This is a genomic window from Nocardia jiangsuensis (genome assembly GCF_042650385.1).
Classification (GTDB): Bacteria; Actinomycetota; Actinomycetes; order Mycobacteriales; family Mycobacteriaceae; genus Nocardia; species Nocardia jiangsuensis.
Genome location: NZ_JBHSAX010000005.1, coordinates 218,289 through 274,677 on the forward strand (window position 1 = coordinate 218,289; position 56,389 = coordinate 274,677).

General features: G+C 70.4%; 49 protein-coding genes, 1 tRNA gene and 2 pseudogenes (1 of these 52 running past the window's edge). 24 read left to right on the forward strand and 28 right to left on the reverse strand.

Features of this window, described 5'->3' with window-relative positions; genetic code table 11:
• Both ppsA and ACFO0B_RS06215 read right to left on the reverse strand, forming a co-directional pair.
• Nucleotides 1-785 carry the start of a phosphoenolpyruvate synthase gene (gene ppsA, locus ACFO0B_RS06210; RefSeq protein WP_378611325.1) on the reverse strand. It extends 1,501 nt beyond the left edge of the window, so only the first 785 of its 2,286 coding nucleotides appear in the window; its start codon is at nt 783-785; its stop codon lies beyond the left edge, outside the window.
• 17 nt (nt 786-802) lie between these two features.
• A complete protein-coding gene (locus tag ACFO0B_RS06215) occupies nt 803-1,360 on the reverse strand; it encodes a flavodoxin domain-containing protein (RefSeq protein ID WP_378611327.1) in 558 nt (185 codons plus the stop codon).
• Nucleotides 1,361-1,513: 153 nt separating this feature from the next.
• On the opposite strand from ACFO0B_RS06215, the gene ACFO0B_RS06220 reads away from it, so the two are divergent.
• Together ACFO0B_RS06220 and ACFO0B_RS06225 are read left to right on the forward strand one after the other, a co-directional pair.
• A complete protein-coding gene (locus tag ACFO0B_RS06220; RefSeq protein ID WP_378611328.1) occupies nt 1,514-2,497 on the forward strand; it encodes an Acg family FMN-binding oxidoreductase in 984 nt (327 codons plus the stop codon).
• A gap of 48 nt (nt 2,498-2,545) precedes the next feature.
• The gene (locus ACFO0B_RS06225) at nt 2,546-3,451 is read left to right on the forward strand and encodes a universal stress protein (RefSeq protein WP_378611329.1); all 906 of its coding nucleotides are present in this window, start codon (nt 2,546-2,548) and stop codon (nt 3,449-3,451) included.
• Nucleotides 3,452-3,811: 360 nt separating this feature from the next.
• Here ACFO0B_RS06225 and ACFO0B_RS06230 read toward each other — a convergent pair whose 3' ends face one another.
• The 5 genes from ACFO0B_RS06230 to ACFO0B_RS06250 form a co-directional block, all read right to left on the reverse strand.
• Nucleotides 3,812-5,194 (reverse strand): HAD-IA family hydrolase, encoded by a 1,383-nt coding sequence (locus tag ACFO0B_RS06230; protein WP_378611330.1) that lies wholly within the window; start codon nt 5,192-5,194, stop codon nt 3,812-3,814.
• 91 nt (nt 5,195-5,285) lie between these two features.
• Nucleotides 5,286-5,945 (reverse strand): response regulator transcription factor, encoded by a 660-nt coding sequence (locus ACFO0B_RS06235; protein ID WP_378611383.1) that lies wholly within the window; start codon nt 5,943-5,945, stop codon nt 5,286-5,288.
• Nucleotides 5,946-5,988: 43 nt separating this feature from the next.
• Entirely contained in the window at nt 5,989-6,879 is an 891-nt protein-coding gene (locus ACFO0B_RS06240) for a universal stress protein (protein WP_378611331.1), read from the reverse strand.
• Nucleotides 6,876-7,892 (reverse strand): Acg family FMN-binding oxidoreductase, encoded by a 1,017-nt coding sequence (locus ACFO0B_RS06245; RefSeq protein ID WP_378611332.1) that lies wholly within the window; start codon nt 7,890-7,892, stop codon nt 6,876-6,878. Before ACFO0B_RS06245 ends, ACFO0B_RS06240 begins: the two co-directional genes overlap by 4 nt.
• A gap of 592 nt (nt 7,893-8,484) precedes the next feature.
• On the reverse strand, nt 8,485-9,009 hold the full coding sequence (locus ACFO0B_RS06250; RefSeq protein ID WP_378611333.1) for a flavodoxin domain-containing protein: 525 nt from the start codon (nt 9,007-9,009) through the stop codon (nt 8,485-8,487).
• Nucleotides 9,010-9,186: 177 nt separating this feature from the next.
• On the opposite strand from ACFO0B_RS06250, the gene ACFO0B_RS06255 reads away from it, so the two are divergent.
• Entirely contained in the window at nt 9,187-10,176 is a 990-nt protein-coding gene (locus ACFO0B_RS06255) for a zinc-binding alcohol dehydrogenase family protein (RefSeq protein ID WP_378611384.1), read from the forward strand.
• Between the two features lie 12 nt (nt 10,177-10,188).
• Here ACFO0B_RS06255 and ACFO0B_RS06260 read toward each other — a convergent pair whose 3' ends face one another.
• The 6 genes from ACFO0B_RS06260 to ACFO0B_RS06285 all read right to left on the reverse strand — a co-directional run bounded on the left by ACFO0B_RS06260 (nt 10,189) and on the right by ACFO0B_RS06285 (nt 15,927).
• Complete coding sequence (locus ACFO0B_RS06260) at nt 10,189-10,671, reverse strand: universal stress protein (protein WP_378611334.1); 483 nt, start codon at nt 10,669-10,671, stop codon at nt 10,189-10,191.
• 13 nt (nt 10,672-10,684) lie between these two features.
• Nucleotides 10,685-11,590: a universal stress protein gene (locus ACFO0B_RS06265; protein WP_378611335.1), complete on the reverse strand. Its 906-nt coding sequence runs from the start codon at nt 11,588-11,590 to the stop codon at nt 10,685-10,687.
• Nucleotides 11,591-11,601: 11 nt separating this feature from the next.
• A complete protein-coding gene (locus tag ACFO0B_RS06270; RefSeq protein WP_378611336.1) occupies nt 11,602-12,468 on the reverse strand; it encodes a universal stress protein in 867 nt (288 codons plus the stop codon).
• Between the two features lie 14 nt (nt 12,469-12,482).
• Nucleotides 12,483-13,391: a universal stress protein gene (locus tag ACFO0B_RS06275; protein WP_378611337.1), complete on the reverse strand. Its 909-nt coding sequence runs from the start codon at nt 13,389-13,391 to the stop codon at nt 12,483-12,485.
• Nucleotides 13,392-13,864: 473 nt separating this feature from the next.
• The gene (locus ACFO0B_RS06280) at nt 13,865-14,899 is read right to left on the reverse strand and encodes an HAD-IIA family hydrolase (RefSeq protein ID WP_378611338.1); all 1,035 of its coding nucleotides are present in this window, start codon (nt 14,897-14,899) and stop codon (nt 13,865-13,867) included.
• A 35-nt stretch (nt 14,900-14,934) separates the two neighbouring features.
• Entirely contained in the window at nt 14,935-15,927 is a 993-nt protein-coding gene (locus tag ACFO0B_RS06285; RefSeq protein ID WP_378611339.1) for a LysR family transcriptional regulator, read from the reverse strand.
• Between the two features lie 211 nt (nt 15,928-16,138).
• Here ACFO0B_RS06285 and ACFO0B_RS06290 point away from each other — a divergent pair, with 211 nt between their 5' ends.
• The 10 genes from ACFO0B_RS06290 to ACFO0B_RS06335 are packed head-to-tail and all read left to right on the forward strand — an operon-like array spanning nt 16,139 to nt 25,795.
• On the forward strand, nt 16,139-17,128 hold the full coding sequence (locus tag ACFO0B_RS06290; protein ID WP_378611340.1) for an L-tyrosine/L-tryptophan isonitrile synthase family protein: 990 nt from the start codon (nt 16,139-16,141) through the stop codon (nt 17,126-17,128).
• On the forward strand, nt 17,125-17,907 hold the full coding sequence (locus ACFO0B_RS06295; protein ID WP_378611341.1) for a TauD/TfdA dioxygenase family protein: 783 nt from the start codon (nt 17,125-17,127) through the stop codon (nt 17,905-17,907). Before ACFO0B_RS06290 ends, ACFO0B_RS06295 begins: the two co-directional genes overlap by 4 nt.
• Before the next feature lies 1 nt (nt 17,908).
• Complete coding sequence (locus ACFO0B_RS06300) at nt 17,909-19,153, forward strand: styrene monooxygenase/indole monooxygenase family protein (RefSeq protein ID WP_378611342.1); 1,245 nt, start codon at nt 17,909-17,911, stop codon at nt 19,151-19,153.
• The gene (locus ACFO0B_RS06305) at nt 19,150-20,292 is read left to right on the forward strand and encodes an LLM class flavin-dependent oxidoreductase (RefSeq protein ID WP_378611343.1); all 1,143 of its coding nucleotides are present in this window, start codon (nt 19,150-19,152) and stop codon (nt 20,290-20,292) included. Before ACFO0B_RS06300 ends, ACFO0B_RS06305 begins: the two co-directional genes overlap by 4 nt.
• The gene (locus tag ACFO0B_RS06310) at nt 20,289-21,509 is read left to right on the forward strand and encodes a styrene monooxygenase/indole monooxygenase family protein (protein ID WP_378611344.1); all 1,221 of its coding nucleotides are present in this window, start codon (nt 20,289-20,291) and stop codon (nt 21,507-21,509) included. Before ACFO0B_RS06305 ends, ACFO0B_RS06310 begins: the two co-directional genes overlap by 4 nt.
• Before the next feature lies 1 nt (nt 21,510).
• A complete protein-coding gene (locus tag ACFO0B_RS06315) occupies nt 21,511-22,029 on the forward strand; it encodes a cupin domain-containing protein (RefSeq protein ID WP_378611345.1) in 519 nt (172 codons plus the stop codon).
• A gap of 49 nt (nt 22,030-22,078) precedes the next feature.
• Entirely contained in the window at nt 22,079-23,251 is a 1,173-nt protein-coding gene (locus ACFO0B_RS06320; RefSeq protein WP_378611346.1) for an MFS transporter, read from the forward strand.
• Nucleotides 23,248-24,135 (forward strand): sulfurtransferase, encoded by an 888-nt coding sequence (locus ACFO0B_RS06325; RefSeq protein ID WP_378611347.1) that lies wholly within the window; start codon nt 23,248-23,250, stop codon nt 24,133-24,135. Before ACFO0B_RS06320 ends, ACFO0B_RS06325 begins: the two co-directional genes overlap by 4 nt.
• On the forward strand, nt 24,132-24,899 hold the full coding sequence (locus ACFO0B_RS06330) for an SDR family NAD(P)-dependent oxidoreductase (protein WP_378611348.1): 768 nt from the start codon (nt 24,132-24,134) through the stop codon (nt 24,897-24,899). Before ACFO0B_RS06325 ends, ACFO0B_RS06330 begins: the two co-directional genes overlap by 4 nt.
• Before the next feature lie 38 nt (nt 24,900-24,937).
• Nucleotides 24,938-25,795, forward strand: a complete 858-nt coding sequence (locus ACFO0B_RS06335; RefSeq protein WP_378611349.1) for an LLM class flavin-dependent oxidoreductase — start codon at nt 24,938-24,940, stop codon at nt 25,793-25,795.
• Nucleotides 25,796-26,278: 483 nt separating this feature from the next.
• On the opposite strand, the gene ACFO0B_RS06340 is transcribed toward ACFO0B_RS06335, so the two are convergent.
• Together ACFO0B_RS06340 and ACFO0B_RS06345 are read right to left on the reverse strand one after the other, a co-directional pair.
• Nucleotides 26,279-26,764 (reverse strand): hypothetical protein, encoded by a 486-nt coding sequence (locus ACFO0B_RS06340; protein WP_378611350.1) that lies wholly within the window; start codon nt 26,762-26,764, stop codon nt 26,279-26,281.
• Between the two features lie 1,160 nt (nt 26,765-27,924).
• Nucleotides 27,925-28,557, reverse strand: a pseudogene (locus ACFO0B_RS06345) (IS110 family transposase); the annotation flags it as partial.
• A gap of 866 nt (nt 28,558-29,423) precedes the next feature.
• Between ACFO0B_RS06345 and ACFO0B_RS06350 the strand changes: the two are divergent.
• Complete coding sequence (locus ACFO0B_RS06350; RefSeq protein ID WP_378611351.1) at nt 29,424-30,470, forward strand: alpha/beta hydrolase; 1,047 nt, start codon at nt 29,424-29,426, stop codon at nt 30,468-30,470.
• A gap of 18 nt (nt 30,471-30,488) precedes the next feature.
• On the opposite strand, the pseudogene ACFO0B_RS06355 reads toward ACFO0B_RS06350, so the two are convergent.
• A pseudogene (locus ACFO0B_RS06355) lies at nt 30,489-30,685 on the reverse strand (IS630 family transposase); the annotation flags it as partial.
• A gap of 28 nt (nt 30,686-30,713) precedes the next feature.
• Between ACFO0B_RS06355 and ACFO0B_RS06360 the strand changes: the two are divergent.
• The gene (locus ACFO0B_RS06360; protein ID WP_378611389.1) at nt 30,714-30,866 is read left to right on the forward strand and encodes a hypothetical protein; all 153 of its coding nucleotides are present in this window, start codon (nt 30,714-30,716) and stop codon (nt 30,864-30,866) included.
• Nucleotides 30,867-31,088: 222 nt separating this feature from the next.
• On the opposite strand, the gene ACFO0B_RS06365 is transcribed toward ACFO0B_RS06360, so the two are convergent.
• A protein-coding gene (locus ACFO0B_RS06365) for an IS3 family transposase (protein WP_378611386.1) occupies nt 31,089-32,256 on the reverse strand; the annotation gives its coding sequence in 2 pieces (ribosomal slippage) (nt 31,089-31,983 and nt 31,982-32,256; 1,170 coding nt in all).
• A 335-nt stretch (nt 32,257-32,591) separates the two neighbouring features.
• Between ACFO0B_RS06365 and ACFO0B_RS06370 the strand changes: the two genes are divergently transcribed.
• Together ACFO0B_RS06370 and ACFO0B_RS06375 are read left to right on the forward strand one after the other, a co-directional pair.
• Entirely contained in the window at nt 32,592-34,505 is a 1,914-nt protein-coding gene (locus tag ACFO0B_RS06370; protein ID WP_378611352.1) for a hypothetical protein, read from the forward strand.
• Between the two features lie 220 nt (nt 34,506-34,725).
• Complete coding sequence (locus ACFO0B_RS06375) at nt 34,726-35,532, forward strand: zinc ribbon domain-containing protein (protein WP_378611353.1); 807 nt, start codon at nt 34,726-34,728, stop codon at nt 35,530-35,532.
• Here ACFO0B_RS06375 and ACFO0B_RS06380 read toward each other — a convergent pair.
• Nucleotides 35,514-35,597 (reverse strand) — tRNA-Leu (locus ACFO0B_RS06380). The genes ACFO0B_RS06375 and ACFO0B_RS06380 overlap by 19 nt on opposite strands.
• Before the next feature lie 24 nt (nt 35,598-35,621).
• On the opposite strand from ACFO0B_RS06380, the gene ACFO0B_RS06385 reads away from it, so the two are divergent.
• Together ACFO0B_RS06385 and ACFO0B_RS06390 are read left to right on the forward strand one after the other, a co-directional pair.
• Nucleotides 35,622-35,921 (forward strand): ADP-ribosylglycohydrolase family protein, encoded by a 300-nt coding sequence (locus tag ACFO0B_RS06385; RefSeq protein ID WP_378611354.1) that lies wholly within the window; start codon nt 35,622-35,624, stop codon nt 35,919-35,921.
• A gap of 44 nt (nt 35,922-35,965) precedes the next feature.
• Nucleotides 35,966-36,541, forward strand: a complete 576-nt coding sequence (locus ACFO0B_RS06390; protein ID WP_233017091.1) for a TerD family protein — start codon at nt 35,966-35,968, stop codon at nt 36,539-36,541.
• On the opposite strand, the gene ACFO0B_RS06395 is transcribed toward ACFO0B_RS06390, so the two are convergent.
• Both ACFO0B_RS06395 and ACFO0B_RS06400 read right to left on the reverse strand, forming a co-directional pair.
• On the reverse strand, nt 36,531-37,739 hold the full coding sequence (locus tag ACFO0B_RS06395; protein ID WP_378611355.1) for an APC family permease: 1,209 nt from the start codon (nt 37,737-37,739) through the stop codon (nt 36,531-36,533). The two genes, ACFO0B_RS06390 and ACFO0B_RS06395, sit on opposite strands and share 11 nt — an antisense overlap.
• 10 nt (nt 37,740-37,749) lie before the next feature.
• Complete coding sequence (locus tag ACFO0B_RS06400) at nt 37,750-38,556, reverse strand: SAM-dependent methyltransferase (RefSeq protein WP_378611356.1); 807 nt, start codon at nt 38,554-38,556, stop codon at nt 37,750-37,752.
• Between the two features lie 164 nt (nt 38,557-38,720).
• Between ACFO0B_RS06400 and ACFO0B_RS06405 the strand changes: the two genes are divergently transcribed.
• Complete coding sequence (locus tag ACFO0B_RS06405) at nt 38,721-39,356, forward strand: hemerythrin domain-containing protein (RefSeq protein WP_378611357.1); 636 nt, start codon at nt 38,721-38,723, stop codon at nt 39,354-39,356.
• Here the strand turns inward: ACFO0B_RS06405 and ACFO0B_RS06410 are convergent.
• Nucleotides 39,295-42,435, reverse strand: coding sequence for a BTAD domain-containing putative transcriptional regulator (locus tag ACFO0B_RS06410; RefSeq protein ID WP_378611358.1), 3,141 nt, complete (start codon nt 42,433-42,435; stop codon nt 39,295-39,297). The two genes, ACFO0B_RS06405 and ACFO0B_RS06410, sit on opposite strands and share 62 nt — an antisense overlap.
• Nucleotides 42,436-42,604: 169 nt before the next feature.
• On the opposite strand from ACFO0B_RS06410, the gene ACFO0B_RS06415 reads away from it, so the two are divergent.
• The gene (locus ACFO0B_RS06415; RefSeq protein ID WP_378611359.1) at nt 42,605-43,210 is read left to right on the forward strand and encodes a TetR/AcrR family transcriptional regulator; all 606 of its coding nucleotides are present in this window, start codon (nt 42,605-42,607) and stop codon (nt 43,208-43,210) included.
• 40 nt (nt 43,211-43,250) lie between these two features.
• Here the strand turns inward: ACFO0B_RS06415 and ACFO0B_RS06420 are convergent, their stop codons facing one another.
• The gene (locus ACFO0B_RS06420) at nt 43,251-44,492 is read right to left on the reverse strand and encodes a Glu/Leu/Phe/Val dehydrogenase dimerization domain-containing protein (protein ID WP_378611387.1); all 1,242 of its coding nucleotides are present in this window, start codon (nt 44,490-44,492) and stop codon (nt 43,251-43,253) included.
• A 212-nt stretch (nt 44,493-44,704) separates the two neighbouring features.
• Between ACFO0B_RS06420 and ACFO0B_RS06425 the strand changes: the two genes are divergently transcribed.
• Together ACFO0B_RS06425 and ACFO0B_RS06430 are read left to right on the forward strand one after the other, a co-directional pair.
• Nucleotides 44,705-45,676, forward strand: coding sequence for a LysR family transcriptional regulator (locus ACFO0B_RS06425; RefSeq protein ID WP_378611360.1), 972 nt, complete (start codon nt 44,705-44,707; stop codon nt 45,674-45,676).
• A gap of 231 nt (nt 45,677-45,907) precedes the next feature.
• A complete protein-coding gene (locus ACFO0B_RS06430; RefSeq protein WP_378611361.1) occupies nt 45,908-47,500 on the forward strand; it encodes an ABC-F family ATP-binding cassette domain-containing protein in 1,593 nt (530 codons plus the stop codon).
• Here the strand turns inward: ACFO0B_RS06430 and ACFO0B_RS06435 are convergent, their stop codons facing one another.
• The 3 genes from ACFO0B_RS06435 to ACFO0B_RS06445 form a co-directional block, all read right to left on the reverse strand.
• Nucleotides 47,501-50,095: a LuxR C-terminal-related transcriptional regulator gene (locus ACFO0B_RS06435; protein ID WP_378611362.1), complete on the reverse strand. Its 2,595-nt coding sequence runs from the start codon at nt 50,093-50,095 to the stop codon at nt 47,501-47,503.
• A 101-nt stretch (nt 50,096-50,196) separates the two neighbouring features.
• Nucleotides 50,197-51,309, reverse strand: coding sequence for a catalase family protein (locus ACFO0B_RS06440; RefSeq protein WP_378611363.1), 1,113 nt, complete (start codon nt 51,307-51,309; stop codon nt 50,197-50,199).
• Complete coding sequence (locus tag ACFO0B_RS06445; protein ID WP_378611364.1) at nt 51,306-53,105, reverse strand: peroxidase family protein; 1,800 nt, start codon at nt 53,103-53,105, stop codon at nt 51,306-51,308. Before ACFO0B_RS06445 ends, ACFO0B_RS06440 begins: the two co-directional genes overlap by 4 nt.
• 256 nt (nt 53,106-53,361) lie before the next feature.
• Here ACFO0B_RS06445 and ACFO0B_RS06450 point away from each other — a divergent pair, with 256 nt between their 5' ends.
• Nucleotides 53,362-54,111 carry a hypothetical protein gene (locus ACFO0B_RS06450; protein WP_378611365.1) on the forward strand — a complete coding sequence of 250 codons (750 nt, stop codon included), beginning with the start codon at nt 53,362-53,364 and terminating at the stop codon, nt 54,109-54,111.
• Nucleotides 54,112-54,159: 48 nt separating this feature from the next.
• On the opposite strand, the gene ACFO0B_RS06455 is transcribed toward ACFO0B_RS06450, so the two are convergent.
• The 3 genes from ACFO0B_RS06455 to ACFO0B_RS06465 all read right to left on the reverse strand — a co-directional run bounded on the left by ACFO0B_RS06455 (nt 54,160) and on the right by ACFO0B_RS06465 (nt 56,319).
• The gene (locus ACFO0B_RS06455; protein WP_378611366.1) at nt 54,160-55,284 is read right to left on the reverse strand and encodes an epoxide hydrolase family protein; all 1,125 of its coding nucleotides are present in this window, start codon (nt 55,282-55,284) and stop codon (nt 54,160-54,162) included.
• Nucleotides 55,285-55,381: 97 nt separating this feature from the next.
• Nucleotides 55,382-55,981, reverse strand: coding sequence for a hypothetical protein (locus ACFO0B_RS06460; RefSeq protein ID WP_378611367.1), 600 nt, complete (start codon nt 55,979-55,981; stop codon nt 55,382-55,384).
• The gene (locus ACFO0B_RS06465; protein ID WP_378611368.1) at nt 55,978-56,319 is read right to left on the reverse strand and encodes a PEP-utilizing enzyme; all 342 of its coding nucleotides are present in this window, start codon (nt 56,317-56,319) and stop codon (nt 55,978-55,980) included. The genes ACFO0B_RS06460 and ACFO0B_RS06465 overlap by 4 nt, the downstream gene beginning before the upstream one ends.
• Nucleotides 56,320-56,389 lie beyond the last annotated feature (70 nt).

Genomic DNA, 56,389 nt, shown 5'->3' on the forward strand with positions numbered 1-56,389 from the left:
GGCACCGGTTCCCGGCGGTCGCCGTCCGGCCCGGAGACGATCCGCTCGGTCTGCGCGCCGATGCGGGCGCCGACGACGGACGGCCCGGCGGGATCGACGACGTAGTTGTCGGGCTCGGTGGCGCCGGAGACGACGATCTCGCCGAGGCCGCGGGCGGCGTCGATCACGACGCGGTCGCGCCGCCCGGTGGCCGGGTCTGCGGTGAAGGCCACCCCGGCCCGCTCGGCGGCGACCATGCGCTGTACCACCACGGCCATGGCCGGGCTGGTGCGGATGTGGCGCTGCGCGCGGTAGGTGACCACGCGCGGGGTGAACAGCGAGGTCCAGCAGTCCACGACGGTGTCGAGGAGCCGGTCCGCGCCGCGGACGTTGGTGTGCGAGACGTTCATGCCTGCGAAGGAGGCCCCCGCGCTGTCCTCACCGACCGCCGAGGATCGCACCGCGACGGCGGTGCCGGGGCCGAGGCGATCCAGCCCGGCCAGGATCTCCGCGCGGACGGCCGGATCGACGGGGCTGTCGGTCACCAGCTCGCGCATCGTGCGGCACAGCTGGTCCAGGCGCGGATCGGCCGGATCGCAGGCCAGTGCCTCACCGTGCAGCCTACGCAGCAGCTCCCCGTGCGGGCCCTCGCCGACCACGTGGTCGTAGCTCTGGCGCAGCACGACGAATCCGGGCGGCACCGGGAGCCGGGCCGCGACCAGCTCACCGAGGTTGGCGCCCTTGCCGCCTGCCTCGTCGGCGTCGGCGAGGCGCAGCTCCTCGAAGCCGGCTACGTAACGTCCCATCCGCTCGCTCCTGCCGTTCAGGGGTGGGTGGTGAGCACGGTCGCGGGTGCCAGGTTCAGCGAGTCGCCGATTCCGGCTGCCCAGCGGCGGATCTCGGCCCAGTCGCGCAGATCGCCGTAGCGACCACCGCCGAGCAGCCGATATTGCAGCCGGGCGCGGAAGGAGACTCCGGCCCGGTCGTACCGGCCGGCGAAGGCGTGCAGTTCGCGCGCGCCGACCGCGTCGCGCAGCGCGGCGATGCCCGGGGGCACTGTGCGGCCCATCCGGCGCCCGATCGGGCCGCGCAGCGCGGGCCCGAGCCCGACGGTGAACAGCCGCACGTCGCGGCCGGTGAGCTCGCGGCGGTTGTGGTCGAGGTAGGCGGCCGCCGGGGGCAGCAGCTGCATGTCGTGCACGGCGCTGCCCAGGATCAACACGTCGTATTCGGTGGGGTCGGGGGCATGCTCGGCGTCGTGCAGCTGGACCTGTGCGCCGCGGGCGGACAGGTCGGCGGCGATGAAGTCGGCGATGTCGCGGGTGGAGCCCTGGTCGGTCGCGAAGACGACGGCCACGCGCGGTGCGGTGTCGGAGGTCATGGATCCAGCGTGGCCGCCGCGGCCGGGTTCGGTCAGGGCCGAGCTGCCCGGAGCGGGACGGGCGGAGGACTCGTGGAACAGGGACCTTCGGCCGTCCCGGGGTGCCGACCGGTCCGGGCAGGCTTGGTGCCACCCTCGACCGAAGGACCGGCCATGACCGCAGATCATCCCGATATCGCGACCGTCCGCGCAGCGCTGGCCCTCGCTCTGCGCGCGCCCTCGGTGCACAACACCCAGCCCTGGCAGTGGCGCGTCGGGGACCGCACCGTGCACCTGTTCGCCGACGAGTCCCGGCATCTGCCCGCCACCGACCCGGACCGCCGCGAGCTGCTGCTCAGCTGCGGTGCCGCGCTGCACCACTTCCGGCTGGCCGCGCGCTCGCTGGGCTGGCGCACCGTGGTGCACCGCTTCCCGAACCCAGCGACCCCGCTGCACCTCGCCGCCGTCGAGTTCGCCAGGGCCACCCCGACCGCCGATGTCGAGGAGCTGGCCCGCGCGGTGAACCGGCGGCGCACCGACCGGCGCGCCTTCACCTCCTGGGAGGTGCCGCCCGGGTATCGCGCCGCGATGATCGAAGCGGGGCTCGAGCAGGGAGCGGCGGTCACCGACGTCACCACCGCCGGAACCGGTGCGGTGCTGACCGCGTTCGCCGGCGCCGGACAGCAGCACCGGAACGACCCGGCCTACCGCGACGAACTGTCGCTGTGGACGGGCAGGCACGCCGATACCGAGGGCGTTCCCGCGCGCAACGCGGTGCTGTCGCCGTCGGCGATGAGCCGTGAGTTCGCCGACGGCACCCTCACCGAGGTGGTGCTGCACGATTCCGACGGTGGCCGGATGCTGCTGCTGCACACCGAATCCGACGGGTCCGCCGCGCGCTTGCGGGCAGGGGAGGCGGCCAGCGCGGTGCTGCTGACCGCGACCTCGCTCGGGCTCGCGACCTGCCCGCTCACCGAGCCGTTCGAGGTCGCCGGAACCCGTGACGCGCTCTGTTCGGCAATGCTCGGCGGCACCGGTTTCCCGCAGATGCTGGTGCGGGTGGGCTGGGCGGCCACCTCCGCCGCCCCGGTGCCGGTGACCCCGCGCCGCGCCCTCGCCGACGTGGTCCGGCCGCTGGACGACTCGCCGCGGCGCTGACCACTGAGTACGGTACTGCGCGACACCACGACAAGGGAGGGACTTCGCTTGACACCGGCTACCGGACAGCCCGTCGTCGTCGGGGTCGACGGTGGATCGCCTGCACTGACGGCGGTGCGGTGGGCAGCAGCGGAGGCGCTGCGCAGGCACGCGCCGCTCGAACTGGTCTACGCGTTCGGCGTCGGATGGGACCTCGGGCCCCGGTTGGGTGTGTTCTCCCTGCACAACCGGACCCATGTCGACGAGGGGCGCGCGGCTCTGTCCGCCGCCGAGACCACCGCGCTGGCGGTCGCCGGTTCGCACCGCCTCGATATCAGGACGGCGCTGCTCGCACCGCACCCGGTGTCCGCGCTGGAGCGGCGCTCGGCAGCGGCACGGCTGCTCGTGGTCGGCACGCGCGGGATGGATGCCGTCGAACGCGGCCTGCTCGGCTCCGTGAGCACGGCGCTGGCCAAACGTGCCCGCTGCCCGATGGTCGTGGTCCCGGAGGCCCGCAGCTCGGACCCTCGGCTTCCGGTGCTGGTCGGCGTCGACGGATCACGGTGCGCGGCGGCGGCGGTCGCGCTGGCTTTCGAGTACGCCTCGGCCCGGAACACGGGGGTGACCGCGGTACTGGCGTGGTGGCGCGATCGGTCCGCGTCGGGCGCGACGAGCAGCGAGGACGCGCAGCTCCTGCTCGCGCAGAACCTGGCCGGGTACGCGGCGAGTCATCCCGACGTCCCGGTGACCAGGATCGTCGTCGAGTGTGACGATCCCGGTGCCGTGCTGCGGCGCGAAGCCGGGAACGCGCAGCTGCTCGTCGTCGGGCGCCGGGGTCGCCGCGGGCCCTCCGCGGCGCTGGCGCTCGGCTCCGTCAGCCAGAGCGTCCTGCACCAGTGCGGCCTCCCGGTCCTCATCGCGCCGGAGCCGCGGCGTCCAGCGGCTGCACGGCGGTGGTGCGGTCGAGGTGGATGAGCGGGGCAGCTCCCGCCCTCCTGCTGCGCGATCCGCCGGGACGGTCTCGGGGGACAGGCGAAGGGCGCGAACGGTGTCGTCGTCGAGGACGACGGTGCAGCCCTCGGCCGGCGCGCCCCCCGCGAACTCCGGGTGGCCGGGGCGCCGAGTTTGCGCACGATCAGGGTGTCCAGCGACGCGTCGGGCGCGGCGGCGATCTCCCACGCCACCGGCACGCCGCCGCGGCGAGCCCGAATACCAGCAGGTCCGGGTGCCCGCGGTAATGCTCGAGCAGCCGGGCCAGCACGAGACCGGCTTCGTGGCGGTCCCGGAAGATCGTCCGAGCCCGTCCCGGCGCCTCCCACCGCAGCCCGGTTCCGTTCACGACGCCTGCGGGACGTCGACGTGAGAGCCGCCGGGGCCGTACCTCGCTCCGCGCCCGGAGTACGGAGCCGTGTGGAGGGTCGCGACCGTTGCGGCCAGCAGGTAACGCAACCGGTCGGCGGTCGCGTTCAGCGCGGGTGCCCGCAGCGTGGTGACGAGCACCGCCGGGTCCAGGACCTCGACGACGCTGCCGCCGCCGGTCCCGGCCCGTACCGAGACGGTGCTGGTGAGCAGGGCGGCGGCGTGCGCCTCGTCGGCGGCGCACGCCGCTTCCGCCAGCCGCCGATGCCGGACCAGCAGCAGAGTGCGCTCGGCGATGGCGGACTCGGAGGCGGATGAGGTGATGGTGAGCAATTCGAAGCCGTGCTCGGGCAGCCACCGGACGAGCTGGCCGGTGACCTCGGCCGGGCGCTGCGGCCGGTCGGCGGTGATCATCGCCTCGTACACCACGGGTATCTGGATCTCGATGGTGAGCTCGTCCAAAGTGCTCTCGTCGCCGGGGCCGACGAGGTAGGTCTCGGTGCGCGGGCCGACCGTCCGGTAGTTGGACTCGGCCAGCCACAGCTCCAGCGCGCGGTAGGCGGGGCCGAGGTTGCCGACGCTGCCGGTGTGGAAGGTCCTGGCGACCAGCCCGGGCTCGGTGGTCACGATGCGGGTGCCGGGAACCGGGGTCTCGGGGTGGATGATCGGCAGCCCGAACTCGAGCGTGACGGCGTCCTCGTCGGGCTCGGAATCGATGGTGGCCGAGGGGGATCCGACGATATCGAGGCCGGCCCTGGTCGCGAGGGCGAAGATCGCGCGAACGCCCTCCACCACCGCGGCCGGGATTCGGTCGACGGGCACCGTGCGGGTCAGCCGGAGTTCGGTGTAGGCCGTTCCCTTGCCGACGCTGACCGGATACGGTGTGCGCCCGGCGAGCACGATCGCCTCGGCGTCGGCCACGACCAGGTCGGCGCCCGCCCGGTGCAGCGGCTCGGCGGCGCCCTGGTGGTCGATGCCGATCACCAGGGCGAAACCGCCCGCTCGGGCGGCCGCGACACCGGTCTCGGTGTCGTCGATGACCACGGTGCGCTGGGGCAGCGCGCCCAGGTTGCGGGCGGCTTCGTGCAGCAGGTCCGGCGCCGGTGGCGCGGGCAGGTCGAGGTCGCGCACCGTCGCGGGGTCGATGAACGCGGTGAAGTTCTTCTCGATGCCCGCGGCCGTGAGCGCTGCCCGGGTGGGCCGCCCGGCGGAGTAGACGCCGATCGGGATCGCCGCCTCGCGCAGCCGTTCGACCAGCATGAGCGTGGTCCTGTTGGCGGTGCCCTTTGCGGTGATCAGGTTGCGGAGTTCGATCAGGACGGCGCGGTGCCGCACCGAATCGATGGTGGTGTTGTCCATGATGGGCCGTTTCCTCGGGAGGCGGCATGGCCGCGGGCACGAACGCGGTGCGGCGCGTTCGCCGGGATCGTGGAGCCGAGTGCCTCGCGGCTCAGCTGTAGCGGGGCTTCTCGGCCTGCTTGCTCTTCAGTTCGCTGGCGATCACCGCGGCCTGGGTGCGGCGCTCGACGCCGAGCTTGGCCAGCAGCCGGGAGACGTAGTTCTTGACCGTCTTCTCGGCCAGGAACATGCGCGCGGCGATCTGCCGGTTGGTCAGCCCCTCGCCGAGCAGGGTCAACAGGACGCGTTCCTGGTCGGTGAGTGCGGCGAGCGGACCGGTCTTCGCCTCGGCCTGGTCGCGCAGTTTGCGCATGAGCGCGGCCGCGGCGCGGTTGTCGAGCAACGAATTTCCGGCCCCGACCGCGCGGATGGCGTCGACGAGTTCGGTGCTGCCCACGTCCTTGACGACGTAGCCGCTGGCGCCGGCCAGGATGGCGTCGAGCATGGCCTGTTCGTCGGTGAACGAGGTCAGGATCAGGCAGCGCAGGTCGGGCAGCTGGGTGAGCAGGTCGCGGCAGAGCTCGATGCCGTTGCCGTCGGGCAGCCGCACGTCGAGGACGGCGACATCGGGGCGCAGCGCCGGGATGCGGGCCAGCGCGTGGGTGACGCTGTCGGCCTCGCCGATGACGCTGATGCCGTCCTCGGAGTCGATGAGGTCGGCCAGCCCGCGGCGCACGATCTCGTGGTCGTCGACCAGGAACACGGTGATCATGGCGGTCTCCTGCAGCTCGTCGTGCGCGGAGCGCACCGCGCTCTCAGTCATTGTGCGCCACCAGGACCGGGCAGTGCGCGCGCTGGACGAGCGCGTTGCCGGTCGAGCCGAGCAGCAGGCCGGTGAATCCGCCGCGCCCGCGGTTGCCGACCACGACGAGCCGGGCTCGTTTCGACCAGTCGAGGAGGTGGTGGCGGGGCCCGGACAGCCGCAGTTCGCGGCGGACCTCGACGTCGGGGTACTTCTCGCTCCAGCCGGCGAGCTGTTCGGCGAGCAGGGATTCGGCGTCGGCGAGCATGCGCGGTTCCTCGATGAGGTCGGGCAGCCCGGCGAACCGCGCGTACTCGGCGTCGGACCAGGTGTGCACGGCTACCAGCGGAGCCTTGCGTTCGGCGGCTTCGGTGAAGGCGGCCTCCACCGCGCCGGTCGAGGCCGGGCTGCCGTCGACGCCGACCACGATCGGGCCGGTGGGATGCTCCTCGCCGCGGGTCACCAGGATCGAGCCGTGCCCGTGCGCCACCACGGCCAGCAGGGTGGAGCCGAGGTGGGCGACGGTGCCGCCCGCGCCGGTGGCGCCGATGACCGTGAGGTAGGCCGCGGCCGATCGTTCGACCAGGGTGTCGGCGGCGCCGCGCTCGACCAGTTCGGTCTCGACCACGAGGTTCGGATCGAGGTCGGCCGCGATCCGGCGCGCCTTGCCGAGCATGTCGGCGCCCTCGGCGCGCATGGTCTCCACGACCGAGGGGATCATGGTGTCGTAGCTGCCGAGCACCAGCCGCACCGCGGCGGTGTTCACCGCGTGCACGATGTCGAGGCGGCGGCCGCGGGCGGCGGCGATCTCGGCGGCGAGCCCGACCGCGCGCAGCGCGGCGTCGGAGCCGTCGGCTCCGACCACGACGGGTGCGGTGGCGAGCCGGTGGGTGGCGGTGGTCATCGGGGGGTCCTTCCGGTGCGGACGGTGTGCCCGCGGTCGATGGTGAGGATGTCGGCGAGGTCCCTGCGGGCCGTCGGTTCGTGCCTGCTGTCCGGAGCGGTGCCGACGCGGACGAGAACCTGCGGGGTGCCGCCGCGTCGCAGCAGGCCCGCGATCATGGTGCGGACCGCGGGCAGCTCGGTCAGGTGGGTCAGGGTGCACGAGGCCGCGCCCGCCGCCGCGCATTCCAGCAGGACCGCCGAGAGCGCCTCCCCGGTGCGCAACCACTGCCCTGGCCGGTCACCGTCGGTGCTGAGCACGATGATCGCGGCCTGATCGGGCTGCTCGGTGCGGCGCGCCGAATGCGGCGCCGCCGGGAAGCGGCGGCCGAGCGGCACACCCGCGGCTTGCGCGTCGGAGGCCAGCGCGCCGACGGGAACACCGGTGTCGCCATCGTGCCCGACCCACCAGTGCAGCTCGGCCTGGTAGTCGAGGTCGCTGTCGTGCAGTATCGCGACCCGCGCGGAGGCCGCCGCCAGCCGGGGCCCGGCCGAGCTGTCGAGCTCGTTCAGCTCGACCTCGTGCGGGGAGGCCAGCATCCGCAGCCGGTGCAGTAGATCGGCCGGACCCGGCGGGGGCAGCATCGGCAGCCGGTCGGTCCAGCGCCTGGTCATGGCCGCGGCGCGGGTGTGCACCCCGGCCGGCGGATCGGACCAGGGGCGGAACCGCAGCGTGGCGAGGTGTTCCGGATGCTCGGGGTCGGGCATCCGGGTGACCTCGGTGCGCCAGCCCCGGTCCGCCAGCGCGGTGCGGGCGTGGTGCAGGGCGGCGCCGCAGCTGATGATCATCTGCCGTCCGCGCGGGTCGGCGGTGCTCAGCTGCCAGACGTCGTCGTAGTCCAGGTGCAGCGCGACGTCGTCCAGGGTCCACTGCCAGGGCTGGGTGTTGTGCACCGAGGGCGCACGGGAGGCGCTGCGCAGGGCGGCCCGGACGGTGTCGTCGTCGGGCCGGGCGAGGATGTCGGGATCGGCCATGCATCGAGTCTCGGCGCTGCGGGCGGCCGAGTGATACGGGCGAGGAGACCGGCTTGCGAGGACTTAGGTCCCCGGAACGGCCCTGGCCGCGCGGGTGACTTCCGAGCCGCCGCGAGGGACTTCCGCACTCTCGCCGTGGTCGCGAGCCTCGAACTGCCGGGCGGCCTCTCCGCCGACGCCGACTCGCCGGCTTCTGCTCCGGCACGAACACGGACCGGCTGGAACGGCAGGTGCGGGGTGAGTTCGTCGCGGGTCGTGCGAATCGCCGTGACGATGTCGCTCCCCTCTCCGGCGACATCGCCCCGTCGTATCCGGTCCGCACCCGCGGACCGGTGTTGCGCCGTCGGTCAGGCCCCGCACTTGCGCAGGAGCAGGAGCCGAGCACGGCGACGCCGCGCACCGCACAGACCGGCTGCAGCCGGGACACCCGGGCGCCGGTGCGGCGACCGGAAGGAGAAGAATCCGAGCCCCGCGGGGAGCCGGAAGGTCATCAGCCGGTAGGCCGGCACCGCGACCGCGGTCGGGACTCCGCCGGCCACCAGCCCGGCCCCGGCCGGCTCCGAACAGGCCCGCCGGGTCGGCTCGGAGTACTTCAGACCCGTTGTGCGCATTCACTTTCGGCGAGCACCGTGCCCCAGTCGTACGCGCGGGCCAGTTCGCCGGCGATCGCCGGGCCGACGGTGTCGGCGACCCGGAAGTCGGCGGGGGCCGCGGCGAGGGTGAAGCCCAGCCGTCGCAGCCGCTTGTCGATCGCGCGGGCCGCTGACCCGGTGAGCCACGCGGGCTTGTCCGCTCTGGTCCCGAATGCGGCCGCGCGCGTCCCCGCGGGGACCGGCGCGGCGGCGGCCAGCCACTCCCGCACTCCGGTCTCGGTGCCGGTGGCCGGGGTGTGCCCGCAGCGCCTGGCCGCCTCGGCCCGGCTCTGCGCCCGGCTCAGCCCGAAGGCATGAGTCGGTCCGCCGACCACGAGCAGGTCGACGGTGGAGTCGGGCAGCTCGGCGGCTTCGTCCACGCCGAGCAGCTGGACCGTGGCGTGCGACCGCATCCCCGCGGCTATCGCCTCTGCCAGCGCGGCCGTCGTGCCGAACATCGATTCGTAAACCACGCGCACCCGCACAGCGACCTCCTCGCAACACCCACATCCGACCCGTCCGACGCTACGGGGGCCCGCGCACGGCGGGCAGCGCCGAAATGCCCCGTCTGCTGGGACTTTCGGCCGTTCCGCACCAGTTCGGCGCCCGGCAGAATGGGGCTGTCGCGCACGGAGGGACTCGAGATGACGGCGCACGACACCATGCAGGTCTGGCGGACCGGCAACCCGGGGCCGATCGATTCCGGCCCGCTGCGGTCCGGCCGCGAACCGCTGCCCCGGCCCGGCGCGGGCGAGTTGCTGGTACGGATGCTGGCCTGCGGAGTGTGCCGCACCGATCTGCACGTGGTCGAGGGTGACCTGCCGGTGCACCACCCCGGCGTGGTGCCCGGCCACGAGATCGTCGGCGAGGTCGTCACCGGCGCGGGCACGTTCGCCGCGGGTGACCGGGTCGGCATTCCCTGGCTGCGCTGGACCTGCGGGCACTGCCGCTACTGCCTGCGCGGGGCGGAGAACCTGTGCCCGGCGTCGCGCTACACCGGCTGGGATGCTGACGGCGGCTACGCCGAATATGCCACCGTGCCTGCCGATTTCGCGCTGCCGCTGCCCGAGGGGTACGGCGATCGGGAGCTGGCGCCGCTGCTGTGCGCCGGCATCATCGGCTACCACGCGCTGCTGCGTGCCGAGCTGCCCGAGCACGGGGTGCTCGGCATCTACGGCTTCGGCGGCAGCGCGCACCTGACCGCGCAGGTGGCCCTGGCGCGCGGTGCGCGGGTGCACGTCATGACCCGCGGCGCCGCGGCCCGCGAGCTGGCCGCGGCGTTGGGCGCGGCCTCGGTGCAGGGCCCGGCCGACACCCCGCCGGAGGCGCTGGACGCCGCCGTGCTGTTCGCCCCGGCCGGCGAGCTGGTCCCGGTCGCGCTGGCGGCGCTCGACGCGGGCGGCACGCTGGCGCTGGCCGGAATCCACCTCAGCGACGTACCACCGCTCAACTATCAGCGGCACCTGTTCCGCGAACGCCAGCTGCGCAGCGTCACCGCCAACACCAGGGCCCAGGCGAGGGAGTTCCTCGCCTTCGCCGGGCGGCATCGCCTGCACGTCACGACCCACCGCTACGATCTCGGCGCCGCCGACGCCGCCCTGCGCGATCTCGCGCACGGCCGCTTCGACGGCGCCGCGGTCCTGACGCCGTGAATCCCGGACCGCTCAGCGTGCGCGGACGATGACGACCGGGCAGTCCGCGCCGTGCAGCACCGCCTGGCTCACCGAGCCGAGCGTCATCCCCGCGAACCCGCCGCGGCCGTGGCTGCCGACCACTACCATGCGCGCGTCCGCGCTCAGCGCGAGCAGCCGCCGAGCCGGATTGTCCTCGACCACGAGCCGCCGGACCGGCACGTCCGGATACTTCTCGGCGTATCCGGCCAGCGACTCGGCCAGCTCCACCTCGGCGTCGCGCTGCCGCTCCTCCGGCGGGATGTAGCCGTACCTGGTCCAGGCGTGCACGGCGACGAGTTCGCAACCGTGCCGCGATGCCTCGTCGAAGGCGAGTTCGATCGCCCGCTCGCTGCATTCCGAACCGTCGACGCCGACGACCACCACCGGCTGCTCGGGATGCCGCACGGCCGCGCCCGCCTGTCCGGAGCCGTCGGTGCCGACCACCACCGGGGCGAGAGAAGCGTTGACCGACATCATGATCTCCGATTCATCGCGGGTGGGCCACCAGCACCGGGCAGCGTGCGTGCTGGACGAGGGTGTTGCCGGTGGAGCCGAGCAGCAGGCCGGCGAAGCCGCCCCGGCCGCGGCTGCCGACCACGACCAGCTGGGCCGAGCCCGACCGGTGCAGCAGGTGGTGCGCGGGCCCGGAGGGATGTGTTTCCCGGTGCACCCTCACGTCCGGGAATCTCGCGATCCAGGGGTCGAGCTGCTCGGCCAGCACCGTGCGCGCGGCCGCGTCGATATCGTCGTCCTCGACCGCGACGGTGCGCGGCAGCCGCCCGTAGGGCAGATCGGCCCAGCAGTGCACCGCCACCAGCTCGGTGTGCCGCTCCCTGGCCTCGGCGAAGGCGGCCCGCAGCGCCGGCGCGCAGGACTGCCCGCCGTCGACGCCGACCACCACCGGCTCGCCGCCGTCCTTGCTGTGGCCGAGGCTGCCGCCGCGCACCACGATCACCGAGCCGTGTCCGTGCGCGACGACCTTCAGCAGCGTCGAGCCCAGATGCGCGACGGCGCCCGCGCCCGGATCCACCCCGAGGACGACGGCATCGGCGCTCCTGGACAGAGCCAGCAAAACCCGGCCCGGCTCGTCGTCGATGAGGTCGAGCTCGACGGCGAGGTCCCGCTCGACCGAGCGGGCCAGCTCGTCGGCGTCGGTCAGAAAGGCGGCGCCGCGGGCGCGCAGGCCATCCAGCACCGAGGGCTCCAGCACGTCGGAGCCGCCGAGCAGCCCGCGCGCCGCGACCAGGTCGAGCGCGTGCACCAGGCGAAGCGTGCGACCGCGCCGGGCGGCGGAGGCCGCGGCCCAGCGCACGGCGCTGTCACCGGCCAGCGAGCCGTCGACGCCGACGACGATCTGGCCGGTGGCCGGGCGGAGCGACGATCTCTCGAACATCGCGCCGCCGCTCAGCGCTCGCCGCGGGCGATGATCACCGGGCAGTCCGCGGCGTGCAGCACGGCCTGGCTCACCGACCCGAGCGTCATCCCGGCGAAGCCCCCGCGGCCGTGGCTGCCGACGACCACAAGCTGCGCGTCCTGCGCGGTGGCGAGCAGCCTGCGGGCGGGCCGGTCCTCGACCACGACCCGGCGCACGGGCACGTCCGGGTAGTTCTCGGCGAACCCGGCCAGCGATTCGGCCAGCAGCGCGGCGCCCTCGGTCTGCATCTCCTCGCGCGACACGTAGCGGCCGAACTCGGACCAGGCGTGCACCGCCACCAGCTCCACATCGCGCCGGCAGGCCTCGTCGAAGGCGACCTCCACCGCGTGCCTGCTCGCCGCCGAGCCGTCGACCCCGACGACCACCGGCCCCTGCTCGGGAATCACCGTGCCGCCGTCGGGAATCACCGCGACCGGGCACTCGGCGTGCCTGGCCACCCCGGTACTCACCGAGCCGAGCAGCCCGCGCCGCAGCGCGCCGAACCCGCGAGTGCCGACCACCAGCATCCTGGCGTCCTTGGCCGCGTCGCGCAGCGTCGGGATCGCCGACGCCTCGATCACCGCGGTGGAGATGGTCAGCTCACCGCCCGCGACATCACGCGCGAGCGTTCGTGCGGCGGTCACGATCTCGTTACCCGCCTCGCGCAGCGTGCCGAAGTCGATCGGCGCGTAGCCCACACCGGGACCGAAATCGACCGGGACGCCGACGGCGTGCACGATGTGCAGCGGTGCCCGGTGCGCGGCGGCCTCGCGGGCGGCCCAGCGCACGGCCGCGCCCGCCTGCTCCGATCCGTCGGTTCCGACCACGACGGGTGTGGGTGTTGTCGTGCTGGACATGGCTTTCGCTCCGATCAGTGGGTGTGGGCGACGAGCACCGGGCAGTGCGCGCGCTGGACGAGGGTGTTGCCGGTGGAGCCGAGCAGCAGGCCGGTGAACCCGCCGCGGCCGCGGCTGCCGACCACGACCAGCTGGGCGGTGCGCGACCACCGCAGCAGGTGTGTGCGCGGTCCCGACAGATAGACCCGCCGCTCGACGGTGACCTCGGGGTACTTCGCACTCCAGCCGGCCAGTTGTTCGGCGAGTCGGGTGGCGGCGGCGGTCTCCAGGTCAGCGTTGTCGAACTCGCCGGTCGCCCCCTCCCGGCTCGGGGGCAGGTCGATCCAGGCGTGCACGGCCACCAAGTCGGCGCCGCGCTCGCTCGCCTCGGCGAAAGCGGCGGCGAGCGCGGGTGCGCTGGTGCTGCCGTCGACCCCGACGACCACCGGGCCACCGCGCTCGGCGCGCTGCTCGAAAGCGGCATCGCGGACCACGACCACCGAGCCGTGGCCGTGCGCGACCACGTTCAGCAGGGTCGAGCCCAGATGTGCGACGGTGCCGCCGGTGCCTGTCGCGCCGAGCACCGTCAGGTGCGCGGACGCCGACCGCTCGACCAGCGCACGGGTCACGGTGGCATCGACGAGCTCGGTCTCGACCGTCAGCTCCGGGGCGACGCGGCGCGCGAAGCCAGCCGCTGCCTCCAGCATCGCCGCCGCCTGGGTCCGGATCCCGTGGATGACGTCCGGCAGGACGAGGTCGGTCGTGCCGAACATCGACAGCGTCGTCTCCAGCCCGAGCCCGTGCACCACCCGCAGGCGCCGCCCGCGCGCGGCCGCGGTGGCCGCGGCCCAGCGCAACGCCCGGTCGGCTCCGGCGGAACCATCGACGCCGACGACGATCTCGGCGACCGCCAACTGCGGATCCGCTCCGGTTTCGGGGGCCATGGAGTGTCCTTCCGATGCTGTGTCCCGCGCAGGCGGGCCTTGCTCCGAGTCTCGGCGTCGAAGCGACGGGCCGGTACGGCCGATGCGCACGGTTCTGCGGGGGCTTTGGTCCTCGCGAACAGGGCCCCGACGGCCCGGAAGACCCTCCTTCGGCGCGGGTGGGCGATGAGCGCCGGGCAGTGCGCGCGCCGCACCACCGTGGTACCGGTCGAGCCGCCTGCTGCCGATCACGACCAGCTGGGCACTTCGTTCGGGAAGTCGCGGCCTGCGCCGGGCGAAACGAATCCGATTGATCGGTTCGGTATGAGCGGGCGTAGGCAGAGCATCGAGCAGGCCGGGCTGAGCAGGGCTCGATGGAATCGGCTCGGCGTTCGGTGCGGCCGACGAACTCGTCCACCTCGAGGTTCACGAAGCCGCCACTGGGCCCACGTCGGTCCGATGCGTCGCGTTCAGTGGGCACGGTGGGTCGGAGATCAGTGCAGGCGGGACCAATCCTGCCACGTAGCCAGCGCCTGGCTCGTCTCGAGGTCCGGCCGGGTCCAGGCGGCATGGCAGAGAGCGCGAGCAGCGTCCAGCAGTTGCGTTCGGGTCGGCACGGTGCTGCTCGGTGGCCGCAGAGTCAGGCCATGATCCGATGCCGATACCGTCCACCCGGCACACAGCCATCGAGACCCGTCGTGGATGACAGATTCTCTGATGTGAAATAGCTCCTGCAGATCGAGCCCGAGGAAGGTAGGGCGATGAGGGGGCGGAGCGATCAGCAGGTCACGGAGGGTCGTAATTCCCGTCAGGACGAGCAGGCTGGGCAACCCCATTCGATTGCCGCCGGCGATATCGGTCTCCAGGGAGTCGCCGATCACCAAGTGGGGGCCGCTGGTGCGCGACAGAGCCTCCTGGTAGATCGGCTCGTAGGGCTTGCCCGCAAAATCAGGAGTTGCCCCGGTGGCCAACCGGACCGCTTCGGCCAATGCGCCGTTGCCTGGCGCGATTCCGCCTTCACGGGGAACCGCGATATCGCTGTTGGTGACGATCCACGGAACCCCGCGGCCGACCGCGTACGCCGCCTCGGCCAGCTGGCGCCAATCGACATCGGGTGCGAAGCCCTGGACGACGAGATCGGGGTCGTCGTCGGCCTTGTGGATCGGAATCAGGCCGTGTTCCCACAGCGCCGTCTTCATGGCGACGCCGCCCACCATCAGTACTCGTGCCCCGGGCATGCGCCGAGCCGCCAACGCCGCCGCGGCGTGGGCGGAGGTCACGACGTCTCCCTCAGCGGTGGGCAGCCCGAGCCCGGTGACCAGCGCGGCGACCTCGCACGGGGTGCGGGAGGCGTTGTTGGTCAGGTACAAGGTCCGCAGCCCGGCCGAACGGGCCGCGGCCAAGGCATCCACGGCGCCGTCCACGGGCGTTGTGCCGTGATAGACGACTCCGTCGAGATCGATCAGGGCACTCGCGAAGCGCTGCGCCAACGGCAACCTCGTCCCGGCCGGCTGCTGCTCCTGTGACATGAATTCCCCCATCGAAAGCTCTGTCCCTCAACATTTCATGTCGTTCCCGCGGCTGCCCTCACCTGCTCGGGTGTGTCGCCCCGAGGGTGGCCACCTCGTCGATAGGCGTTGACGACCTCGTGCAGAATGCCCAACTTCGCCGGAACCGGGTTGCCCGGGTGCCAGGCGATGCCGAACGTGCATTCGGTGAGGTCTTCGACGTCGAGGTAGCGCAGGTCGGGTCGAGGGTAGAGGTCGGCGGCGACTGCTGGAACGAAGGCGACCGTGCCTCCGAGCGAGACGGTGGACAGCAGCGACTCGAAACTCGAACCCGGGTGTGCGGCATAGCGGACCTGGGAGCCGTCCGGGCGCGGATTCACCGACCAGAAGTCGTAGCCCGCTCGGAAGGTCGGCGACACCAGGCTGATCACCCGGTGCTCGGCGAGATCGGCCAGCTCCAGCGAGGAGCGCTCGGTCAGCGGATCGGAGCCGGCGATGCACGCCAGACGTGGTTCGACAGCGAGTGGTTCGCAGTGCAAATCGTCGGGCACCGGAAAATGGGCGAAGGCCGCATCGATCTCACCAGATTGCAAGGCCACGAGTTGATCGCTGAATCGATCCAGCACTCGAACGTCGGGACCGAGATCGGGGTGCAGTTCGGTCAGCGCCGCGATGATGGCGCGGGTGGAATCCAGCGCGGTGAAGCTCTCGCACACCCCGAGCCGAAGACGTTCGGATCCAGAGGTCATGCGACGGGCGATATTGCGCAGCTCATCGGCTGCATCCACCACGCTGCGGGCTGCGGGCAGCACCGCGCGCCCCGCGGCGGTCAGCTCGACCCGGCGGCTGGAACGATGGAACAGCGCGACGCCGAGGCGTTCCTCGAGCGAGCGGATCTGCTGGCTGAGCGCGGGTTGGGTCAGATACAGCCGACGGGCGGCGCGCCCGAAGTGAAGCTCCTCGGCGAGGGTCAGCAGCAGTCGCAGCTGATGAGCGGTCGGATCGTCGATGCTTGCCAGGCGGAGTTCGGATTGATCAATAATCGACACGTTATCAAATTACACCGATTCTAATCGTTGCGCCATTGCTGGTCGGTGTGCCCGCCTGGCAGGCTGTTGATACGGAAGTCGGACATCTTCGGATGCCGACCGACCGCCGGATCGATCGCAGGCTGTGCCGTAGGCGGTTCGAAGCGGGTCAACGGGGACCGAGAATCAGTGGTATCTCCCGGCGTGCTGGGGGGGATTTCGAGTTTGGAGAGTGGCTGCTGCCATGTCTGTGGAGACCGACATTCCGCGCAAAGTTCTGGAATTTCTACATCGATATCAGCGTGTCCATCAGTCGGGCGAGGGAGTTCCCACAACGACGGATCGCATCGCCGAAGCCTACGAGAATCGCAAATCCAAGATCGATCACTTCGTCCGTCGAAACGAATCCATTCATTTTGTGATACCAGCCTTTCCGGCGAAGTCGCCGAACCGGAACAAGGTACTGGGCTCAACTCCTGATCTCGGGGAGAACATCGCACTCGGATTCCTGCAGTCACTGTGCGACTACGTCGGCCACTTCTATTCGCCGGGCGCGCGCATCACTATCTGTTCGGATGGTCACGTATTCGGTGACGTGGTCGGCGTGTCCGACATTCTTGTGACCGAGTATCGCGATGAAATCGAGAAGCTTGTCGCGACGGCGGGATGGATGTCGCTGGACATGTTCGGGTTGGACGATGCTTTCGGCAGCCAGGACTATCCGAAGCTACGCGACGTGCTCGAGTGTGACTACTCCGACTCGCTCGCGGAATTGAAGGAAAGCGTTCGAACCGACGCGGCTACGCGCGCGCTCTTCGACGGTATCCATCGGTTCATGTTCGAGGATGCGATGAGTACGTGCGAAGCTGATGTATCGCGAACGAAGATACGTAATCAATCGAAGGCAAGCGCCTATCAGACCATTCGGCGCAGTAATGCATGGAGCCGTGTGGTGTCGGAGCACTTCCCCGATGCGGTTCGGTTGTCGATTCATCCGCAGCCGCCGCATTCGGAGAAGTTCGGACTGCATCTGGTGGGGACGGGTGACAGTTGGCTCACCCCGTGGCACGGTGTCGTGCTCGACGACGGCGTTCGTCGCAGACTCGTAAAGCGTTGGGAAGCAGAAGAACTCGGGGCGACCATGGTCTCGCGGCACAACCGCCCGAGTCATTTCGTCGCTCCGCAGATCGCTGCGGATTCCAGGGAGGAAATTTCGGCATGAAGCTCTCACACAATCCTCTGCGACCATTCGGTCGCGTGGTCGAGGCGTCTGGTGATGCACAGATCTCCGACATCCCGGTCGACACCTTGGCCCGATGGGTCGTGGAATCCCGTGTGCTGGTGCTGCGCGGCTTCTCGTTGCTGGACACACAGGTATTCGCCGACTACTGCCGGCTATGGGGCGAAGTTCTCGAATGGGAGGTAGGCGAAGTCGTCGACCTGGTCGTGCAGGACGATCCGAAGAACTATCTCTTCGCGAGCGGCGATGTGCCGTTTCATTGGGACGGCGCCTTCGTCGACGCCGACCCACGATGGTTCTTCTTCCAGTGTCTGGATGCTACTCCGGAGGCCGGTGGTGAGACCGTGTTCTGCGACACCACAGCCGTGTATCGAGATGTCGACGACGCGACTCGAGAATTGTGGTCGGGGATCAGCCTCACTTACTCGACGGAAAAGCTGGCACATTACGGGGGAGAGGTCACCGAGCAGCTTGTCTCACAGCACCCGGGGACAGGTCTTCCCGTACTTCGTTTCGCGGAACCGCTGGATCCGAACGTCTACCGCAACCCGGTCTCGGTCACCGCGCACGGTGTCGAGAAGGGCACGCAGGAGCTGTTCGTGAAGGAGCTGTCCGAGCGCCTGCACCGCCGCGAATACTGCTACGACCACGCCTGGCACAAAGGCGACATCCTCATCGCGGACAATTTCTCGCTCGTGCACGGACGAAACGCGTTCAGGGGGCCGACGAATCGGCACCTGCAACGTGTCGAAGTGATTTGATATGGGTACGTCGATTGGAATTGTCGGGGCAGGCATATCAGGTCTGCATCTGGCGCTCAGGCTGCAACAACTCGGAATCGAATCCACCCTGTACACAGGCCAGGATCCCGACGAGATCCGAAGCGGCCCGCCGCTGAACTTTGTCACCCGTTTCGGATCTACCCGGGAGCGTGAAAATTCGCTCGGCATCACCGAATGGTCGTCGAGCGAGTTCGACAACCCATGGATGCACATGCGAATCGAGGGGGAGCATTCGCTGGTCCTTCGGGGTGCGTTGCCGCGACCGGCCAGTTCGGTCGACTTCCGGTTGTATCTGGCCGGGTTGCTGGAGGCGGTGACCGAGCGCGGCGGAGCCGTTGTGCAGAGCCGACCGGCGGACGGCCGGGATCTCGCCGACCTCGCCGCGCGCCACGACCTGCTGATCGTCGCGGCGGGGCGGGGTGAGCTGCAGGAGGTTTTCGCCCGTGATCCGGCGCGTTCCCCATTCAGGGCAGCGCCGAGAGTTCTTGCGGGCGGTCTGTTTCGGGGCATCGCCCCGCCGGAACCGCCCGGCATGAGTATGAACATGGTCCCGGGGGTCGGTGAGATCCACGCACCGACCTTCCATTCCTTCGACGGCCGCGTCACAGCTGTGCTGATCGAGGCGGTGCCCGGTGGAGCGTTTCGAACGGTGACCGGGCCTGAGCATCGCCACGATCCCGAGCTGTTCGCGAAGGCGGTACTCGATCTCGTCACCAGCCATGCGCCGTCACTACGTGAGCGCGTCGATGACAGAGAGTTCGGTCTGACCCGGCCGATTGATATCATGCAGGGCGCGCTGGTGCCCACAGTCCGCCGCGGGTGGGCCCAGATGGGCGAAGGCCGGCATGCCCTGGCGATCGGCGACGCGTGGATCGTGAACGACCCGCTCACCGCGCAGGGAGCCAATCTCGGTTCCGCGCAGGCGTTTCAGGTCGCGCAAGCACTGGCATCGCACCGGGGAGTCTACGACGCGAACTTCTGTATGGCGCTCTCCGAACAGTTGTGGGCCACGGCGCAACCGGTCGTCGACTGGACGAACATGTTTCTCGGTGCTCCCGCGCCACAGGTCCTCTCACTTCTCACCGCCGCATCCGACGACCAGCGCGTCGCCGACGCGTTCATCGCGAATCTGGACGATCCGCGAGCGATGTGGCACAGCATCAGCATGCCCGAGCGCACCGCGGCATTCATCGAAGCGGCTCAGTCGACGAGGAGCGAGCAGTGACCGTGCAGGTCGGATTGGTCTGGGACGCTGTAGGATCCGTTGACAGCGGTCGTGGCTTGCTCGAGCTGGCTTGCGCGCACGGGCTGGATGCCTTCCTGGTCTTCGACCACTTGATCAATGCCTTCCCCAGCCAGGCATGGGGTACGGACTTCACCTATTCGGCGTCCCATGCGCCGACACCGGATCAATGCCTCGACTTCGCCACGGTGCTGGGCAACTTCGCGCCGCTAGCGGGGCCGGTCCAGCTGATGGTCGGTGTCACCGACCCGAATCGACGGCACCCCGCGATTCTGGCGCAGACGGCATTGACGCTGGCGCAGTTCACCGAGCGCGCACCGGTACTCGGCATCGGAGCAGGCGCCTTGGAGAACCTCCAACCCTACGGATTACCGCACGATCGCCGAGTCGACCGGGTGGAGGAGGCGCTGCAGATCCTGCGCATGCTGCTCGGAGGGACAGGCCCGCACGATTTCCGAGGCAAACACTTCACCCTGGATCAAGCATTGATGGGTCTGCGGGCTCCGGAAGGTCGGGAGCCGCGGCTGTGGGTCGGCGCCAGCCGTGACCGGATGCTCGATCTGACCGGCAGATACGCGGATGGATGGCTGCCGGCCGAACTCATGAAGCCAGTCGAGTACACGCGCCGATTGCGGGTCGTGCGGCAGTCGGCCGAGGCCGCAGGCCGGGATCCGGCGGCGATTGTCGCCTCCGGCGGGGTACCGATCGTGGTCGCCGAAACCGACGAGGCAGCCCATGCGCTGTTGGACTGCACCCCCATCCGGTTTCTCGCTCTGCACGCCGGTGCCGACGCGTGGGCCGCGCACGGTGCCGAGCACCCCTTCGGCGCTGATTACCAGGGGCTCAAGGATCTGTTGCCGCACACGCTGACACGCGAGGACGTACAGCGGGCGATGGCGGTGATCCCGGACCGGGTCGTGGCGGATCAGGTACTCGTCGGGAGCAGGCAGACCGTGCTCGACCGAATCGGCGAGCTGGTCGAGGCAGGTCTGCAACACCCGATGCTGATCCCGGTCTCGGCTATGGCTTCGCCGGAGGCCGCGGCGTTCACCCTCGAGTCGGTGGCTTGGCTGGCGCGTGAACTGCGTGCACCCGTACAGATGGGAGAGATCGCGGTATGAGCACCGTCGGCGTGGTCGGAACGGGGATCTCCGGGCTGCAGCTCGCCCTGCGGCTCCAACAGCTCGGGATCGGGGTCGTGGTCTACTCCGCACACGATCTCGATCAGCTCGCCACCGGGCGACCTCGCAACTTCCCAGCCCGATTCGGGCCCACCCAGCAACGAGAGCGCCAGCTCGGGATCTTCGACTGGGACACCCCCGACGCCCAGGTACGCCGCTGGGATGTAACCCTCGGAACAGGTGCTCGCACACTGGCATTTCACGGGGAGCTGCGCCCACCGTCGAGCGTCGTGGACTTCCGGCTCTACCTGCCACACCTGTGCGCCAGGTTCACCGAGCGTGGCGGAGAGGTCGTCGTCGGAGCGCGATTGATCACCGACGTGGCCGAGCAGCACGAGCTGGTGGTGGTGGCCAACGGGGATCGCTCGATGCGGGAGTTGTTCCCGCGTGACGCGTCACGCTCGGTGTTCGATGCTCCCCAGCGGATCCTGTGCAGTGGTTTGTACCGCGGAATCAGCGAGGACACACCACAATCGCTGGACCTGTGCCTGATCCCCGGCATCGGGGAGATCTTCCGCATCCCGTTTCTGACACCACAGGGACGCGCTGATGTGCTGGCGTTCGAAGCTGTTCCCGGCGGACCGCTCGAGCCGATCTCCCGGGTCGATCCCGCTGTCGAACCCGAGAGGTTCTACCGCGACGTTCTCGTCCTACTCGGCGAGTTCGCGCCCGGACTGCGAGAGCGGGTCGACGGCCGTGACTTCGCGCTCATCGGACCCGGCGAGTTGGCCCAGGGCAGCGTGACGCCGACGGTCCGCCACGGCTGGGCATGCCTGCCGAACGGTAAGTGCGCCATCGCGATCGGTGACGCGTGGATCACCAACGACCCGCTTACCGCGCAGGGCGCGAATCTCGGATCGCATACGGCGTTTGCGCTCGCCGACCTGATCGTGGCCCGAGCGGGCCCCTACGACGAGGCGTTCTGCCGCGCCGCCTCAGAGCAGCTCTGGGTTCATGCCCGCAACGTTGTGGACTGGAGTGCGGCGTTTCTCGGGCCTGCGCCCGCGCACACGACCGCGCTGTTGGCGAAGGCCGCCGAGGACAAACGGATCGCCGAAGCGTTCATCAACAACTTCAACGACCCGGTCGCGATGTGGCAGAGCTTGGCCGGCCCGCAGGGAACCGAGTCGTTCCTTGCTGAATTCATCGAGGAGTGACATGACCGACTTGGACATCGAGATCGACGACAAAGGGATTCTGATCCCCGAGGCCGAGCAGACCGCGGTTTCCCTGCTCGGCGGACTCGCGCAGATCCGAGTTCCGGGTAAGACGACCCGGGACTCCTTCACAGTGGTCGAGCACACCGGAAAGCGCGGATACAACACGCCGTTGCACTATCACCACATCGAGGACGAGGTGTTCATTGTGCTCGATGGTGCGCTGCGCATGGTCTGTGACGGCAAGGAGCAGCTCGCCGAGGCCGGGACGACGATGGTCATCCCGCGGATGATCGCGCACGGATTCGTCGCGATCTCGGACGAGGTCAGGTTCCTCACCATTCACTCGACGCCGGAGCTGGGCAACAAACCCCAGTTCGACCTGTTCCTCGCGGCCGAGATGCCTGCGGCGCACGCGGCCCGGACGCCGACCGAGGGAATCGGCCCCGATCTCGACCACATCATCGCGCTCGGTACCACCTACGGCTACAGCTACGCCGGTCCTGCGCCGATGCCCTAGCGCCGGTCCTTGCCCATCGACCAATTCCCCCTCGGACAGAGAGAGAACTATGCGGTTGAGTCTCGCATCACTTGTATTGTGCGTCTTCGGAATCACCACCGGCGAGTTCGTCATCGCGGGGATCCTGCCCGACGTCTCCGCAGACCTGGATGTGTCCATTCCGGCCGCGGGACTCCTTGTCACGGCCTACGCCATCGGAATGATCGTCGGTGGGCCGACACTGACCGCGCTCACCACGCGGTTTCCCCGCAAGCCCCTGATGGTGACGCTGCTGATGGTCGCAGTCCTCGGCAATATCGCATCGGCTCTCGCGCCCGCCTACGAGGCCCTGTTCGCGGCCCGGGTTCTCACCGCGCTGGTGACCTCGACCTTCTTCGCCAACGCGATCGTCACCGCGGTCTCGACAGCACCGGAAGGTAAACAGGCCTCGACGGTGTCGAAGCTGGTCTTCGGCATGAACATGGCGATGATCCTGGGCGCGCCACTGGGCACCTTCATCGGTTCCCAGTACGGATGGCGTGCCACCTTCGCCGCGGTAGCCGTAGTCTGCGCGCTCGGATTGCTGCTGGTGATCCGGCTGGTGCCCGCCGTGGCGAACGCAGGCGGGTCCGCAGTGGCCGAGATGCGGGTATTCCGCAGTCGTGATGTGCAGTTGGCGATCGCGATCACCGCGATCGCCAATGCCGGCGTGCTGATGGTGTTCACCTACTTCTCGCCGCTGCTGACCGATGTCAGCGGTTTCACCAGTGGCTCGGTCGCCGGCTGGCTGCTGGTCTACGGTGTCGGGGCGACCGTGGGCAATCTCATCGGTGGCCGCCTGTCGGACCGGGCTCTGATGCCATCGCAGATCGGGTTGCTGACCTTGTTGACCGCAGCGCTCTCTGTCATGTGGCTGGTCAGCGCAAACGTCTTGCTCATCGCGGTGATGGTGTTCGTCCTCGGCGCACTGGGCTTCTCGGTGATCCCCGGGATGCAGTCACGGGTGCTGAGTACCGCAGCGGCCGCGCCGACACTGGCCATGGCGGTGAATGCGTCGGCCTACCAGCTCGCGGCCGCCTTCGCGGGCTGGCTGGGTGGACGGGTCATCGACAGCAGTGGCCTGCGATCGGTGTATCTGGTCGCGGCGGCTGTCACCGTCGCCGGAATTGCCCTGAGCGGGGTGGCGTGGTACCGCGATCGCCTTGCTGCCGAGGTCGACGATACGAAAGCGGCCGTGGCATGAGGCAATCATCGAAGGCCGGCGCACGCGCAGCCGCGCTGGTGAGCGGCAGTTGGGCCGAGGACAATCTCGGTACCCCCGGTCTGGTGTTCATCGAAACCGGCAACGAGCAGGCGGACTATCTGCACGGCCACGTGCCGGGCGCGGTATGGATCGGTTGGTCGGAGTTCCAGGATGATCCGACGCTGGGCTTGATCGAGCCGCACAAGTTCGCAGATTTGCTGTCCGCGAAAGGGATCAGCAACGACGACACGGTGGTCATCTATTCCGTTGCATCAAATCTGCTGGCAGCACTGGTCTATTGGTATTTCACCTACTACGGCCACCGGTCGGTGAAACTGCTCGACGGCGGTCGCCGCAAGTGGATGCTGGACAAGCGTCCACTGTCCACGGATACCCTCGCACCTGACCCGGCGGTCTACCACGTGCCTGCGCCGGACCCGTCGGTGCGTGCCGGGCGCGACGAGGTCCTCGCCGCGATCGGTGCGGCGAGCATCGTCGACGTCCGAACCCCGGAGGAGTACAGCGGCCTGCTTTTGGCGCCCGCCTTCGCTGGACCCGCCTTCGCGCCGGGCAACAGCCCGTACGAGGTCGCCCAACGGTCGGGCCACATTCCGGGAGCGGTCAATCTGCCGTGGGACGCGGTCGTGAATCCCGACGACACCTTCAAATCCGACGACGAACTGACCGCACAGTTCGCCGGGCTCGACGTCGAGGCCGGCGTGATCACCTACTGCTGGGTTGGTGCTCGATCAGCCCATACCTGGTTCGTACTCCGGGAATTACTCGGCTACGACGACATCAAGAACTACGACGGATCGTGGGCCGAGTACGGATCGTTGCTCGGCGTCCCGGTCGAACGCTCGACACAGAAGGGAAGCCGGTGACTGTAGGCAATCTCCACGGCAAGGTCGCGCTGGTGACTGGGGCCAATTCAGGTATCGGTGAGGCCGCGGCGAAGATCCTTGCCGCGCGCGGAGCCGGTGTCCTGCTGGCGGCCCGGCGAATCGACCAGCTGGACCGGGTTTGCGCGGAGATCGCCGAACTCGGCGGCAAGGCCGTCAGCGTCGCTACCGATGTCACAGTCGACAGCGATCTCGAAAACGCCGTCGCCACTGCGGTGGACCAATTCGGCGGGCTGGACATCGCGTTCAACAACGCCGGCTCACTCGGCACGATGGGACGTGTCGCCGAGCAAAATCCCAGCACGTGGACTGCCGACGTGAACACCGTGCTGACCAGTACCTTCCTGTCGATGCGCCACGAGATCATGGCCATGCAGCGCCGCGGCGGCGGTGTCATCATCAACAACGCCTCACAGCTGGGCGTCGTGGGATTCGGCGCAGGTATCAGCGCATACGTCGCCGGCAAACACGGCGTGATCGGGCTGACGAAGGCCGCGGCCCTCGAGTATGCCACCCAGAATATCCGGATCAACGCGGTGGCGTTCGCGTCGGTGGATACGCCGATGTACCGGTCCTCGGTCGGAGCCGACGAGAACACTGCGGCGATGTTCCGTTCCCTGCATCCACTGGGCCGTATCGCCACTGCCGAGGAAGCGGCCTCGTCGGTCGCCTACCTCGCGACGGAGGAAGCGGGATTCTTCACCGGCTCGGTGCTGGTGATGGACGGCGGCTGGACCGCCCAGTGACAGGCACCCCGTCCCGGCACGGGTGCCGGTTCGGAGTCATGCTGTATCCCGACCAGACTATTCCCCTTCTGCTCGAACGAATCCGTTGGCTCGACGAGCTGGGGTTCGATCAGGTCTTCCTGCCCGACCACAGCGGCGATCTACGGGATCGAAACGGACAGTGGTTCGACAGCTGGTCGGTGCTGGCCGCCGCGGCGGTGAGCACCCGACGAATCCGCCTCGGCATGCTTGTGGCGAATCAGATCCTGCGCCCACCGTCGCAGCTGGCCCGACAAGCCATCACTATCGACCACGCCTCCCACGGTCGCTTCGAACTAGGGCTGGGCGCTGGGCTGTTCGCGTGGGACCACCACAGCGTCGGCGAACATCCTTGGTCGCCCGGGCAGCGGATGCGGCGGTTCACCGACTATGTGGCGATCGTCGATGGCTTGCTGTACGCGCGGGAGGAGATGTTCAGCTACACCGGAGACGAGCTCTGGGTGAGCGATGTTCCCACCGCCCCCGGTTCGTGGCAGTCACCCAGGTTGCCGCTCATCGTGGGAGGTCAGTCACCCACGGTCCTTCGGGTGGCGGCAGCGACCGCAGACGTGTGGAACACCCATGGTCCGCCCGGGGCCTCCGATATCCAGACCCTGCAGGCTACGGCGGAGCAGACCCACAGAATCGACCACCTCGCCGAAGCCGCAGGTCGCGATCCGGCGATGGTCCGCCGGTCGTACACGATCTTCGGGCCGTGGGATCCGCGCTGGGGTCGGCACAGCTACGAGGAGATCTTCGACCGTTTCGGTGGGATAGGGATAACGGATTTCGTCCTGGACTGGCCGGCCCCTTCATGCCTCGACGAGTTCGAACGCGTCGCGCGGGAGGTGCTGCCCGAACGCCGAACTCGTGGCTGACGGCGACGACTGTCGTTCCAGCCCTGGGAACTTCGGCCGTGGATCCGTGCAGCAGTCCCATACCAGTCTGGGCCCCGTGCGCGCGCCTGGTCGCAAAATCGCGTCGGCACGGTTACCGGGTGTAGGTCACTCGTCCAAGATCGCCGCTCGGCGGACACCGGGACAACGCCCGCGGTACCGGCGGAGGTTCTCCGGTCTTTCACAATGCCAGTAGGGCACCCGAGGATGCTCCATCGTCCTCGGATCGGTGGAGCGCTGTCGGCCGGTGCGCTGCTGCCGACGCGGCCGAGAGAGACGGGAAGTTTCGGCTCTGGTGATCGGAGTACAGGCGGCGCCGCCGCGGCGAATCGTATCGCTCATTCGAACGGGTCTCCTCCGCCGCGACGGCGCCGCTCTCGGAGCGGCTCGCCCCGTAGAGCATGGCTGTTCTCCCTGCCCTGTTCACCGATTCCGACGGCAGTGTGAACGGCCTGGGCTTTCTGCTCAGTTCCTGAGCCGGAGGTCGTAGACGAGTCCACCCAGGTCGCTGACGGTCTTCTTCGCGAGCTGGTCGACATCCGACGGGTCCGGCAGTTGGTACCAGTCGTCGTACTGCCTGCCGTCGAGGTCGTGGATGAAGCCGATGAGGTTGAACTTGGTGCGCACGTCGACGAACGCGGAGAGCTGCATCCGGGCGCCACCGGCGCTGAAGTAGGCCACCAGGTACGGATCGAACGTGGTTTCCTGGGTTCCCGAATTGACGGGCAGGTCGTATACGACCCCGCCCAGATCCTTCTTCGTCTTCGCGATGACCTGGTCGAGAGCCGAAGCGCTCGGCAACTGGAACCAGTCGTCGTAGAGGTTGCCGTCGAGGTCGATAACGAACTTCATCAGTTCGATCTGGCGGCCCGAGTCGACGAGGGCGGAGACCTGCCTCCGGCCGCCGTCGAGACTGAAGTACTTCACCAGTTTCGGAAGTGGATTTGCCATGGCGATTGCTCCTTCTGCGTGTTGTGACCCTTCGGCTCGGTCAGGTGGTGCAGGCGCGGGCGGGACCAGCCGGGGTTTTTGTGACGGGCAGGATTGTGGCGCCATCCGCCACCATGTGGGCGTGATGGACACGGTGGCACCGACATGCCGGCGCGTGATCGCTCGACTCGCGTACTCCGCGACGACCCGGATATCGGCTCGATTCGCTGCATGCGCCCGAGAGAACAGGGTTCTGGGTGAGTGTGGTGTTCGCTTCGAGCATCTCGCAGTGAGAGAGCGTGCGTGCGGAACCAGTATGCGTTGACTTGTGCATCTTTTCAGCAGGATCGGTGCTAACGAATCGGCTACTGTGGTGTGGTCCGAGCCTGCCCTGATATCGGGCCCGGAGTCCGGATTCTGGCCGACCTCCCATTCAATTCGATTCTTTCTGGATGGAATTGACGTAATCTGGGCTGTATTCGAGCCGAGGTGCGTTTACGGGAGGGGGTCATGCCCTGGTGAGCCGAGGATGTACGAGGAATTGCCTGACCGGTCGTGCATCCGCACTTGCACTCCGCCGGTTCGGCGAGGGCTCGTTCGCGCAGGGTGGCGAAGATGAGGGTCCTCAGGATGCCCGGGGACGCGCACCTGTGAGCAGGTGATCCGTCGGCGAACCGGTATCGGGTCGGCTCGTGCCCGGTGGCGAGTTGCGGGCCGAGTTCGTGGTGGTCATTGTGTATCTCCTGCGTCTGGGTTGCGGGGTGGGCAGGGAATCGAGATCGGTGCGGCGGATCTGTCGCGGGAGCGGTGTGGTCGCTTGCACAACCGGCACACGGCATTTGCCCAAGGCGCAGCCCGCGAGGCGGTTCATCTCTGCACCACGGCCACACCGAGACCCTGTGGGCGGCGGATGTCGACATGCTTCGCCCGATACGGGTGCACCGGCCCGTATGGTCACGGCGATGGCGCACCGGTGTTCTGTCCGCTCCGCGAGCCTACGAGCAACTACCGGTCATGCGATCCACCCCACACGGTGTACTCACCTGGCAGAACCACCACCAGCTTCCCGCCGAACCGCCCGCTCGACAGATATACGAAACCCGAAGCACAGCAACATAATCTGGGTATAGTCCGGCAGCAGAGACCGGCCTCGGTGGCGGTGGGCATGTCGGCAGGGCACCGATCTCGGCCTGGTTGACCGTGAGCTGACGGTCCAGGCGGCGGACGTCGGCGACCAGGTCCTTGCACAGATCGACACGGACACGATCCGACAGGGTCCGGGCCCGGAACCCGCGCAGCACCGCCGCGGCGGTATTCGCGCTCAACCCGGTCGCGGCACCACCGATGAGCGGTTCACGCAGCAGGGCGCGGAGCTGGTTGACCGTGCGGGTTCGGCTCGAAGACAGATTGTTCCGGCGTTCGTCGAGCATTTCGCAAGGCGTCGCAGTGTTCGTCGGAAACGACCGGACGTGCGTCGCCCTGCAGCGCGGCGACGCAGGCTGCGACGGCGTCGATCCGGTCGTTCTTGCGGCGGCCGCCGCGCGACAATTCCCGGACTCGCGCTGTCGCGGTGGTCGGCACGTCCAGCACGATCTCGCCGCGGGCGATCAGCCGGCGGGAGAGGTGACGTCCGAGCCCGTCGGCGTTCTCCATCGCCCGCCGCCGCTGCGGCCACCGCTCCGCCCAGGCGATCAGCCGCCGGTATTCGGCGAGGGTGGCTTCGATCCGGACCGAGCCGCGATCGGCGTTGGTGGCCGGGTCGACCGCGGTCGCGGTATGGGTGCTTCTGTGGGATCGACGCCGATGACGACCATGAGCGAGGGCTCCGTTCCGTGGAGTCCGATTGGGGATCCGCGGCGGACAATCCGACTTCGAGAACCTCGTCGTGACAGGTCATGCATCTCTTCGGTCACACCGCGGACGCGGGCCGGGTGGCCGAGACACCCCCGCTGAGTCAACCGCGATAGTCGCCGGTGACAGGAACCTCAGGAGTCACACCACCCGGGTGCCGGTGCTGGGGGAGATGGAGAGCACGCCGGAGCTCGGTGTCGATGATGTGATGCTCGTCGTGGCGGTGGGCGTCGACCTCCTCGCCGGGGAGCTGGGTGCGGGTGCATGCGCTGCAGGCATCCACTCCCCGGCGCGGCATGATCGCAGTGACGATCGAGGCCCATGGCTCACAACGGCTTCGTCACAGCGCGGACACGATCGCGCACGCTGTGCTGCACCGGGCTCGCACCGAGGAAGGCTTCGACACCGAGCAGGCCGTCACGCAATGCCACGGCGAACTCGACTTCATCTCGCGCCGGCAAGCGCTGCTGGCACCCGGGGCGACCTCCCGCATACCTGACCGGGGCGCATCCGCATCATCACCGCCGTGCTCATCGCGATGGACGTGGCGGTGCACGAGATCGACCCGGACCGCACGACTGCGCATGCGGAGTTTCGCGGCCCCCCGCAACCGGGAACGCGCATTCGATGCACTGCGCGACAGGTGGCTACAGCCTGGCCGTGGCAGCACCGGACAGTGTGTCACTCGCCCATCGAGCGGCGCGTGAAGACGATCTCCCCGATCAGCACCGGGAGTTCCCGAAGGCTGATCAGCTCCACCCGAATTCGGGGTCCGCGTCGGGGTGATTGCCGATGCGGGCGCACTCGGCAGAACCGTAGCGTCGACGTCATGTTGTTCGATACGGTCCGCCGTCGGTGTATCCACGGCGCAATGATCTCCGCAGTGACCGTGGCTGTCGCGGTGGTATCGGCGTGTACCTCATCGCCGACGGTTGTCGAGCGGCCGGGTGCGGACCACGATGGCGGAATCGAGGTGATCGCCCAGGAACGCCTCGACGAACGCACCGTCGATCTCACCGTGCGGTCGAAGGCCCTCGCGCAGGACACCGCGGTTCGGCTGCTCACCCCGACCGGCTGGCACGACCGCACACCGGAGCGCACCTGGCCGGTGCTGTACCTACTGCCCGGCGGCGACGGCGACCACACCAGCTGGACCACCGATACCGACATCGCCGGCGTAGCGCAGCTCCGAGACGCCCTGATAGTGATTCCGGGAATGCCGATGTTCGGGTTCTATTCCGACTGGGACGCCGACGGGCCGAGAGTAGAGTCCTTCCACCTCGACGAAATGATTCCGCTGCTCGAACGCGACTTCGGGGCGAGCCGGAAGCGGGCGATCGCGGGCATCTCGCAAGGGGGCTACGGCGCCTTGAAGTACGCCGCCCTCCGGCCGGGTGTGTTCGGCGCCGCCGCCAGCTACAGCGGCTGGCTGCACCCGCTCCGGCAACCCGAGGTGGTCCTCGGTGCGGCCGCCTTCCTCGGTGTCGACGGCTTTGCGCTGTGGGGTGACCCGGTACGCGACCGCACGCGATGGGCAGCCAACGACCCTTACCTTCTGGCCGACAAGCTCGTGGGAATCCCTCTCTATCTATCCAGCGGTGACGGCACCATCGGCGAATTCGACCCCCCGAATCTGCTGCGCGAACCCCTCTTCCCCGAAATCGACAGGCTCGCCGCCGATTTTCCCGCCGGAACGGTCGATCTGACCGAGGCGGTCATGGGAGAGAGCACCCGCCTGGTCGCCGACCGATTGCAGGCATCGAACGCCACCGTGACCACCCACTTGACCCCCGGCACCCACAGCCCACCGTACTGGCACGACAATTTTCACCGCTCGCTGCCGATCCTGCTCGAAGCGCTCGGGATCCGGCGATGACGTGTTGTAATCAGTGACCAGGCTGGTGGTGCCGTGGCGGGCGTGGTCGTGGGTGCGGCGTTCAGGCATGAGCGGCATCATCGGTAGCACCGGCTGGGATCGGTCCAGCGCCTGCATCTGGGACTTCTCGTCGACGCACAGCACCACGGCCCGCTCGGGCGGGTTGTGGTAGAGCCCGACGAAATCGACCACTTTTGCACCAACAGCGGATCGGGGAGAGTGCGGATCCGTCGATCCAGGCCGATGGTCGATCTCGACAGCCCGGCCCGCTCGGCCATGGAGGCCCGTGACCAGTGGGTGGCGCTGCGCGGGGTCTGCTCGAGTGTCAACGCGATAGTGCTCGAACCGGTGCAGCAGTATCGACGGTGGCCGGTTCGGGCGCGGTTCATCGGCTGACGAGACCGTGTTCGATGAAACGGCGGCGCCGCTTCGCCACGGTCATTGGCGTTCGCCGCACCGGCCTCGGCGCACCCGGCACGATCACGCGTACGCCTACGTCGACGTTGCCGCCGACACCGTCAACTCAGGCACCTGCCTCCTCATCCCCACGACAACGGGGCTGGTGCACGAACAGGTGACGGTGTGGTCTGCCCCACTGCCAGGTTCCAGTCTCGGTGGCTAACCGACAGCAGGAACGGGTGTGTTCTCGGAGAGTAGTTCGTACTCGATCGGGGTGCGGTAGCCGAGGGCGGAGTGGCGGCGTCGGCAGTTGTAGAAGATCTCGATGTAGTCGAAGATCGCGTTGGCCAGTTCGAGGCGGGTCTTCCATTTCTTGCGGTCGAGGAGCTCGATCTGCATCGACGACCAGAACGATTCGATCATGGAGTTGTCGAGTCCGTCACCGACCGTCCCGAACGAGGGCAGTAGTCCGGCCGAGCGAGTCTTGTCACCGAAAACCCAGGACGTGAACTGACTTCCGTGGTCGGCGTGCACGATCCCACCCGCTGCGGGCCTCCGGTTTCGAATCGCCATATCCAGGGCGTTGACGACCAGGGTGGCGTCCTGGCGGGAGTCGATGGACCAGCCCACGATCCGGCGGCTGTAGGCGTCCAGCACCGCGGCGCAATAGACCCGTCCTTCTCGCGTGCGGTGCACCGTGATGTCGGTAACCCACAACTCGTTGGGCCGCAGCCGATGGAACTTGCGGTTGACCAGGTCACCCGCGGTCACCACACCCCGGAGATTCTTCACTCTCGCAGAGGCCGGCAGCCCGCGTATCCCGGCCGGCGTCATCAGGACCGACACAGTGCGGGAGCAGACTTCGACGCCCATCGCCATGGTCAGTTCGGCGTGGATCCTGCGGTAGCCGTAGGTTCCGCGAGTGGCGACGTGGACCTCGCGGATAAGCCCGGTGAGCCATTGGCGCCGCGGCTGCTGGGACGAGGTCGGGGTGCGTTTGGCCTTGTAGTAGTTCTGGCGGGCGGCGCCCAGGACGCGGCAGGAGCGGTCGACGGGTGCTCCGGCTGCGACGAGGCTGTCGATCACCGGGTAGAGGCGCTTTTGGGCCGGAGATGTTCTCGGCGAGGAAGTTCGCGGCGTGGCGGATGATCGCCAGCTCGGTTTCCAATTCACGGATCCGGCGCCGAGCCGCTCGCAGTTCGGCCGATTCTTGTGATGGTTTGCCCGGGCGCAGGCCGTGGTCGACATCGTCCTGACGCAGCCATTTCGAGGGCGTGACCGGGTGGATGCCGAGCTCGACCGCGGTCTGCTTGGCGGGCTTGCCTGCCCGGACCAATGCGATCGCTCTGGTCCGGAACAAGGTGGGGTAAGCGCGTGGAAGGGAGATCAGCCTTTCGGGAAGGCTGTCGGTTAGCAACCGGAGTTGGAACCCGGGAGGTGGGGCAGACCACACCGTCACCCGTTCGTGCACCAGCCCCGTCTGCAGGTTCGATCACTGTCTGCGACTCGTCGTCTGCAACCCAATGTGCTGCCGCGACCGAATATGATGCGCGACAACGTAAATCGCCGATGCCGGAACAATCCAGTTGAAAGTTCGAAGTGTCTCTATAAAACCAACCGGCCTCGTTGAGAACTCTAATGGCAGGGAATCTGCGGTTCGGCTACCAGTAGCTACCGATCAACTGTCATGATCGATAGGCAGGTCGTTCGAGGGGGTCGCGGATGAAGCCGGCTCTGTTCACGGTGGCTATTTGCTGGAGGGGTGGGGTGTCGGACTCGGATCGGGATGCAGCGAAGCCGCTGTCGCTCAACTCCTTGCACCCGTACCTGTCGGTGGTTGTACTCGAATGCACCGGACATGACGTTGTGTCGCAGTTCGCCATCTTGGAAACTTTCGTCTCAACCATGCCGCGGCGGCGGGCGGGGCGCACCGTTGAGACTGTCGCGGCGATCAGGTGGGGATCAGATGTCCCGGATGCGGATGTGCCCCGAGACATCCTGATAGGAGACGACTTCAGTGAATTGGCGGGATTTGTGCGAAGGGTCGAATCGTCGCCGAGCTGGGCGAGCGAGGAGTTGGGACTCCGCGACATCGAACATCTGCTTGTCCTGATGCTTCGGCAAGAACGATTGGTCGCAATCTACGCCGACGATGCCACTACCCAGCGTCTGCAGCGCTGGCTGAGCAAGGCGCCACGGCCGCAGTGGAGGCGCCTACCGGCTACTGTTCTTGAGGCGGCCCTACTGAGTGGGGAGGTGAAGGGGCTGTGGCTGCAGGGCACTCATCGGCGCCGTTCATCGAAGCCCGACTCCAAGAATATCGTCGGGCTGGACCTGCGGGATGCACTCGATCCCGCCCACGACTCATCGTTTGCTCTACGTGCAGCGCGAGCGGACCTCAAGGACAGTCCTGAGCGGACTGCATTCAAGGGTAAGGTGGGAACCACACCCGCAAATTCTGCGGTCTGGTCGTCTGAGCGCACCGCATCCTTCCGTCAGTATGTCCGGGCAGTCTCCGAATTGTTGACTCTGATCAGGAAGGTGATGGCAGAGGGGTCCACGGTCGTGACCTCGCTGCCGATCCTTGCCCGCGAGACCCTGGATACGTCTGCGGTGCGGGACGCGTACGCGGTCACGGTCTTCACGCCGGAGGGAATCGCGAGTCTCGCGCAGGCCGACATCGCACGCACGGCCGAAGCCGATTTGATCCAGCATGCGATACATGATGTGGTCGGCGACCCGAGCTCGCCGGCTTTCCAGCTCGAAGTGGGTATCGATGGCTCGATCGGGGGCACGCTTGGGGTCACACCGGTGGAAATCGACGGTCGCTTCCGCCTCGACATCGGCATTCGTGGCGCGCCCAGCGATATCTCGCGAGTAACCCCCGTACGTGACGCATTGAGCAGTGGGGATTCGGTCACGGTCTACTACAGGTCCGGCCACGCATTCGTCAACAACACATTTTATACCGCACCCATCACGACTGCACGCTTCTCGAATTGGAGTTTCGAGGACTTCGGCGGCTATCGAATCGACCGGGAGAAGCCGGATGTCAGGGGTGATCAAGCTATTCACGACAGCATCGGACTGGACGGTGACACGTCACTGTTCGCCTGGGTGCTGAATCATTACGGCGACGGATGGCTGATCTGTGACGACGGATCGGGCGAAGTCGCCGACTTCCTACATATCGCTGATGATGGAGTTCTTACATTCATCCATGTAAAAGCGACCGACAATGTCAGTCCGCTGCGGCGTATCGCTGTCGTCCCCTATGAGGTAGTTGTCAGTCAAGCTGTCAAGAACTCGGTCTACGCCGATGCGGACCTCCTTGCGAAACGATTGCAGGTGCCTCGCATCGCGCGGCCTGCCGCGTGGACCGAAGGCAAGCGCGTGCCGGACCGTAGTGAGTTCTTGGAAGTTCTCGCTGCGCGCGACGCGACCGATCGAACCGAGGTGGTCGTGATTCAGCCGCATGTGAGCGAGCAGAGCTATTGGCGTGTCCGACGTTCGAATAGTTCCTCTCCGTCCAACGAGCTCCTGCGGCTCTACTTGCTGGAGCGGCTGCTGACCAGCGCGCGGTCCAATGTGGTCGCCTCGTGCGACGAGTTCACGGTCGTCGGCAGCGCGGTATGAGATCGGATAGTCAGTTTGGTCGTCGCCGCCCGAGGGCGCGAGAGCTCGTCACCCCCACACCGTGGCGGCACCGCCCTGAGCGGGCGGCGCACAACCGAGTCCGCGCCATCGGCCTCCACACTCGCGCCCCGACCTCTCTGACCCATACTCTGACGCTCCAGATCGCGCTGCGCACGATGATGCGCTGCTCGATCCTGACGACGTCGCCGTCGGTACCACGGTGCGTTTCCGGCGCTCCGCACCGGACCGCATCGTGCGATCACGCACACCGGCGCACCCCGCGATCATCTCGGTCGCCGAGTTCACCGAAGCCCAGCTCGCCCGCCGGCACCGCGTCAACCAGTCTCGAGTACAGGCGGCTCCGCGTGTCGCCCGGAGCAAGCGCGCCTACCAGCTCCGCAGTCGCATCCGTTGCTCGGGATGCCAGCGCCGGATGCAACCGCAGGCGGTGCGCGAGGTGATCTACTACCGATGCCGTGCCAGAGACCTCGCCCCCGCCAGCCCAGCGGCGGCCGAGCATCCGCCTACCGTGAATCTGCGCGAGGACCGCTTGGTGCCCGCGATCGATGGCTGGCTGGCTACCCTGTTCGACCGCGAGAACCTCGACGCCACCGTCGCGACCATCGTGGCCTCCCAGCACGATGCCAACGACGTCCACCGCGAACAGCTCCAGCAACGGCTCCATGCAGCCGAAATCAGCGTCCAACGCCATCTCGCCGCGATCGAGGCCGGCGTCAACCCGCACAGCCTGGTCACGGCAATGAGCAAAGCCCACGCCGAGAAGGCCACCCTGGAACCCGAACTCCAGCAGATACCCAAGCCGGTCACGCTGACCGCGACAGAGATCCGCAAGCTGATCGAGTCACTCGGCGACATCCGCACCGTGCTGCGAGAAGGAGAGCCGGAAGACAAAGAAGCCCTGTACAGGGCATTCGAGTTGGAAGTCCTCTACCAGCACCAACACCACAGGGCGACGATTTCGATTTCGCCCTGTGTGGTTACTGAACGTGTCCGGAGGGGGACTTGAACCCCCACGCCCTATACGGGCACTAGCACCTCAAGCTAGCGCGTCTGCCATTCCGCCACCCGGACCGGTGTGCCCAGCAAGATTATCGGATGTGTCGGCGGGGACCAAATCGCTCTTCGACCTGGAATGATCGGCTTGTGACCGAGGTGCCGAGCAGTGATCGGGTGCGGGGATCTCTGCTGGGCAGAGCGGCGGGTGACGCCCTCGGCGCACCGATCGAGTTCTGGGATCTGGCGGAGATCGCTACCGGTGCGGGACGAACTTCTTCCTGCGTGATCGGGCCGCGCTCGGCGCGAGGTATCCGTTCGGGGACTGAGCGGTGCGGTCACACCGTCTTCGTGACGACGGCGCGGGCCAACTGCCGGACTGCCCGCCGCGACCGCCGCTAAGGTCGGTAGGGAGACGGTTTCCCGCGACGCGAGAGGGTTTGCGAATGAGTGTCAGTCTGGCCAAGGGCGGCAATGTGTCGTTGTCGAAGCAGGCGCCGAATCTGACCGCGGTCGCGGTCGGGCTCGGCTGGGACGTCCGGTCCACCACCGGCGTCGACTTCGACCTCGACGCGAGCGCCCTCGCGACCGGCGCCGATCACAAAGTGCTCTCCGACCAGCACTTCATCTTCTACAACAACCTGCGGTCGCCGGACGGCAGCATCGAGCACACCGGCGACAACCTCACCGGTGAGGGCGAGGGCGACGACGAGACCATCAACGTCGACCTGGCGGGCGCCCCGCCCACCATCACCAATATCTTCTTCCCGGTCTCCATCCACGACGCCGACGCCAGGCAGCAGTCCTTCGGGCAGGTGCGCAACGCCTTCATCCGGGTGGTCGACCGCGCCACCGGCGCCGAGCTGACCCGCTACGACCTCTCCGAGGACGCCTCCACCGAGACCGCGATGGTCTTCGGCGAGCTGTACCGCAACGGCGCCGAGTGGAAATTCCGCGCCATCGGCCAGGGGTACGCCTCCGGGCTGGCCGGGATCGCGCGCGACTACGGGGTCAGTATCTGACCCGGATCGCGTAGACCAGCGCCCCGAGCGCGAGGACGCCCGCGCCCGCCGCGATCGAGGCGGGCGGCAGGGCGAAGGCCAGGGTGCCGCAGCCGATCAGGCCGAGCGCGGGGACGAGCCGGGCGGCGGGGCGCAGGGTCGAGGCGGCGGCGTTGGCGACGGCGTAGTAGGCCAGCACCGCGAAGGACGAGAAGCCGATGGCACCGCGCAGGTCGGTGCAGGCGGCCAGGACGGCGACGACGGCGGCGACGGCCAGTTCGGCGCGGTGCGGGACCTCGTAGCGCGGGTGGACCGCGGCCAGTGCGGGCGGTAGGTGCCGGTCGCGGGCCATCGCGTAGGTGGTGCGGGAGACGCCGAGCAGCAGCGCGAGCAGGGCGCCGAGCGCGGCCAGCGCGGCGGTCACCCGGATGACCGGCGCCGACCAGGGGAGTCCGGTGGCGCTCGCCAGCTCGGCGAGCGGCGCCGCGGCGTCCGCGAGCCGCTCGGGGCCGAGCACGGTGAGCGCGGCTACCGCGACGGCGACGTAGACGAGCAGCGCGGTGCCGAGCGCGATCGGGACGGCGCGCGGGATGGTGCGCGCCGGGTCGCGGACCTCCGCGCCGAGGGTGGCGATCCTGGCGTACCCGGCGAAGGCGAAGAACAGCAGCCCGGCGGCCTGCAGGACGCCGTAGGGGGTGGTGTCCGAAGATACTGCGAGCCGGTCGAATTCGGCCGCGGGAGCGGAGCAGGCGACGAGTGCGGTGAGCACCGCGAGCACGATGCCGACGATCACCCGGGTCAGCAGCGCGGATTTCTGGATCCCGCGGTAGTTCACGGCGGCGACCGCGAGCACCGCGACGACCGCGACGGCGTGCGCCCGCTCCGGCCAGAGGTAGCTGCCCGCGGTGAGCGCCATGGCCGCGCAGGAGGCGGTCTTGCCGACCACGAAACCCCAGCCGGCCAGGTACCCCCAGAACGGGCCGAGCCGCTCCCTGCCGTAGACGTAGGTGCCGCCGGACTCCGGGTAGCGCGCGGCCAGCCGCGCCGACGAGGTCGCGTTGCAGTAGGCCACCGCGGCCGCCAGTGCCAGCCCGAGCAGCAGCCAGGAGCCCGCGGCTGCCGCGGCGGGGGCGAGCGCGGCGAAGATGCCTGCCCCGATCATCGCGCCGAGGCCGATCACGACCGCGTCGAACACTCCGAGCCTGCGCCTCAACTCCACGGCGCGAATATTAGGGCTTGCGGCCGACCGCCCCGTACAGCGAGACCGCCTTGTCGTGGCTCTTCGGGTGCGCGATGCCCTCGTTGCGCCAGCGGTGGATCACCTCGACGCCGGGCTCGACCAGCTCCAGGTCGTCGAAGAACCGCGCCACCTCGGCCCTGCTCCGCGGGCGCACCGGGATGCCGCGGTCCTTGTAGACCTGGAGCAGCCTGGCCATGCCCCTGGGATCGTCGGGGCCGTTGTCGAAATCGGTGGTCACGTGGGACATGGCGAGGTAGGAGCCGGAGGCGAGCGGCGCCATGAAGGCGCGCACGTGCTCGTAGACGTCACCGGGCACGAAGTGCAGCGTCGCCATGAGCGAGACCGCCACCGGCTGGGCGAGATCGAGGGTGTCCTCCAGCTTTCCCAGGATGGATCGCGGGTCGGAGGCGTCGGCCTGGATGTAGGCGGTGCGGCCCTCGGGGGTGCCGACCAGCAGTGCCCTGGCGTGCGCGAGCACGATCGGGTCGTTGTCCACGTACACCACCCGTGACTCCGCGGCCAGCTCCTGCGCGACCTGGTGCAGGTTGGGCTCGGTGGGGATGCCTGTGCCGATGTCGAGGTACTGCCTGATGCCCTGTCCGGCGAGGTATCGCGTTGCGTGCCGCATGAATTCGCGGTTGGTGCGGGCGGTGAGCCGTACCTCGGGGAACTCCCGCAGCGCCTTCTCGGCGGCGTCGCGGTCCGCGTCGTAGGAGTCCTTGCCACCGAGGAAATAGTCGTACATGCGGGCCGGATGTGCCACGTTGATGCCCAGGTCGGGCTGGCCGTCGGACACCTGAATTCTCCCTGTGCGTCGAAAGAGCCGGGCCTTCGAGGTATACCGCATACGGGCAAGCGGCCCAGCGGGATCCAGCATATGGGTACTGCACACGTACCTTCCCGGCGGGCCGTTAAGTGCCGGTTAGGTGCCTCGCAGGTGGCCGGGCGCACGGTGGCGGCATGCACAACGAACCGAACGGCCTCCTGCTCGCCCACCGCGCCATGCTGCGCGATCTCGACCGCTGCGCCGCGCTGGCGGCGCGGCTCGCGGGCACCCCGCTGGAGCGCAGGCGCGCCACCGCGGTCGCCGCCTACCTCACCGACTTCTGCGACAGCATCCACCACCACCACAGCGCCGAGGACCAGGTGCTCTGGCCGGTGCTGGAGCGCTCGGCCGGGGCGCACGTCGACCTCACCGAGCTCAGTGACGACCACGCCGAACTCGACCCCAAGCTGGACCGGATCCGGGCAGGCGCGGCGGCGCTGCGGGAGACCCGCACGGTCGCGCCCGAGCTCGCCGCCGACCTGGCCGACCTGCGCGACACCGTGCGCGAGCACGTCACCGACGAGGAGCGCACCGTCGTCCCGCTGATCAAGCGGTACGTCTCGGACGAGGAGTGGAATCGGGTCGAGGCAACCATCCGCAGGCACGGCGGCAAGATGAGCTTCGAGGTGCCGCGGATCCTCGCGGTCAGCACCGGGGCGGAGCTGGACGAGGCGCGGCGGGAGGGCGGCATCCCGGTCGCGCTCATGATCAAGCTCCTCCCGGTGCCGTTCCGCCGCCGGGAGGCGCTGGTGTTCGGAGCCGCGCGGTGAGCTCGGCGGCCGAGCGGGCGTAGGCGGGGTCGCCGGAGAGCGCGTGCAGCGCCGCGTCCACCGGGCCGGCGTAGAGCGTGCCGGAGTCGAGCCCGGCGATCCGGCCCGCGAAGGGGAGCAGCTCGGCGAAGATCAGCGCGCCGGTCTCGGTGTCGCCGAGCCGGGCCGCGGCGTGCCCCCGCAGCGTGGTGAAGCCGAGCCAGTAGTAGTTGCGGTCGATCGGCGTGCGGCGCGCCCAGACCCGGCGGGCCTCGGCCTCGTCCCCGGCGTCGAGCAGCGCGAGGACCAGCGCGTCGGTGATCAGGCCGGGCAGCGCGGCGTCGACGGCGGTGAGTTCGTCGCGCAGGTGCGCCAGGTCGCCGCGGGCGACGGCGGCGCCGACCCGGCCGACGGTGGCCATGGCGGCGCCGTTCAGCGCGCCGTGCTCGGCCAGCTGCCTGCTGACCTCCGCGTACCTGGCCAGCGCCGCATCCACGTGTCCGCCGAGCAGCTCGAGCAGCGCGGAGAAGATGGCGACCACCGCGAGCAGGATGCCGAGCTGGCCGGTGGTCGACCTGGCCACCGCGAGCTCCATCTCGGCGCGCGCCCCGGCCAGGTCGGTGTGCGCGGCGGAGTCGAGGAAGAGGAGCCAGTGCGCGACCGCCTCGTGGTCGATCTGGCCGGCTTCGATCGCGGCGGCCAGGTACTCCTCGGCCACCGCGCGGCGTTCGGCGCGCAGGTCGGGGCCGAGCGCGGCGTATGCCCTGACGTTCAGAGCCGCGCACAGCAGCCTGGGGTCCGGCACGGTGCGGGCAAGCGCGAGCGCCTCGGCGCTCACCCGCTGGCTCTCGGCCTCGTCGTACCCCTCCAGCTCGCGGAAGAGCGCGAGCAGCAGCCGGACCCTGATCTCGTCCGGCAGCGTGCGGGCGAGATGGGCGCGGAGCGCGGCGACGGCGGTGTGCGAGGGGTCGCGGCCGTGCCGCGTGGTCCAGATGAGCGGCGCGTCCCAGGCGGCGAGGACGGCGAGCTCCGGCTGCGCGGCCAGTGCGTCCAGGTAGATGCCGCGGGCGCGCATGGCGTCGCCGGCGCGGGCGTGCGCGGTCACGGCCGGGGCGAGCAGTTCGGCGGTGGAGCCGGTGGCCCTGCTGCCCGCCAGCTCGCGCAGCCGCAGCGCGTCCCGCCACTGGGCGGCGGCCTCGCGCCAGGAGCCGGCGCGCTCGGCGGCGCGGGCCGCCGCGACCGGGTAGCGGATGGCCGCGGCCGCGGTGGCCGGGCCTGCCGCGGCCGAGGCGTGCCTGGCGAGCACCGCGGCATCCGCCTCCGCGCCGAGCACCGCCAGCGCCCTGGTGTGCAGCCGGGCCCGGCGCAGCAGCGGGGTGTCGTCGTAGAGGGTGTCGCGGACCAGGGCGTGGGTGAACCGGACCCGGCCGGGCGCGGGCTCGTCCAGCAGCCCGGCGAGCACCGCCGCCTCCAGCGCGTCGAGCAGGTCGTCCGGGTCGCGCCCGGCGACCTCGGCGAGCACCTCCAGGTCGGCCTCCCGGCCGAGTACCGCGACCTGGCGCAGCGTGGTCGCGACCGGGTCGGGGAGCCGGGCGACCCGGCGGCGCAGCACCTCCCCGACCCCCGCCGGCACCGCGCTGCCCGCGGCCCGCTCGCCCTCGGCGGCGATCAGCCTGGCCAGTTCGCGGACGAAGAGCGGGTTCCCGCCGGTGCGCTCGGCGACCATGGCCAGCAGCTCCGGCCCGGCCTCGGCCAGGCCGTGCTGCCCGGCGAGGACCGCGACCGCCGCCGGGTCGAGGCCGCGCAGCACCAGGTGCGCGGCGGTGCGGGCGAGCAGCGCGCCGACGGTGGCGTCGAGTTCGTCGCCGCGCTCGCCGGTGCGGTAGGTGACGAGCACCAGTACCGGTTGCTCGGCGAGCAGCGCTACCACCTGGCGCAGCAGCTGCAGCGTGAGGTCGTCGGCGCGGTGCACGTCGTCGAGCAGGACGACGGTGCGGCCGGTGCCGAGCGCCGCCGCGATGCCGCGCCCGAGCTCGAACGGGTTCGGCGCGGTACCGGCGGCGAGCGAGTCCGTGCCGAGCGCCTCGGCCCAGGCCCAGCCGGGCGGGGCGCCGGCCACCTCGGGGCAGCGGCCGCGCCTGCCCTGCCAGCCCTCGGCGGTGAGCGCGCGCACCGCGGCCTCGGCCAGCGTGGTCTTCCCGGCCCCGGCGTCGCCGCCGATCAACACGATCCGGGCGCCGTGCGCGGCGGCGTCCGCGGCCGCGGCGGCGATGGTGTTCAGCTCGGTCTCGCGGCCCAGCGGCGCGGGAGCCGTGCGCTCGGTCTTCGGCTGTACCGCGACCGGCGAGTCGAGCGCGGGGGCCTGCGCGAGGATGTCGGCCTCCATGGCGCGCAGCACCGGGCCGGGGTCGACGCCGAGCTCGTCGGCGAGGTGGTCGCGGGTGCGGCGCAGCGCGGCGAGCGCGTCGCCCTGGCGGCCGCAGCGATAGAGCGCGAGGGCGAGCAGCCGGACCGCGCCCTCCCGGCCGGGGTTGTCGTGCAGGTGCCGCTCCAGCTCGGCGACGACGACGGCCGGGCGGCCGAGCGCCAGCTGCGCCTCGGCGCGCAGCTCGACGGCCTGCAGCCGCAGCTCGGTCAGCCTGGCCACCTCGGGCACCGCCCACGGCTCGTCGGCCACCTCGGCGTAGGCGTCGCCCCGCCAGCGGGCCAGTGCCTCGTCCAGCAGCCGCAGCTGCCCGGCCGGGTCGGCCCCGGCCGCGCGGTGCACGAGATCGTCGAAGTGCCAGGCGTCGACGGCCTCCCGCGGCAGCCGCAGCGCGTACCCGGGCGCGGCGCTCACCAGGATCGAGGCGGGGGTGCGGCGCGGCCGGTCCGGCTCCAGCGCGCGGCGCAGGTGCGAGATGTGCACCTGCAGTGTGGCGAGCGCCCTGGCAGGCACGTCGGTGCCGCCCCAGACGTCGTCGATGATCCGGTCGGTGGAGACCACCTCGCCGCCCGCGACCGCGAGCCGGGCCAGGACCGCCCGCTGGCGCGGTCCACCGAGGTCGGCGCCGGTGCCCGCCAGGGTGACGCGGAGCGGGCCGAGAACGGAGAGCAACACGATCGCCATTGTGCCGTCGCCGGTGCGGAGGGGGCGTCCGGGAGGTGCGGCGCATCCGGGGTCACCGCTGCCGGGGGATACCGAGCCGATCGGTCGTTCCGGACCCCGGAGGCGCGGGCGCGGACCGACTACGCTGTTGCGGTCACGACCAGGTCGAACGGGAGGCGCGATGCGCGTGGCCGAGAGCGCGGTGGCGCCACGGGGCTCCGGCGGGCGGGACGGCATCCTGGATTCCGCGATCCGGCTGTTCGACCAGCGCGGCTATCACGGGACGTCGATGCGCGACATCGCCGCAGGCGCCGAGATCACCGTCGCCTCCATCTACCACCACTTCAGGTCCAAGCAGGAGATCCTGCAGAGCATCATGGTGCGCGCGCTGCGGGCGGCGCTGGCGCTGACCCGGACGGCGGTGGTGCGGGCGAACGGCTCGCCCGCGGACCAGCTGCGGGCGGTGATGCGGGCATGGGTGGTCTTCCACACGACCCATCGGATGGACGCCGTCGTCGCCGCGACCGAGCTGCGCAGCCTGGAGCCGCCCGGCCGGGACCTGGTGATCGCGCTGCGCGACGAGCAGGAGGCGCTCTTCCGGGACGTGGTCGCGCGCGGCGTCGAGGAGGGCGTCTTCGCCACCGGCTACCCGCTCGACGCCACCCGCGGCATCATCAGCATGGGTCAGTCCATCTGCATCTGGTGGCGCGCCGACGGCCCGATGACGGCCGAGCAGCTCGCCGTCCGCTACGAGACCCTCGCGCTCGCCGTCGTCGAAGCCGCCTGACGGGCGTGTCCGCGCGGCGACGCCACGCGGACACGAGGGGTCAGGGGATGACGACGGCGCCGACGCCTGCGCCCGGCTCGTCGGCCCAGCGGTGCCCGGTGTCGCGCGGCGTGACGCCCTGGTCCGCCCAGGCGGCGAGGAGCAGGGCGACCTTGCTGTGCATGATCGTGCGCAGCCGGTCGAAGGAGTTCTCCGGGTTGTCGTCGACCAGGCCGAGCAGCAGCCACCAGGCCCAGGCGACCGCGCCCGCGTTGGCGACGAAGTCGGGCAGCACCGGGATGCCGCGGGCGGCGAGCATGGCCTCGGCCTCGGGGGTGGTGGCGGCGTTGGCGGCCTCGACCACGACCTTCGCGCGCACATCGAAGGAATTGTCCGGGGTGATGGCGTAGGAGATGGCGGCGGGGACCAGGATGTCGACCTCGGTGGCGAGCACCGCGGCGCGCGGGAGCTGCTCGACGCCCGCGGGCAGCCGGGAGCGGTCGATCTCGCCGTAGCCGTCGCGCAGGGCGAGCAGCGCGGGCACGTCGAGGCCGTCGGCGCAGTGCAGGGTGCCCGCGGCGTCGGCGATGGTGGTGACCCGCATGCCCGCCTCGTGCAGGTAGTGCGCGGCGGCGCCGCCCATGGTGCCGATGCCCTGGATGGCGACGGTGGTGTCGGCGGGGGAGCGGCCCCAGGAGACGGCAGCGGCGAGACAGGCGTGCGCGACGCCGTAGCCGCCGATCACGTCGCCGAGCAGGAAGCCGCCGTCGACCGCGGCGTTCAGCCCGGCGCGCACCCTGGCCAGGGTGGCGGCCGGGTCGGCGGCGCGGCGGATGGCGGCGTGGTAGCTCTGGCCCAGCCCGAGCTTCGCGAAGACCTCGTCGATCAGGTGCTGCGGCACGCCGAGATCCTCTGCGGTCACCCAGTGCGCGTCGATCCACGGCCGCATGGCCTCGCAGAACCGCTCCAGCACGCCGAGCGCGCGCGGGTCCTTGGGGTCGAAGTCGATGCCGCCCTTGGCACCGCCGATCGGAAGGTCGAAGGTGGCGGTCTTGTTCGCCATGCCGCGGGCCAGATCCTCGACCTCGGGCAGGGTGCAGCCCGCGCGCATCCGGGTGCCGCCGGTGGCGAGTCCCGCGCGCAGCGTGTGCACGACGAGGTAGCCGACCGCTCCGGTGACCGAATCGGTCCAGTGCAGCCGCATGTACGGCTGCGGGCGCAGCGCCGCGGGGGCGACCGGCAGCGTCGTCGTCGCCGTGGCCGTGCTGATCGTCTCCGGGGTGCCCCCGGCGGGATTCTGCATCGTGGTCACGAAGACCACCTCCTCATCGCGCGTTTCAACTCGGTCGCCACGGGGAAATCCCAGCTTGCCGTTGTACCCCGCCCGGACGTCGTCGTCGCTGTCGATGGCGCCTGCCCGGTCCCCCCAGCGTGCGGTCGAGTCGGCCGCGCGTCTATCAACGATTCGTTCACGGCAGTGTTCACGGTTCCTGCACAAGAATTAGGCTCGGTGCCATGGACCTGTCGCTGGCGCGACTGCGCATGCTGCGCGAACTGCATCGGCACGGCACGATCACCGCGGCCGCGAGCGCCCTGCACTACACCGCATCGGCGGTGTCGCAGCAGCTCGCGCAGCTGGAGCGGGACGTCGGGGCGCGGCTGCTCGAGCGCCGCGGGCGGCGGGTGCAGCTCACCGACCTGGGGCTGCTGCTCGCCGAGCACGCGGAGGAGATCCTCGCCTCGGTGGAGCGGGCCACGCAGGCGCTGGAGGACGCGGGGGAGTCGGTGACCGCGAAGCTCACCGCGGGGGTGTGGGCCTCGGTGGCCTCGGGGTTGCTCCCCGAGGCGCTGGAGACGCTGGCGCGCACGCACCCCGGCATCCTGGTGCGCACCAGGGAGTTGCCGCCGGAGGCGACCGCGGCCGCCGTCCGGGACGGCGCACTCGACCTCTCCTTCGTGCTCGACTACTCGAATTCGCCGGTGACCTGGGATCGCGGGCTGGAGCGCGCGGTGATCGCGGTCGAGCGGCTCTACGGGTGCGTGCCCGCCGGGATGCTCGGCGCCGCGACCGTGACCCTGGCCGAACTCGCCGAACATCCGTGGATTCTGGCGCCCGCCCGGTCGCACTTCGGGCACGCGGTGCGGCTGGCCTTCCAGTCGGCCGGGGTGCAGCCGCGGATCGATCACGAGGTGGAGGAGCAGGCGACCGCCATGGCGATGGTGGCCGCCGGGCTCGGCGTCACGCTGGTCTCCGACCTCGGGCTGGCGCTGCGTCCGCCCGGGGTCGACATCGTCGCGCTGGCCGATGTCTTCACCCGGACGGTCTCGCTGGCCTATCGGACCAATACCGCGCGCCGCGCCGCGCTGCTCATCGTGGTGGACGCGATTCGCGCGGCGGCGGTGGCGAAGGGGCTCGGGGCGGACATGTCCAAGCCGGACGCGGTGCCCGCGCAGAACGGGGCCGAGGTGCGGGGGACCTGGCGCTGAGCCGCCGGACGCAAATCTCGGGCGCCGCGACCACCGCGCCGGTGGTACCGTTCGGACGTGCTCATCGAGGTCGACAGATTCGGGCCGCCCGCTCGCAGCGGGCGGCGGATCCGGCCTGTACGGCATCTCGCCCGCCACCCCTGAGGGTGGCCCGGTCCCCCGTCGCTGTCGAGCTCTCGCGAATCTTCCGATCGTCGACCGCCCGGGTCCGGGCGCGAGGAGAGCACACCCATGTCCACTTCCGGAATCACCCTGCGTGACCTGGCCTTCGACTGGCCGGACGGCACCGTCGCGCTGCGGCCGCTGACCGCCGTCGTCCCGGCGGGGCGCACCGGCCTGGTGGGGCGCAACGGCGCCGGCAAATCCACTCTGCTGCGGCTGATCGCCGGGCTGCTGACCCCCACGGCGGGGCGGGTCGAGGCCGCGGGGCCGGTCGGCTACCTGCCGCAGACCCTGACGCTCGGCACCGGCGCGACCGTCGCCGAGCTGCTCGGCATCGCGGAGACGCTGGCCGCGCTGCGCGCCATCGAGTCCGGCGACGCCGCCGAGCGGCACTTCGACGCCGTCGGCGACGACTGGGACCTGGCGGCCCGCGCCGCGCAGGCGCTGCACGAGATCGGGCTCGGCGCGACCGGGCTCGACCGCACCGTCGGCACGCTCTCCGGCGGCGAGGCGGTGCTGGTCGCGGTCACCGGGCTCCGGCTGCGCCGCACGCCGGTCACGCTGCTCGACGAGCCGACCAACAACCTGGACCGCGACACCCGCGCCGAGCTGGCTCGCCTGGTCGCGGGCTGGCCGGGCACCCTGGTGGTGGTGAGCCACGACCGCGCCCTGCTGGAGCGGATGGAGTACACCGCCGAGCTGCACGACGGCAGCCTCGACGTCTTCGGCGGGCCGTACAGCGCGTGGCGGCAGCACGTCGAGCAGCGGCAGGCCGCGGCCGCGCAGGCCGCCCGCAGCGCCGCGCAGGCGCTGGAGGTGGAGAAGCGGCAGCGGATCGAGGCACAGACCAAGCTGGCCCGCAGGGAGCGCACCGGCAGGGCCACGCAGCAGCGCGGCGGCATCCCGCGCATCCTCGCCGGGAACCGGGCGAGCAGGGCACAGAACGCGGCGGGCGCAATGCGCGGCACCGCGGACGCCAAGGTGCGCGCCGCCGAGCAGGCGCTGGACGCCGCCTCCGCCCTGGTCCGCCGCGCGGAGCACATCCACCTCGAGCTGCCCGACCCGGACGTTCCCGCCGGCCGCCGGATCGCCGAGCTGAGCGACGGCGCCAGTACCGTCGTTCTGCAGGGCCCGGAGCGGGTCGCGCTGGTCGGCCGGAACGGCTCGGGCAGGACCACCCTGCTCGAGCAGCTGCTCGGAACCGGTTCCGGCGCCGCCGGTTCCGTCCGGGGGATCCTGCACACCGACCGGGTCGGCTACCTCCCGCAGCGGTTGGACGGCCTGGACGACGCCGCCAGCGCGCTCGCCACGGTGCAGGCCGTCGCCACCGGGGCGAGCGCCGGCACGGTCCGCAACCGGCTGGCCCGGCTGCTGCTGCGCGGCGACAGCGTCGACCGCCCGGTCGGCACGCTCTCCGGCGGCGAGCGCTTCCGGGTCGCGCTGGCCCGGCTGCTGCTCGCCGACCCGCCCGCGCAGCTGCTGATCCTGGACGAGCCGACCAACAACCTCGATATCGCCAGCGTCGAGCAGCTGGTGGCGGCGCTGGCCGACTACCGCGGCGCGGTGCTCGTGGTCAGCCACGACGAGGAGTTCCTCGCCGCGCTCGGCGTGCACACGGTCGTCGAGCTCGGCCCGGAGGGGCTGCGCGTGCAGCGCGGCTGATCAGTGCCGCACGCCGGGCCAGACCACGTCCGCGAGCCTCTCCCGGTCGGCCACGTCGAGCTTGATCGAGGCCCGGTAGATGTGGCCCTCGACGGTGCGCACCGAGACCACGAGCCGCTCGGCGATCTCCTTGTTGGAGAGCCCCTGCGCGATGTGCGCGGCGATCTCGCGCTCGCGCGGGGTGATCGGCAGCGGACGGCTGGCCGCGGTGATCGCGGGGGTGGTGGCGCCGTCGCAGCGGGAGGAGAGCTCGGCGGCGCGGGCGGTGCAGCGGGCGCTCGGCCCGCGCCGCCCGGCCCGGTCGTGGATCGGCACCGCCTGCGCGGCGGCATCGGCGGCCGAGAGCAGCAGCCCGGCCGCTTCGAAATCGGCGCTGACGGCGTCGAGTCCGGCGGCCTTGCCGGTGGTGACGGCGTCGGCGTGGCGAGCGTAGAGCGCGACGACGTCGCCCTGCACCTTGGGCGCCAGCTCGGCGAGCCGGGCGGCCCCGGCACCGTCGCCGAAGCGGGCGGCGTGGTGCAGCGCCTCGGCCTCGAGGGCGAACTGCCCGGCGCTGCGGGCGATGCGGGCGGCCCTGCGGGCGAGTTCGGCGGCGGTGGCGCTGTTCTGCGGGGCGGCGGCCCAGGCGCGGGCGATCATGCGCTGGGGTTCGTGCAGCGCCAGGTGCGCGCCGGCGTGCTCGGCGGCGTCGTTCAGGGTCTTCTCGACCTTCTCGGTGTCGCCGAGCGCGGCGTAGGCGCGGACCAGCAGCAGCCGGGCGGGGAGCTGCCAGGGCAGCGAGGTCTCGGCGTTGAGCGCGGCCAGCGCCTGCTCGAAGGCGGTGATGGCCTCGCGGAAGCGGCCGCGCGCGGTGGCGACGACGCCGACCGCGATCTTGGCGATGGCCCAGCCGAGGAACTGCCCGGCGGAGAAGAACTCGCTGTACTCCGCGGCCAGCTCCTCGGCCTCGTCCAGTTCGCCGACGGTGGTCAGGGCGAGGACGTCGCAGTAGCGGACCATGACCCGGATCATGCCGTCCGTGGCCTTCTGACCGGCTCGGCTGCGTGCGGCGATCGGGCCGAAGTCGAGGCCGCGCCCGGCCACCGGCATGGCGAGCCCGGCGGCGAAGGCGGCGAAATCGACCGCCTGGCGCGGGGCGTCGGGGGCGTCGAGCACCGCCTCGGCGGCGGCGATGCCGTCGGTGATCCGGTTCTCGTGCACCGCCATCGCCGCGCCGGCGGCTTCCACGATCAGCCGCAGCGCGGGGTGCTCGGCCCTGGTGCCCATGAGATCGAGCAACCGGCGGCCGCCCGCCACGTCGCCGAGCGACCAGAAGCGCAGGCTGGCCCGCGGCACGCCCCACTGCACGATCTGCAGCTGGTCCAGGTGTTCGGGGTCGTAGCCGGCCAGGATCTCGTCGGCGGCCTGGGGGCGGCCCTGCCAGAGCAGCGCGCGGGAGAGCAGCTCGGCGGCGCGCAGCCCGCCGCCGCGCTCGTGCGCGGCGCGGGCCAGCCGCTCGCCGAGCGGCAGGTTGGCCAGCGCGACAGCGTCTTTGGCCGCGGTGATCAGGAGGTCGGGGTCGATGGGGCGGTCGCTGTCCACGCAGAGCCTGGCCAGCCGGATGCGGCCGGCGGCGGTGTCCAGCGGGCGGTCGCGCAGGGCGTCCACGATCCGGCCGCACCCGGCCCGCGCGGCCGCGGTGCCGATCTGCTGTCGCACCACCTCGCCGAGCAGCGGGTGGCTGAACCGCGCGGCGGGCGGGGTGTCGGTGCTGATCCGGATGAGCCCGGCCAGCTCGGCGGCGTCCACCGCCGCCGGGTCGGCGAGCGCGGTGAGGATGTCCAGATCCAGCGGCTCGTAGAGCGCGAGCGTGCGCAGCGCGTCCAGCACGGCGTCACCGGTCCGCTGCAGCCGCTCGTGCAGCAGCTCGACCAGCCCGGATGGCACCGCCGTCGGGCCGCGCAGCTGCCACACCCCCTCGACCTCGGTGAGGTTGCCCGCCTCCATCGCGCCCTCGACCATGTTCCGCAGGAACAGCGGATTGCCGCCGGAGGACTCCCAGATCACGTCGGCGCTGAGCCCCTCCAGCGTGCCTGCCAGCACCGACTCCACCAGCCGCACGCACTGGCCCTTGCGCATCGGCGCCAGCTCCAGCCGATCCAGGTAGTCGTCCTTCCACAGCGAGAGCACCGCGCCCGGCACCGGTTCGCCGCTGCGCACGGTGGCGACGATGCGGGCGCTGCGCTCCGCCGCGATCTGGTGCAGCAGCGTGGCGGAGAGCTGGTCGAGCAGGTGCGCGTCGTCCACCCCGATCACCGGGTCGTCGCCGGCGATCAGGTTCTTGCGCGCCTCGGTGAGCAGCGCGAGCGGGTCGCGGGTGGCGGAGCCGTCGATCCAGGGCGCGAAGGCACCGAGCGGAATCGCCTGCGACGACTCGGTACACACCGCCCAGCGAACGGGGGCATCCAGCTCCGCGGTGACCATCCGGGCCAGGGTCGTCTTGCCGACCCCGGCATCGCCGACGAGGACGATGCCACCGGCATCGTCACTCGTCAGCGCCTCGCGCACGGTCAGGGATTCGTCGGGGCGATCGAGCAGTTGCCAGCGCTCCACCATGGTGCTCGAGTGTAGATCCTGTTCTGCTGCACCGCGATGCGCTCGTTGCTGTGAAAACCCGGTGTGCACGCTTCACTCTGCGGCTATTCGCGAGCTACCGGTCAGTCCGGCAGCTCGGATACATCGCCCGGCTCGATCCGCGGCGCGTTGTTGACCTGGTGCCGGAAGTTGCTCGAGGCCTCGTAGACCCGCTGCTTGAGCCGGTTGATCGAGCCGAGCGGGCGGTGCGCGTCGAGTCCGCGCCAGGAGTTGAAGGAGAGCACGTCGTCGCCGTAGGCGCGCCGCTCCGGGGTGTACGGGTCCTGCGGCTCGAAGCGGACGGTAGCCACCGTCCGGTGCGGCGAGTCCTCCTCGGGCCACGGGATGGTGGCGTCTTCGATCGGCATTCTTCCCACGTCGGTGCAGAGCTGGGCGCGGAGTTCGTAGGTGGCGCCGTGCTGGGCGAAGAAGTCGACGACCGAGTCCTGGTGCGCGTTCACCCCCGCCTTCGGGTCGATCGTGGTGCCGCGCAGCGCGGCCGCCTCCGGCGAGACCGGGACGTACTCCAGCTTCGCCACGTAGTCGCCCCAGCGCAGCGGGGCCGAGGAGTAGAAGGGCTCGCCGAGCAGGTGGGTGTTCGGCGCGACGAACACGGCCAGGTTCTCCGGCAGGCGCTTCCCGAACCGGCCGAGCACCCGCTGGTTCAGCGCGGCGAGCAGGGTGCTGCCGCGGCGCAGCAGCGGGTCGGGGATCCGGGCCAGCGCCACCGCGGTCGGCATGCCGATCTTCAGGTAGGCGTGCGCGTCGGCGAAGAGGAACTCCCGGTGCGTCACCATGATGAAGTCCTGCGTGGTTGCGGTGTCGTCGGGCAGCGCGCGCGGGCCGTGCACGCCGAGCACCTTGATGCCGAGGCCGCGCACGCCGCGCAACTGGTCGCTGCGGATCACCCCGGAGGTGCTGGAGAGCCGGGCGATCACCGGGTAGCTGCCCGGTTCGGCGAACATGCCCTGGGCCAGCTCCGGTGCCAGACCGGCGGGCACGGTCAGCTCGCCGCGCAGGATGCCGTGGCTCTTGGCGTGCGCGTCGCGCAGCCCGCGCTTGTAGGTGCGGTACGCGCGCTCGTTGTTGCCGCGCAGCGCCGTGATGATCCGGTCGATGATCTGCTCCTCGTCCGCGCGGGGAGTCTCCAGATCCGGGGTGTAGCGGACGTAGGCGCGCTCGGCCAGGTCGGTCATCGCTCGGTGTTCCTCTCCTCGGCGGTGCTGCGCCACGGCGCGAACGGGTTGCCGACGCCGTCCAGCGCCGGTGCCAGCGTGGGGAAGTGGCGCAGCAGCACGCTGCGCATGTCGTTGTCGCGCACCCAGGCCAGGCCCGCCTCGGTGTAGACCTCGGGGCGGAAGTCGGTGGTGAAGAAGCGGTCGGCGGCGAGCCGCCGCGACGCCATGAGCACGAAGATCCGGAAGGCGGTGTCGCTGAAGCCGAACCCCTCCGGCTTGGGCTCCGCGTACAGCCCGATCATGAGGTCGACGTTCTCCACGTCGCCGTAGACCTCGCGCAGCTCGCGCGCCCAGGCCGGGTCGTCGGTCAGCTCCTCGAAGGAGCCGGCCGGGGCGAGCCGCAGCTGCCTGCGGAACTCGTTGTAGCGCGGCACGCCGCGCTCCCGCACCCGCAGGATGTCGACGGTCGCCAGGTCGAGCGGGGGGTAGCCGGGGCGGCGCAGGTCCTGCAGGTGCTTCGGGTAGTTGTGCAGGGTGAGCGCGCCGGGGTTGGCGCGGCCGAAGGAGTAGAGCAGGTCCGCCATCGGGGTCTCCGCCAGGCGCTCCCGCACGTGCGCGACGCCGAGGTCGGGGAAGTCCAGCTCCCGCTCGTTCTCGACGGTGTCGTCGGCGAGATCGCGGAGGGTGAGGGTGTCCGGGATGAGCGGGTGCATCCGGTAGACGGCGACGAACTCCTCGGTGAGCGAGTACGGCACCCCGCTGTCGTCGATCGGCGCGCCGGGGATGCCGCTGAGGATCTCGCTGCCGCCGAGCCGGCCGAACCGGTTGCGCACGTCCTCGCCGAGTACGCCGAACCAGTTGGCGCGCATGGCCGCGACGGTGGTCGGGTGCGCGATCAGTGCCGGAGTCCAGTCGACCGTGTGGATCTTGGCGATCAGCGCGGCGTTCACCAGTCGCGCGGTGTCGTAGAGCTGCTGATCGGTGAGCTCCGGGTAGCGCCGGGAGAGCCGCAGGCAGATGGCATTGTGCTCGCGGGTGAAGAGCGAGTGCAGCAGCGCGAGCCCGACCCAGAAGTTGGCAGCGGTGTCGTCGCGCAGCGCGAGCTGCTCGATGTCGACCGGGGGCAGCCCGTGCTCGTCCACCGCGATCATGCCGCGGTCCTTGCTGCGAATGGAGTCGGCGAACTCCGCTGTGCTGCCGTAGATCTGCGAGGCGTCCCACCAGTGCGACTGCTCGGTGGTGTAGGTGGGCGGCTCGCCGGGGAGCGCGGCGGTGCGCGGCACCGTCATGGGGTGCTCCGGCCACGGATCGCCCGGGTCGAGCGGTACCTCGTGCGGCCGGTCGTCGTCGGCGGCGTGGCTGAGCCAGTCGTGCACCTCGAACTGGATCCAGGCGGCGGCCAGCAGGTTCAGCGAGGTCGCCGGGGTGAAGGTGTCCCTGGTCAGCAGGGTGCGGCTGACGGTGCGCGGGTTGGGGTCGAGCAGCCGCTCCGCGCTCTCCGGGAAGGTGTGCGCGGGCGGGAAGTTGCGGCCGAAGCGGCAGCCGACGGCGCCCGCGCCCGGATCGTCGAGATCGTTCCAGGAGCCGTCGATCGTGCGGACGTGCGGGTGCTCCGGCTCGGGCGGTAGCTCGCCCGGGTGCGGGCCGGAGCCGTGCAGGTTCTCGGCACGGAGCCGCTCGCGTGACCCGGCCAGTACGGCGAGGCCGAGCAGCGTGGGGAGCCGGGACCAGCCGACCCTGCGGTCGATCTGCTCCGCGAAGCGGCTCAGGGCGCGCGATACCGATCGCGCTCTCGTCGGCTGTGCATCGACCATCAACGAACCTCCACACGCGGGCGCGAGCCACGCGCCGATCTCGGATTGGAAGCCCAGTTTCCGAGGGAAGAGCATCCCCGGTCATGAGTAGTGGACTACCTCAAAGCCTAACGGCCGGTTTCGCGATCGTCGCGCGAATCACCCCGGTCGAGTAGTGCGGTACTCGTGCCCGCACCGTGTCCGCCGGGTGACGCTGTGCCGCAATGGTGCCGTCTTCCCCGGCGGCACCCGGAGTGCGGTAGTGAGAGGCGGCGCGGTGATCCCCCCGATCGAGATCAAGATCAACCTCGGTACGGATGTCGACGGTGCGCTGAGCGCGCTCGGGTGCGCGGAGAGCCCCGCGGTGCGCCACAGCGTCTGGTTCGCCGAATCCCGCGCCGACGGCCAGGACGGCGCGCTCGCGCTGCTCGGCAGCGGCATCGTGATCCGCCTGCGCAGCGGCGATCTCGACGATGTGACGGTCAAGCTGCGGCCCTGCCGCCGCTCCCAGCTCATGGGCCGCTGGGGAAGGCCGTTCACCGACACCGAGGTCGAGTACCGGGTCGAGGACGACTGGTGCGGGCAGCGCCGAGCGCTCACCGCATCGGTGCTCGGGGTCCGCCCGCCCGGGTCGCTGGCCGAGGTGGCGCGCTCCGGCGTCGAGGTGACCGCCGCGCTGAACTCCGCGCAGCGCCAGTTCCTGGTCACCTGCACCCGCCCCGGCGTCGCGCTCGACCACCTCGAGCCCGTCGGCCCGATCGCCGCCACCCGCTGGACCGGCGTCCGCCTCGGCCACCTCGACCTCGACGTCGAGCGCTGGACCGCGGGCGGCATGGACCTGCTCGAACTGGCCCTCCGGATCGCCCCGATCGAGGGCGAGACGCCGCTGGAGCTGATCACCCGCGCCGCGCACGAGCAGCGCGGGTTCGAGGCCGAGGTGCGGCGCGCGGGGTTCCCGGTCCTTCGCGGCCGGACGAAGACGCAGCGGATGCTCTCGGCGCTGGTACGGCGGCCGATCGAGCGCTGATGCGGTGGTGGTCGCCGGCGAGCTCCGCAGGGGGCGGCTCGTCGGCGGTCAGCGCACGGTGCCGAAGAAGGCGCGCAGGTCGCCGACGAAGAGCTCCGGCTGTTCGAAGGCGGCGAAGTGGCCGCCGCGCGGCATCTCCGTCCAGTGCGTGATGTGGTAGTTCGGCTCGGCCCAGGCGCGCGGGGCGCGGCCGATCTCCTTCGGGAAGGAGGCGACGCCGGTCGGCAGCTCCACCCGGGCGCCGGGCCGGAAGGCGCCGCGCGCCTCCCAGTACAGCCGCGCCGATGAGGCGGCGGTGCCGGTGACCCAGTACAGCGTGACATTGCCGAGTATCTCGTCCCTGGTCAGGGCGTTCTCCGGGTGACCGTCGCAGTCGGTCCAGGACCAGAACTTCTCGACGATCCAGGCCAGCAGCGCGACCGGGGAGTCGAGCAGGCCGTAGCCGAGCGTCTGCGGGCGGGTGGACTGCTGCTTGGCATAGCCGGAGTCCCAGCGGCGGTAGTACTCCAGCGCCGCGAGGGCGTCGCCGTCGGCGTCGGGGTCGAGCCGCTGTGGCGGGGTCGCGATCGGCATGTTGGTGTGGATGGCGGCGCAGTGCCTCGCGGTGCGGCCGATCTCGGTGGTCACCGCGGCGCCCCAGTCGCCGCCCTGCGCGCCGTAGCGGTCGTAGCCGAGCCGGGTCATCAGGGTCTCCCAGGCGGCGGCGATCCGCGCGACGTTCCAGCCGGTCTCGGCGGGCTTGCCGGAGAAGCCGTAGCCGGGCAGCGAGGGGCACACCACGTGGAAGGCGTCCTCGGCGCGGCCGCCGTGCGCGGTGGGGTCGGTGAGCGGCTCGATCACCTTCGCGAACTCCAGCACCGAGCCGGGCCAGCCGTGCGTGATGACGAGCGGGAAGGCGTCCGGGTGCGGGGAGCGCCGGTGCAGGAAGTGAATCGGCAGGCCGTCGATCTCGGTGGTGAACTGGTCGAACCGGTTCAGCTCGGCCTCGGTGGCCCGCCAGTCGTAGCCGTCGGCCCAGTAGGCGGCGAGCTCGCGGGTGTAGTCGAGGGGGACGCCCTGGCTCCAGTCGGGCACCGTCTCGGGTTCGGGCCAGCGGGTGTCGGCGATCCGGCGGCGCAGGTCGGTGAGCACCGAATCGGGGACGTCGATCCGGAACGGGCGGAGTTCGGTCATGCCGCCATTGTCCCGGCACCGCTGCGTCGCGCGCCCGATCGATGCCCGTCGCACGAATAGCTGACTGTTCGCGCTCGGTGCGCGGTGGTCTGCGCGGTCAGCGCTCGATGCCGAGGGTGGCGATGAGGTCCTCGTGCAGCTCGAACCAGACCCGGTGCGCGGAGTCGCGGTCGGTGCCGGTGATCCAGGCGGGATTGGTGGCCGCGGCGGCGAGGGCGGTGCTGAACCGGCGGTGGTAGCCGGAGAAGCGGGTCAGGTGGGCGGTGAGGCGCTGTTCGAGCTCGGCGAGCACGCGGGCCGGTTCGTGCAGGGCGGCGACGATGGCGTCGGCGTCGGCGGGCACCTCGCCGACCCCGAGCTCGGTGAGCTGCCACGCGGTGCAGGTGGCGCCGACGATCGCGTTGGCGGGCAGGAACTCCCGGTAGATCTGCGCGAAATCGGCGCGCGCGGCGGCGGCGTCGAGTTCGGCGGCGAGCCGCTCCTCGCCGCGCGCCTTGCCCGCATCGGTGAGCGTCCAGCCGCGGTCGTCCGCGAAGGCGGCCTCGGTGACCCAGCCGCGGGCGCGGGCGTCCTCCAGGTGCTCCTCGACCACGGCCGCGGGCAGGCCGAGCAGGTCGGCCAGGCGCAGCGTGCTCGCGTAGCCGGTGGTCCGCACGGCGTGCAGGACCAGCAGGTCGGGTGGGGTGTCATGGGTCAAGTGGCGTCCTGAGCGTTGCTGACGGTTCCGGTTCCGCCGTCCACTACTACCCGATGCCCGTCGGTGAGGCGCACGGTGGCCTCCCGCGCGGCGGTGATCGCCGGGATGCCGAACTCGCGCGCCACGATCGCGGCGTGCGCCAGGATGCCGCCGGTCTCGGTGATCACGGCGGCGGCGCGGGCGAGCAGCGGGGTCCAGGCGGGCGAGGTGGCGCGGCAGACCAGGACGTCGCCCGGGTGGAAGCGGGTGAAGTCGTCGAGGCCGTGGATCACCCGCACCGGTCCGGCGGCGATGCCCGGCCCGGCCGCGGTGCCGGTGAGCAGGATCGCGTCGGTCACCGTGCGATCCCAGCGCGTCGGCGGCAGGTTGTCAACCCGAAGTTGACGCATAGGGAGGCGTTGCCTGGTG

Coding starts and splice junctions, on each gene's coding strand:
- ACFO0B_RS06215 (WP_378611327.1), bottom strand. CDS start 1,360: ATGACCTCCGACACCGCACCGCGCGTGGCCGTCGTCTTCGCGACCGAC.
- ACFO0B_RS06220 (WP_378611328.1), top strand. CDS start 1,514: ATGACCGCAGATCATCCCGATATCGCGACCGTCCGCGCAGCGCTGGCC.
- ACFO0B_RS06230 (WP_378611330.1), bottom strand. CDS start 5,194: ATGGACAACACCACCATCGATTCGGTGCGGCACCGCGCCGTCCTGATC.
- ACFO0B_RS06235 (WP_378611383.1), bottom strand. CDS start 5,945: ATGATCACCGTGTTCCTGGTCGACGACCACGAGATCGTGCGCCGCGGG.
- ACFO0B_RS06240 (WP_378611331.1), bottom strand. CDS start 6,879: ATGACCACCGCCACCCACCGGCTCGCCACCGCACCCGTCGTGGTCGGA.
- ACFO0B_RS06245 (WP_378611332.1), bottom strand. CDS start 7,892: ATGGCCGATCCCGACATCCTCGCCCGGCCCGACGACGACACCGTCCGG.
- ACFO0B_RS06255 (WP_378611384.1), top strand. CDS start 9,187: ATGCAGGTCTGGCGGACCGGCAACCCGGGGCCGATCGATTCCGGCCCG.
- ACFO0B_RS06260 (WP_378611334.1), bottom strand. CDS start 10,671: ATGTCGGTCAACGCTTCTCTCGCCCCGGTGGTGGTCGGCACCGACGGC.
- ACFO0B_RS06265 (WP_378611335.1), bottom strand. CDS start 11,590: ATGTTCGAGAGATCGTCGCTCCGCCCGGCCACCGGCCAGATCGTCGTC.
- ACFO0B_RS06270 (WP_378611336.1), bottom strand. CDS start 12,468: ATGTCCAGCACGACAACACCCACACCCGTCGTGGTCGGAACCGACGGA.
- ACFO0B_RS06275 (WP_378611337.1), bottom strand. CDS start 13,391: ATGGCCCCCGAAACCGGAGCGGATCCGCAGTTGGCGGTCGCCGAGATC.
- ACFO0B_RS06280 (WP_378611338.1), bottom strand. CDS start 14,899: ATGTCACAGGAGCAGCAGCCGGCCGGGACGAGGTTGCCGTTGGCGCAG.
- ACFO0B_RS06295 (WP_378611341.1), top strand. CDS start 17,125: ATGAAGCTCTCACACAATCCTCTGCGACCATTCGGTCGCGTGGTCGAG.
- ACFO0B_RS06300 (WP_378611342.1), top strand. CDS start 17,909: ATGGGTACGTCGATTGGAATTGTCGGGGCAGGCATATCAGGTCTGCAT.
- ACFO0B_RS06310 (WP_378611344.1), top strand. CDS start 20,289: ATGAGCACCGTCGGCGTGGTCGGAACGGGGATCTCCGGGCTGCAGCTC.
- ACFO0B_RS06315 (WP_378611345.1), top strand. CDS start 21,511: ATGACCGACTTGGACATCGAGATCGACGACAAAGGGATTCTGATCCCC.
- ACFO0B_RS06320 (WP_378611346.1), top strand. CDS start 22,079: ATGCGGTTGAGTCTCGCATCACTTGTATTGTGCGTCTTCGGAATCACC.
- ACFO0B_RS06325 (WP_378611347.1), top strand. CDS start 23,248: ATGAGGCAATCATCGAAGGCCGGCGCACGCGCAGCCGCGCTGGTGAGC.
- ACFO0B_RS06335 (WP_378611349.1), top strand. CDS start 24,938: ATGCTGTATCCCGACCAGACTATTCCCCTTCTGCTCGAACGAATCCGT.
- ACFO0B_RS06340 (WP_378611350.1), bottom strand. CDS start 26,764: ATGGCAAATCCACTTCCGAAACTGGTGAAGTACTTCAGTCTCGACGGC.
- ACFO0B_RS06350 (WP_378611351.1), top strand. CDS start 29,424: ATGTTGTTCGATACGGTCCGCCGTCGGTGTATCCACGGCGCAATGATC.
- ACFO0B_RS06360 (WP_378611389.1), top strand. CDS start 30,714: ATGGTCGATCTCGACAGCCCGGCCCGCTCGGCCATGGAGGCCCGTGAC.
- ACFO0B_RS06370 (WP_378611352.1), top strand. CDS start 32,592: ATGAAGCCGGCTCTGTTCACGGTGGCTATTTGCTGGAGGGGTGGGGTG.
- ACFO0B_RS06385 (WP_378611354.1), top strand. CDS start 35,622: ATGTGTCGGCGGGGACCAAATCGCTCTTCGACCTGGAATGATCGGCTT.
- ACFO0B_RS06390 (WP_233017091.1), top strand. CDS start 35,966: ATGAGTGTCAGTCTGGCCAAGGGCGGCAATGTGTCGTTGTCGAAGCAG.
- ACFO0B_RS06405 (WP_378611357.1), top strand. CDS start 38,721: ATGCACAACGAACCGAACGGCCTCCTGCTCGCCCACCGCGCCATGCTG.
- ACFO0B_RS06415 (WP_378611359.1), top strand. CDS start 42,605: ATGCGCGTGGCCGAGAGCGCGGTGGCGCCACGGGGCTCCGGCGGGCGG.
- ACFO0B_RS06420 (WP_378611387.1), bottom strand. CDS start 44,492: ATGCAGAATCCCGCCGGGGGCACCCCGGAGACGATCAGCACGGCCACG.
- ACFO0B_RS06425 (WP_378611360.1), top strand. CDS start 44,705: ATGGACCTGTCGCTGGCGCGACTGCGCATGCTGCGCGAACTGCATCGG.
- ACFO0B_RS06430 (WP_378611361.1), top strand. CDS start 45,908: ATGTCCACTTCCGGAATCACCCTGCGTGACCTGGCCTTCGACTGGCCG.
- ACFO0B_RS06435 (WP_378611362.1), bottom strand. CDS start 50,095: ATGGTGGAGCGCTGGCAACTGCTCGATCGCCCCGACGAATCCCTGACC.
- ACFO0B_RS06440 (WP_378611363.1), bottom strand. CDS start 51,309: ATGACCGACCTGGCCGAGCGCGCCTACGTCCGCTACACCCCGGATCTG.
- ACFO0B_RS06445 (WP_378611364.1), bottom strand. CDS start 53,105: ATGGTCGATGCACAGCCGACGAGAGCGCGATCGGTATCGCGCGCCCTG.
- ACFO0B_RS06455 (WP_378611366.1), bottom strand. CDS start 55,284: ATGACCGAACTCCGCCCGTTCCGGATCGACGTCCCCGATTCGGTGCTC.